The sequence below is a fragment of the Streptomyces sp. NPDC001549 genome (assembly GCF_042894025.1).
GTDB lineage: Bacteria > Actinomycetota > Actinomycetes > Streptomycetales > Streptomycetaceae > Streptomyces > Streptomyces kutzneri.
This window is the reverse complement of the sequence record NZ_JBIAVJ010000015.1, coordinates 1-56,740: the sequence shown is the minus strand read 5'-3', so window position 1 is coordinate 56,740 and position 56,740 is coordinate 1. Positions and strand designations below refer to the sequence as shown.

At 72.3% G+C, this 56,740-nt stretch carries 49 protein-coding genes, 3 pseudogenes and 1 riboswitch (1 of these 53 cut by a window edge); of the genes and pseudogenes, 28 read left to right on the top strand and 24 right to left on the bottom strand.

Annotated elements, in window-relative coordinates; translation table 11 throughout:
* Positions 1-573, bottom strand: the 5' end (the start) of a protein-coding gene (locus tag ACFY04_RS23770) for a cobalamin biosynthesis protein CobG (RefSeq protein WP_389119592.1). 759 nt of this gene lie to the left of the window's left edge; the window shows 573 of its 1,332 coding nt (coding positions 1-573); it begins with the start codon at positions 571-573; its stop codon lies off the left edge, out of view.
* A gap of 404 nt (positions 574-977) precedes the next feature.
* Positions 978-1,061, top strand: a riboswitch (cobalamin riboswitch).
* A gap of 55 nt (positions 1,062-1,116) precedes the next feature.
* On the opposite strand from ACFY04_RS23770, the gene cobN reads away from it, so the two are divergent.
* Positions 1,117-4,734, top strand: a complete 3,618-nt coding sequence (gene cobN, locus ACFY04_RS23765; RefSeq protein ID WP_389119401.1) for a cobaltochelatase subunit CobN — start codon at positions 1,117-1,119, stop codon at positions 4,732-4,734.
* Between the two features lie 102 nt (positions 4,735-4,836).
* Here cobN and ACFY04_RS23760 read toward each other — a convergent pair whose 3' ends face one another.
* Positions 4,837-5,058 (bottom strand): hypothetical protein, encoded by a 222-nt coding sequence (locus tag ACFY04_RS23760; protein ID WP_389119400.1) that lies wholly within the window; start codon positions 5,056-5,058, stop codon positions 4,837-4,839.
* Positions 5,059-5,149: 91 nt separating this feature from the next.
* On the bottom strand, positions 5,150-6,661 hold the full coding sequence (locus ACFY04_RS23755; RefSeq protein ID WP_389119398.1) for an immunity 49 family protein: 1,512 nt from the start codon (positions 6,659-6,661) through the stop codon (positions 5,150-5,152).
* A 322-nt stretch (positions 6,662-6,983) separates the two neighbouring features.
* Between ACFY04_RS23755 and ACFY04_RS23750 the strand changes: the two genes are divergently transcribed.
* The gene (locus ACFY04_RS23750) at positions 6,984-8,993 is read left to right on the top strand and encodes an ABC transporter ATP-binding protein (RefSeq protein ID WP_389119396.1); all 2,010 of its coding nucleotides are present in this window, start codon (positions 6,984-6,986) and stop codon (positions 8,991-8,993) included.
* Positions 8,994-9,246: 253 nt separating this feature from the next.
* Positions 9,247-11,463, top strand: coding sequence for a germacradienol/geosmin synthase (locus tag ACFY04_RS23745; protein WP_389119395.1), 2,217 nt, complete (start codon positions 9,247-9,249; stop codon positions 11,461-11,463).
* A gap of 56 nt (positions 11,464-11,519) precedes the next feature.
* Here ACFY04_RS23745 and ACFY04_RS23740 read toward each other — a convergent pair whose 3' ends face one another.
* From ACFY04_RS23740 to ACFY04_RS23710, 7 genes are all read right to left on the bottom strand, one after another.
* Positions 11,520-12,752, bottom strand: coding sequence for a GNAT family N-acetyltransferase (locus tag ACFY04_RS23740; RefSeq protein WP_389119394.1), 1,233 nt, complete (start codon positions 12,750-12,752; stop codon positions 11,520-11,522).
* 88 nt (positions 12,753-12,840) lie between these two features.
* Positions 12,841-14,106 carry a YncE family protein gene (locus ACFY04_RS23735; RefSeq protein ID WP_389119393.1) on the bottom strand — a complete coding sequence of 422 codons (1,266 nt, stop codon included), beginning with the start codon at positions 14,104-14,106 and terminating at the stop codon, positions 12,841-12,843.
* A 130-nt stretch (positions 14,107-14,236) separates the two neighbouring features.
* Positions 14,237-15,388, bottom strand: coding sequence for an XdhC family protein (locus tag ACFY04_RS23730; RefSeq protein ID WP_389119392.1), 1,152 nt, complete (start codon positions 15,386-15,388; stop codon positions 14,237-14,239).
* A gap of 104 nt (positions 15,389-15,492) precedes the next feature.
* On the bottom strand, positions 15,493-16,956 hold the full coding sequence (locus ACFY04_RS23725; protein WP_389119390.1) for an NCS2 family permease: 1,464 nt from the start codon (positions 16,954-16,956) through the stop codon (positions 15,493-15,495).
* 321 nt (positions 16,957-17,277) lie between these two features.
* Complete coding sequence (gene pucD / locus ACFY04_RS23720; RefSeq protein WP_389119388.1) at positions 17,278-19,680, bottom strand: xanthine dehydrogenase subunit D; 2,403 nt, start codon at positions 19,678-19,680, stop codon at positions 17,278-17,280.
* Between the two features lie 2 nt (positions 19,681-19,682).
* Positions 19,683-20,288 carry a (2Fe-2S)-binding protein gene (locus ACFY04_RS23715; RefSeq protein WP_389119387.1) on the bottom strand — a complete coding sequence of 202 codons (606 nt, stop codon included), beginning with the start codon at positions 20,286-20,288 and terminating at the stop codon, positions 19,683-19,685.
* Between the two features lie 2 nt (positions 20,289-20,290).
* On the bottom strand, positions 20,291-21,187 hold the full coding sequence (locus ACFY04_RS23710; RefSeq protein WP_389119385.1) for an FAD binding domain-containing protein: 897 nt from the start codon (positions 21,185-21,187) through the stop codon (positions 20,291-20,293).
* A gap of 253 nt (positions 21,188-21,440) precedes the next feature.
* On the opposite strand from ACFY04_RS23710, the gene ACFY04_RS23705 reads away from it, so the two are divergent.
* Complete coding sequence (locus ACFY04_RS23705) at positions 21,441-23,120, top strand: PucR family transcriptional regulator (RefSeq protein ID WP_389119383.1); 1,680 nt, start codon at positions 21,441-21,443, stop codon at positions 23,118-23,120.
* A gap of 180 nt (positions 23,121-23,300) precedes the next feature.
* Positions 23,301-24,077 (top strand): hypothetical protein, encoded by a 777-nt coding sequence (locus tag ACFY04_RS23700; protein WP_373038747.1) that lies wholly within the window; start codon positions 23,301-23,303, stop codon positions 24,075-24,077.
* 190 nt (positions 24,078-24,267) lie between these two features.
* Here the strand turns inward: ACFY04_RS23700 and ACFY04_RS23695 are convergent, their stop codons facing one another.
* A complete protein-coding gene (locus ACFY04_RS23695) occupies positions 24,268-24,933 on the bottom strand; it encodes a GntR family transcriptional regulator (RefSeq protein ID WP_389119381.1) in 666 nt (221 codons plus the stop codon).
* A 137-nt stretch (positions 24,934-25,070) separates the two neighbouring features.
* Between ACFY04_RS23695 and ACFY04_RS23690 the strand changes: the two genes are divergently transcribed.
* Both ACFY04_RS23690 and ACFY04_RS23685 read left to right on the top strand, forming a co-directional pair.
* Entirely contained in the window at positions 25,071-25,931 is an 861-nt protein-coding gene (locus tag ACFY04_RS23690) for a (2Fe-2S)-binding protein (protein WP_389119379.1), read from the top strand.
* 208 nt (positions 25,932-26,139) lie between these two features.
* A complete protein-coding gene (locus ACFY04_RS23685) occupies positions 26,140-27,198 on the top strand; it encodes a DUF2637 domain-containing protein (RefSeq protein WP_030010711.1) in 1,059 nt (352 codons plus the stop codon).
* A 41-nt stretch (positions 27,199-27,239) separates the two neighbouring features.
* On the opposite strand, the gene ACFY04_RS23680 is transcribed toward ACFY04_RS23685, so the two are convergent.
* The 4 genes and pseudogenes from ACFY04_RS23680 to ACFY04_RS23665 form a co-directional block, all read right to left on the bottom strand.
* Positions 27,240-27,698, bottom strand: coding sequence for an ATP-binding protein (locus ACFY04_RS23680; RefSeq protein ID WP_389119377.1), 459 nt, complete (start codon positions 27,696-27,698; stop codon positions 27,240-27,242).
* 129 nt (positions 27,699-27,827) lie between these two features.
* Positions 27,828-28,436, bottom strand: a pseudogene (locus ACFY04_RS23675) (thiamine pyrophosphate-dependent enzyme); the annotation flags it as partial.
* Positions 28,437-28,439: 3 nt separating this feature from the next.
* Positions 28,440-28,643 (bottom strand): annotated as a pseudogene (locus ACFY04_RS23670) (CGNR zinc finger domain-containing protein); the annotation flags it as partial.
* A 74-nt stretch (positions 28,644-28,717) separates the two neighbouring features.
* On the bottom strand, positions 28,718-29,869 hold the full coding sequence (locus tag ACFY04_RS23665; RefSeq protein WP_389119376.1) for a serine hydrolase domain-containing protein: 1,152 nt from the start codon (positions 29,867-29,869) through the stop codon (positions 28,718-28,720).
* Between the two features lie 154 nt (positions 29,870-30,023).
* Between ACFY04_RS23665 and ACFY04_RS23660 the strand changes: the two genes are divergently transcribed.
* Complete coding sequence (locus ACFY04_RS23660; RefSeq protein WP_389119374.1) at positions 30,024-30,491, top strand: glutaredoxin domain-containing protein; 468 nt, start codon at positions 30,024-30,026, stop codon at positions 30,489-30,491.
* 99 nt (positions 30,492-30,590) lie between these two features.
* Here the strand turns inward: ACFY04_RS23660 and ACFY04_RS23655 are convergent, their stop codons facing one another.
* Together ACFY04_RS23655 and ACFY04_RS23650 are read right to left on the bottom strand one after the other, a co-directional pair.
* The gene (locus ACFY04_RS23655) at positions 30,591-32,000 is read right to left on the bottom strand and encodes a protein phosphatase 2C domain-containing protein (RefSeq protein ID WP_389119372.1); all 1,410 of its coding nucleotides are present in this window, start codon (positions 31,998-32,000) and stop codon (positions 30,591-30,593) included.
* Positions 32,001-32,102: 102 nt separating this feature from the next.
* Positions 32,103-33,200: a hypothetical protein gene (locus ACFY04_RS23650; protein ID WP_389119370.1), complete on the bottom strand. Its 1,098-nt coding sequence runs from the start codon at positions 33,198-33,200 to the stop codon at positions 32,103-32,105.
* Between the two features lie 198 nt (positions 33,201-33,398).
* Between ACFY04_RS23650 and ACFY04_RS23645 the strand changes: the two genes are divergently transcribed.
* The 3 genes from ACFY04_RS23645 to ACFY04_RS23635 all read left to right on the top strand — a co-directional run bounded on the left by ACFY04_RS23645 (position 33,399) and on the right by ACFY04_RS23635 (position 35,217).
* Positions 33,399-34,376 carry a helix-turn-helix domain-containing protein gene (locus tag ACFY04_RS23645; protein ID WP_389119590.1) on the top strand — a complete coding sequence of 326 codons (978 nt, stop codon included), beginning with the start codon at positions 33,399-33,401 and terminating at the stop codon, positions 34,374-34,376.
* A gap of 24 nt (positions 34,377-34,400) precedes the next feature.
* Positions 34,401-34,883 carry a DUF456 domain-containing protein gene (locus tag ACFY04_RS23640; RefSeq protein WP_389119368.1) on the top strand — a complete coding sequence of 161 codons (483 nt, stop codon included), beginning with the start codon at positions 34,401-34,403 and terminating at the stop codon, positions 34,881-34,883.
* 148 nt (positions 34,884-35,031) lie between these two features.
* Complete coding sequence (locus ACFY04_RS23635) at positions 35,032-35,217, top strand: hypothetical protein (RefSeq protein ID WP_389119367.1); 186 nt, start codon at positions 35,032-35,034, stop codon at positions 35,215-35,217.
* Between the two features lie 5 nt (positions 35,218-35,222).
* On the opposite strand, the gene ACFY04_RS23630 is transcribed toward ACFY04_RS23635, so the two are convergent.
* A complete protein-coding gene (locus tag ACFY04_RS23630) occupies positions 35,223-35,420 on the bottom strand; it encodes a hypothetical protein (protein ID WP_389119366.1) in 198 nt (65 codons plus the stop codon).
* 179 nt (positions 35,421-35,599) lie between these two features.
* Between ACFY04_RS23630 and ACFY04_RS23625 the strand changes: the two genes are divergently transcribed.
* From ACFY04_RS23625 to ACFY04_RS23615, 3 genes are all read left to right on the top strand, one after another.
* The gene (locus ACFY04_RS23625; protein WP_389119365.1) at positions 35,600-37,006 is read left to right on the top strand and encodes a hypothetical protein; all 1,407 of its coding nucleotides are present in this window, start codon (positions 35,600-35,602) and stop codon (positions 37,004-37,006) included.
* An 80-nt stretch (positions 37,007-37,086) separates the two neighbouring features.
* On the top strand, positions 37,087-37,458 hold the full coding sequence (locus ACFY04_RS23620; protein ID WP_389119364.1) for a PPOX class F420-dependent oxidoreductase: 372 nt from the start codon (positions 37,087-37,089) through the stop codon (positions 37,456-37,458).
* A 231-nt stretch (positions 37,459-37,689) separates the two neighbouring features.
* Positions 37,690-38,043: a hypothetical protein gene (locus ACFY04_RS23615; protein WP_389119362.1), complete on the top strand. Its 354-nt coding sequence runs from the start codon at positions 37,690-37,692 to the stop codon at positions 38,041-38,043.
* Between the two features lie 76 nt (positions 38,044-38,119).
* On the opposite strand, the gene rsgA is transcribed toward ACFY04_RS23615, so the two are convergent.
* The 4 genes from rsgA to ACFY04_RS23595 all read right to left on the bottom strand — a co-directional run bounded on the left by rsgA (position 38,120) and on the right by ACFY04_RS23595 (position 42,443).
* Positions 38,120-39,235, bottom strand: coding sequence for a ribosome small subunit-dependent GTPase A (rsgA, locus tag ACFY04_RS23610; protein WP_389119361.1), 1,116 nt, complete (start codon positions 39,233-39,235; stop codon positions 38,120-38,122).
* A gap of 435 nt (positions 39,236-39,670) precedes the next feature.
* Positions 39,671-40,516: a hypothetical protein gene (locus tag ACFY04_RS23605; protein ID WP_389119359.1), complete on the bottom strand. Its 846-nt coding sequence runs from the start codon at positions 40,514-40,516 to the stop codon at positions 39,671-39,673.
* The gene (locus tag ACFY04_RS23600) at positions 40,513-41,169 is read right to left on the bottom strand and encodes a response regulator transcription factor (protein WP_314250130.1); all 657 of its coding nucleotides are present in this window, start codon (positions 41,167-41,169) and stop codon (positions 40,513-40,515) included. The genes ACFY04_RS23605 and ACFY04_RS23600 overlap by 4 nt, the downstream gene beginning before the upstream one ends.
* Positions 41,157-42,443 (bottom strand): histidine kinase, encoded by a 1,287-nt coding sequence (locus ACFY04_RS23595; RefSeq protein WP_389119357.1) that lies wholly within the window; start codon positions 42,441-42,443, stop codon positions 41,157-41,159. The genes ACFY04_RS23600 and ACFY04_RS23595 overlap by 13 nt, the downstream gene beginning before the upstream one ends.
* A 177-nt stretch (positions 42,444-42,620) precedes the next feature.
* Between ACFY04_RS23595 and ACFY04_RS23590 the strand changes: the two genes are divergently transcribed.
* Together ACFY04_RS23590 and ACFY04_RS23585 are read left to right on the top strand one after the other, a co-directional pair.
* Positions 42,621-43,115, top strand: a complete 495-nt coding sequence (locus ACFY04_RS23590) for a hypothetical protein (RefSeq protein ID WP_389119356.1) — start codon at positions 42,621-42,623, stop codon at positions 43,113-43,115.
* A 75-nt stretch (positions 43,116-43,190) separates the two neighbouring features.
* Positions 43,191-43,601, top strand: coding sequence for a VOC family protein (locus ACFY04_RS23585; protein ID WP_389119354.1), 411 nt, complete (start codon positions 43,191-43,193; stop codon positions 43,599-43,601).
* Here the strand turns inward: ACFY04_RS23585 and ACFY04_RS23580 are convergent.
* Entirely contained in the window at positions 43,523-44,269 is a 747-nt protein-coding gene (locus ACFY04_RS23580) for a helix-turn-helix domain-containing protein (RefSeq protein ID WP_389119353.1), read from the bottom strand. The two genes, ACFY04_RS23585 and ACFY04_RS23580, sit on opposite strands and share 79 nt — an antisense overlap.
* A gap of 167 nt (positions 44,270-44,436) precedes the next feature.
* Between ACFY04_RS23580 and ACFY04_RS23575 the strand changes: the two genes are divergently transcribed.
* Positions 44,437-45,270, top strand: a complete 834-nt coding sequence (locus tag ACFY04_RS23575) for a class I SAM-dependent methyltransferase (protein ID WP_389119351.1) — start codon at positions 44,437-44,439, stop codon at positions 45,268-45,270.
* Positions 45,271-45,308: 38 nt separating this feature from the next.
* On the opposite strand, the gene ACFY04_RS23570 is transcribed toward ACFY04_RS23575, so the two are convergent.
* Positions 45,309-46,424 (bottom strand): YihY/virulence factor BrkB family protein, encoded by a 1,116-nt coding sequence (locus ACFY04_RS23570; protein ID WP_389119349.1) that lies wholly within the window; start codon positions 46,422-46,424, stop codon positions 45,309-45,311.
* Between the two features lie 17 nt (positions 46,425-46,441).
* Here ACFY04_RS23570 and ACFY04_RS23565 point away from each other — a divergent pair, with 17 nt between their 5' ends.
* The 11 genes and pseudogenes from ACFY04_RS23565 to ACFY04_RS23515 form a co-directional block, all read left to right on the top strand.
* Positions 46,442-48,085 (top strand): acyl-CoA dehydrogenase family protein, encoded by a 1,644-nt coding sequence (locus ACFY04_RS23565; RefSeq protein WP_389119347.1) that lies wholly within the window; start codon positions 46,442-46,444, stop codon positions 48,083-48,085.
* A gap of 358 nt (positions 48,086-48,443) precedes the next feature.
* Positions 48,444-49,706, top strand: coding sequence for a GAF domain-containing protein (locus ACFY04_RS23560; RefSeq protein ID WP_389119588.1), 1,263 nt, complete (start codon positions 48,444-48,446; stop codon positions 49,704-49,706).
* Positions 49,707-49,711: 5 nt separating this feature from the next.
* On the top strand, positions 49,712-50,275 hold the full coding sequence (locus tag ACFY04_RS23555) for a GNAT family N-acetyltransferase (RefSeq protein WP_389119346.1): 564 nt from the start codon (positions 49,712-49,714) through the stop codon (positions 50,273-50,275).
* Positions 50,276-50,499: 224 nt separating this feature from the next.
* A complete protein-coding gene (locus tag ACFY04_RS23550; RefSeq protein WP_312847410.1) occupies positions 50,500-50,583 on the top strand; it encodes a putative leader peptide in 84 nt (27 codons plus the stop codon).
* A gap of 215 nt (positions 50,584-50,798) precedes the next feature.
* Positions 50,799-52,505, top strand: a complete 1,707-nt coding sequence (locus ACFY04_RS23545) for a nitrite/sulfite reductase (RefSeq protein WP_389119344.1) — start codon at positions 50,799-50,801, stop codon at positions 52,503-52,505.
* Entirely contained in the window at positions 52,502-52,708 is a 207-nt protein-coding gene (locus ACFY04_RS23540; protein WP_079406494.1) for a hypothetical protein, read from the top strand. The genes ACFY04_RS23545 and ACFY04_RS23540 overlap by 4 nt, the downstream gene beginning before the upstream one ends.
* The gene (locus ACFY04_RS23535) at positions 52,705-53,418 is read left to right on the top strand and encodes a phosphoadenylyl-sulfate reductase (protein ID WP_389119342.1); all 714 of its coding nucleotides are present in this window, start codon (positions 52,705-52,707) and stop codon (positions 53,416-53,418) included. Before ACFY04_RS23540 ends, ACFY04_RS23535 begins: the two co-directional genes overlap by 4 nt.
* A gap of 35 nt (positions 53,419-53,453) precedes the next feature.
* Positions 53,454-53,999, top strand: coding sequence for an adenylyl-sulfate kinase (gene cysC, locus ACFY04_RS23530; protein ID WP_389119340.1), 546 nt, complete (start codon positions 53,454-53,456; stop codon positions 53,997-53,999).
* Positions 53,996-54,934 carry a sulfate adenylyltransferase subunit CysD gene (gene cysD, locus ACFY04_RS23525; protein WP_389119338.1) on the top strand — a complete coding sequence of 313 codons (939 nt, stop codon included), beginning with the start codon at positions 53,996-53,998 and terminating at the stop codon, positions 54,932-54,934. The genes cysC and cysD overlap by 4 nt, the downstream gene beginning before the upstream one ends.
* Positions 54,935-54,936: 2 nt before the next feature.
* A complete protein-coding gene (locus tag ACFY04_RS23520) occupies positions 54,937-56,277 on the top strand; it encodes a sulfate adenylyltransferase subunit 1 (protein WP_389119336.1) in 1,341 nt (446 codons plus the stop codon).
* Positions 56,278-56,543: 266 nt separating this feature from the next.
* Positions 56,544-56,740 (top strand): annotated as a pseudogene (locus ACFY04_RS23515) (sulfate ABC transporter substrate-binding protein); the annotation flags it as partial.

Here is a 56,740-nt window from a genome sequence, read left to right as displayed (position 1 = left end):
GACCAGCGCCCGGCCGTCGGGGCGGCCGAGGACGGTCACGTCGGGGCCGAGCGCGGCCACGTCGCCGCGCCCGTCGTCGAAGGCGAACAGGAACCGCCCGGACAGTGCGGCCGCCCAGGGGCTCGCGCACAGCTGCCGGTCGAACTCCAGGGCCCAGGCCAGCGCGTCGGGCCGGTCCGGCCCTTCCGGCCCCTGCGGCCCCTGCGACCCGTCCAGGCCGGACAAGGGCGTCGCCACGATGTTCCGTACCCGCTCATGGCTCGGCGCGGGAAGCAGCCCGGCCCCGTCCAGCAGCTCCGCGAGCCCGGCGCCGCACCCGTCGGCCAGTCCGCGCAGCTGCACATTGCCGCGCGAGGTCAGTTCCAGGTGCCCGTCCCCGAACCGGTCGGCGGCGAGCGCCAGCACCGAGGCCTGCCGCACGGTGAGCAGCCCGCCCGGCACCCGGACCCGCGCCAGGAACCCGTCGTCCGCCGCGTGCAGCCGCAGCGCGCCGGGGCAGGCGTCACCGCGCTCCCGTATGACGGGTTCGTCCCGCGATGCGGCGGAGGGGGGCTGGGGCATGGCCGCGAGCATACCCACGATTACGACCCCCGGACCTGTGTCCGTCACCACCCCGACCAGCGATTCCAGCCCCGCCGGCGTTTGAGGCGCGGGGCCCCGGGCAGAGCCCCGCTCATCCAGCCCCGCCGGCGTTTGAGGCGCGGGCTCCCAGGCAGAGCCCCGCTCATCCAGCCCCGCCGGCGTTTGAGGCGCGGGCTCCCGGGCAGAGCCCCGCTCATCCAGCCCCGCCGGCGTTTGAGGCGCGGGGCCCGGGGCAGAGCCCCGGCAACGGCGCCGCACCCGGACCACACACCCGCCACCCCAGCGGGAGCGCACCGGCACGTCAACCACCCGCCCGCCCCAGCCGCATCCACCCGGCCCTAAGATGACCTTCCGGCGGACCACACGGCCCGCCGTCGCCGAGGACGGCGACATGGGAGGAAGCCCGGTGCGATTCCGGCGCGGTCCCGCCACTGTGAACCCCGCGGAGCGATCCGGCGACCGGGGTGAGTCAGGAACTCCCGCTGTCCTCACACTGCCCGGGGCGCGGAAACCCCGAGGAAGGCCTGCCGCCGCATGATTCTGCTGCTGTCGACGTCCGACACCGATCTGCTCAGCGCCCGCGCAGCGAACACGGCGGACGGCCCCGTCCCGTACCGGTTCGCGAACCCCTCCCGCCTCCCCCTGGACGACCTCCCCGGCCTGCTCGACGGGGTCGACCTGGTCGTCGTACGCCTCCTCGGCGGCCTCCGCGCCTGGCAGGACGGCCTCGACCTGCTCCTGGCCCCGGGCCAGACCCGCCCGGTCGTGGTGCTGACCGGCGAGCAGGCTCCGGACGCCCAGCTCATGGAGGCCTCCACGGTCCCCATCGGCATCGCCGCCGAGGCGCACGGCTACCTCGCCCACGGCGGCCCGGCCAACCTGGACCAGCTGGCCCGGTTCCTCTCCGACACCGTCCTGCTGACCGGCCACGGCTTCGAGCCCCCGGCCGCCTCCCCCACCTGGGGCCCGCTGGAGCGCACGCCCGGGACCACCACGGGCCCGCGGATCGCCGTGCTGTACTACCGCGCCCACCAGATGAGCGGGAACACCTCCTTCGTCCACGCCCTGTGCGACGCGATCGAGGCCCACGACGCCCAGGCGCTGCCGCTGTACGTGTCCTCCCTGCGCACCCCCGAGCCGGAGTTGATCGCCGCGCTGGAGTCGGCCGACGCGGTCGTCACCACCGTCCTCGCGGCCGGCGGCACCAAGCCCGCCACCGCCTCGGCGGGCGGCGACGACGAGTCCTGGGACGCGGGCGCGCTCGCCGGCCTCGGCGTGCCGATCCTGCAGGCGCTGTGCCTGACCGGCTCGCGCTCCGCCTGGGAGGAGAACGACGAGGGCCTGTCCCCGCTGGACGCCGCCACGCAGGTCGCGGTGCCCGAGTTCGACGGCCGCCTGATCACCGTCCCGTTCTCCTTCAAGGAGCTCGACGAGGACGGCCTGCCCGCCTACGTGGCCGACCCCGAGCGGGCCGCCCGGGTCGCGGGGATCGCCGTACGCCACGCCCGCCTGCGGCACATCGACCGCCGCGACAAGAAGGTCGCGCTGGTCCTCTCCGCGTACCCGACCAAGCACTCCCGCATCGGCAACGCGGTCGGCCTCGACACCCCGGCCAGCGCCGTGGAGCTGCTGCGCACCCTCATCGCCGGCGGCTACGACTTCGGGCCGACCGAGGACATCCCCGGTCTGGTCTCGGGCGACGGCGACGAGCTGATCCGCGCCCTGATCGAGGCCGGCGGCCACGACCAGGACTGGCTGACCGAGGAGCAGCTGGCCCGCAACCCGGTCCGCATCCCGGCCGCCGACTACAAGCGGTGGTTCGCCGAGCTCCCGGCCGAGCTGCGCGACAGCGTCACCGAGCACTGGGGCGAGGCCCCGGGCAACATGTTCGTGGACCGCTCCGCGAACCCGGAGGGCGACATCGTGCTCGCGGCCCTGCGCCGCGGGAACCTGCTCATCCTCATCCAGCCGCCGCGCGGCTTCGGCGAGAACCCGATCGCGATCTACCACGACCCGGACCTGCCGCCGTCTCACCACTACCTGGCCGCGTACCGCTGGATCCAGGCACGCGCGCAGGACGGCGGCTTCGGCGCCGACGCGATGATCCACCTGGGCAAGCACGGCAACCTGGAGTGGCTGCCGGGCAAGAACGCCGGCCTCTCCGCGGCGTGCGCGCCCGACGCCGCCCTCGGCGACCTGCCCCTCATCTACCCGTTCCTGGTCAACGACCCGGGCGAGGGCACCCAGGCCAAGCGCCGCGTGCACGCCACCCTGGTCGACCACCTGGTGCCGCCGATGGCGCGCGCGGAGTCGTACGGCGACATCGCGCGCCTGGAGCAGCACCTGGACGAGTACGCGCAGATCTCCGCGATGGACCCGGCGAAGCTGCCGGCCATCAGGGCCCAGATCTGGACCCTGATCCAGGCGGCGAAGCTCGACCACGACCTCGGTCTCGACGAGCGTCCGGACGACGACGGCTTCGACGACTTCCTGCTGCACGTCGACGGCTGGCTGTGCGAGGTCAAGGACGCCCAGATCCGCGACGGTCTGCACGTCCTGGGCGGCGCGCCGACCGGTGAGGCCCGGGTCAACCTTGTCCTCGCGATCCTGCGCGCCCGGCAGATCTGGGGCGGTACGACGGCCCTCCCGGGTCTGCGCGAGGCGCTCGGCCTGGACGAGTCCAAGGCCACCCGTACCTCGGCGGACGCCGTGGAGGAGCAGGCCCGCGCCCTGGTCCAGGCGATGGAGGACGCCAACTGGTCCCTGGACGCCGTGTCCACGGTCGCCGCGGACCACTCGGCGGACGTCGCGGCGGTGCTGTCCTTCGCGGCCCGCGAGGTGGTTCCGCGCCTGGCCGGCACCACGGACGAGATCGCCCACGTGGTCGCGGCCCTGGACGGCCGCTTCATCCCGGCGGGCCCCTCCGGCTCCCCCCTCCGCGGTCTGGTCAACGTCCTTCCGACGGGCCGTAACTTCTACTCGGTCGACCCGAAGGCCGTCCCCTCCCGCCTGGCGTGGGAGACGGGCCAGGCCCTGGCCGAGTCCCTCCTGAACCGGTACCGCACGGACAACGGCGAGTGGCCGGCCTCGGTCGGCCTGTCCCTGTGGGGCACGAGCGCGATGCGCACCTCGGGCGACGACGTGGCCGAGGCCATGTCCCTGCTCGGTGTCCGCCCGGTCTGGGACGAGGCCTCGCGCCGCGTCACCGGCCTGGAGCCGATCCCGCTCGATGAGCTCGGCCGCCCGCGCGTCGATGTGACGCTGCGCATCTCGGGCTTCTTCCGGGACGCGTTCCCGCACGTCATCGGCCTGCTGGACGACGCGGTGCGCCTCGCGGCGTCCCTGGACGAGCCCGCCGACCAGAACTTCATCCGGGCCCACGCCCAGGCGGACCTGGCCGAGCACGGCGACGAGCGGCGCGCGACGACCCGCATCTTCGGCTCGCGCCCGGGCACGTACGGAGCCGGCATCCTGCAGCTGATCGACTCCCGCGACTGGCGTACGGACGCCGACCTCGCGGAGGTCTACACGGTGTGGGGCGGCTACGCGTACGGCCGGGGCCTGGAAGGCCGCCCCGCCCGGGACGAGATGGAGACGGCCTACAAGCGCATCACGGTCGCCGCAAAGAACACGGACACCCGCGAGCACGACATCGCGGACTCGGACGACTACTTCCAGTACCACGGCGGCATGGTGGCCACGGTCCGCGCGCTGCGCGGCACCGCCCCCGAGGCCTACATCGGTGACTCCACCCGGCCGGAGACGGTCAAGACCCGCACCCTGGTCGAGGAGACCAGCCGCGTCTTCCGCGCCCGCGTCGTGAACCCCAAGTGGATCGAGGCGATGCGCCGCCACGGTTACAAGGGCGCCTTCGAGCTCGCGGCGACGGTGGACTACCTCTTCGGCTACGACGCCACGACGGGCGTGGTCGCGGACTGGATGTACGACAAGCTCACCGAGACGTACGTCCTGGACCCGACGAACCGCGCCTTCCTGGAGGAGGCCAACCCGTGGGCCCTGCACGGCATCGCGGAGCGCCTGCTGGAGGCCGAGTCGCGCGGCATGTGGGAGAAGCCGGACCCGCAGATCCTCGAATCCCTGCGCCAGGTCTACCTGGACACGGAGGGCAACCTGGAAGGCGAATCGGAGTAGCCCTCCCCTGCACAGAGGCCGTCCCCCTCACCCTGCCGACGGGTGAGGGGGACGGCTTTCCTCATGCAGGCCCACGCACCCCGAGCACGCGGACCTTGAGCACTAGGCCTTGACGGTCTGGTTCAGCGCGACGAGCGCCTGGGCCCAGCGGACGTACTTCAGCTGCCCGAAGTCGGCGACGGTCTTGATCCCGAACGCCTGGTGCAGCAGCTTGCCGTCCTCGTCGCTGACGCCCTTGAGTGCGGCAACGGGAGCCGCGAGCACCTCGGCGAGCGGCTTGTCGGCCCACGCCTTGTCGAGCACCTTGTCCAGATCGATCGCCATGAGTGTCCCTCCGGGAATGTTGGCACCGTATACGCGGGCAAACCTAACCCAATCGGACAATCACCTCGCGCTGCGGCACGCCGCCGATGTGTCAGGAGATGTTCTCGATCCTCTTGCCGTCGACGAGGTACCTGGGCAGGTGCGGCAGTTCCGGGTCGAGCGGGAAGCCCTGGTCGTGGGCGAGGCAGGCCATGGCGAGCGGGCCGAGCGCCACCCGGGCGCGCGGCGCCGCCGACTCCGCCCAGTAGCCGCCGTGTTCCGCGAGGGCTTCGGCGAGCACCTCGCCGAAGGCCTCGTGGTCCCGCGTGAAGAGGCGGTGGAAGAGCGCGACCGGCTGGTAGTCGACGCGGTTCACGAACTCGTCCGGGGAGTGGGTCAGCGTCTCGGGCAGGGACGCCTGCATGGTGGCGAGCAGCTTCTCCACGACCGCATCGCCGGAGCCGCCGGTGAGGTAGGTCCGCAGGGTGTCGATCCAGTGCAGGACGTAGGCGTCGACGGTGTCGTCCTGCCGCAGCGTCTCCATCGGGACCCCGCACAGCCGGGCCACCCGGTCGTGCGCGCGGCAGGCGAGCGCGAGGTAGACGGCGTCGAGCCAGGCACGGGCGTCCGCGGGCGGAGCCGCGGCCGTGGCGGGCAGCCGCAGGGTGTTCTCCTCGCCCAGGTACCACTGCGCCGGCTCGGTGCCGGTGAACAGCGCGGAGCCGAGCCGCACGGCCGTCTCCCACGCGTCCCACGTGACAACGTCGGAGGCGCGGGGATCGGCGATACAGCGGACGTGGGCGAGGGCCAGGGCCGAGGCGAAGGCGTCGCCCAGCCCCGACGGGTCGTGAGCGAACCGGGCCACCGACTCCACGGTCGCGCGGGTGAGGCCGGCGGGATCGGGGCCCTGCTGCGCGGCCGGGGTGGCGATCCGGCCCGCGCGGTCGAGGCGGACCAGGCCCTTCATCAGGCCGAGCAGCTGCTGCGGCGGCTGCAGGGACAGCGTGCGCGTGTCCTCGTCGACGACCGTGAGCGAGGTCAGGCCGCCCCGGTGCCACCAGTACACCCGCGGCGACAGGAGCCCGGGCCCGTCCTCGTAGGCGCCCAGGGCGTACGCGGCCAGGTCGTTGAGGGCGTCCACCACGGAGCCGTCGGCTATCGGGTGGAAGGCCAGCAGGTGCCGGGTGGGAACGACGACGAGGGCGCCGGCGGACGGCAGCGACTCACCGGTGACCTGCCGCGCCAGCTCTCCGAGGTACAGCGCTTTGGAGGCCACGAAGTGCGAGTCGCCGAAGACGGAGTGCAGCGTGGCCCGCCCCTCGAGGGAGATCTCCTCGTAGCTGACGGGTACCCGCATCAGGTTGGCGTACGCCGCCTGCCCCAGCTCCTCGATCCCGGCGCGCTCCACGTCCCCGTCGGTGAGGGAGCGCACGCTGGTGGGCCCGTCGAGGGCGTAGGCGAAGACCAGCTCGTCCGCCACGACCCGGGCGTACCGCATGCCACCGGCAACCTCCGGGGTGATCAGCCCGACGGGCAACAGCCGGGCGTGCACCCCGCGCAGCAATTCCTCGGCACTCTCGCCGCCGTGACCGGCGCTGGATTCAGGTGAGTTGTCTCGATTCACCCCTTGAACTCTACGAGACACCCGCACACCATCCGACAGCCGGGTCCGTGGGCCGCCGGTCCCCGGAGGGCCGGGCGCAATCCCTCGAACGGAGGTATCGCCACCTGCGGGTGGTTCGAACGCCGCGTCACCGCGCGGCCCATGGGGTCCGGCGGGTGGTCGCAACTGTGTGCGGGCATTCGTTCCCCGGTCCCCGTGACGCCGCTCTGAGCAGCCACGTTCTTGCGGCGTCAGTGCGCAGCCGCTGCACCCCGGGAGGAAACTTGCGATCCGTGCACGTTCATGTGGTGTTCGACCCGGCATCGGGCGGGGGTGGCCGCGCATGAGGCTCCTCAAGCGGCCCGAAGCCACCGAGCCCGCCGTCTCCGAGAGCGAACGGCGCCTCTTCGGCGGGCCCCTGCGCTACGACGCCGGCTGGTCCAACCACGAGTACGCCCGCCTCGAAGGGCGGCTGCTGACCACCCTGCGCTCCATGCCCCGCATGGTCGGCGGGACCCTGCGCCTCGCCAGGGACACCGACCGGCCGGCCCTGCTGACCGTCGCCGCCGCCGAGGCCGGACAGGGGGTCACCTCCGCCGTCGGGCTGCTCGTCATCAGCGATGTGCTCCGTACGCTCCTGGGCGCGGGCAGCGCCGCCGACCGGCTGCACGCAGCCCTGCCCGCCCTCGCCGCCGGGGCGCTGGTCGCCGTACTGGGGGCCGTGCTCGCCTCCCGTTCCACGGCGGCCGCCGGACGGCTGGAGCCCAAGGTCGAGCGGGCCGCCTACGAGCAGTACCTGAGCGCCGCCGTCGCGGTGGAGCTGGAGGCCATCGAGGACGGGGAGTTCCGCCGGCTGCTGGACAGCGCCCAGTGGGGGCCGCCCTCGGCCCGCCGCACGGTCGGCGCCTGCGTGGCCACCCTCGGCGGGGTCATCTCCCTGATCGCCACCGCCGGGGTGCTGACCGTACTGCACCCGCTGCTGCTGCCCATGCTGCTGCTGATCGCCGCCCCGCGCGGCTGGGGCGCGATGCGGGTGGCGCAGCGCCGCTACCTGTCGATGATCACCTGGGTGGAGCACGTACGGGCCGCCCGGCTCATCGGCCAGCTGCTGATCTCCCGTACGTCGGCCCCCGAGGTGCGGGTGCACGGCGTCGGCCGCTATCTGCTGGGCCACTACCGCAACATGGCCGAGGTCGCCGAGGGCGAGGCCACCCGCCTCGCCAAGGACAAGGCCGCCACCGAGCTGCTGGCCGCCGCGCTCTCCGGCGTCGCGGCCCTGGTCACCTACGGGGCGATGGGCGCGCTCATCGTCTCCGGGCGGATGGACCTCGCCGTCGCCGGTACCGCCGTGATCGCGGTGCGCACCGGTTCGGCGAGCCTGGGGGCGCTGGTGGCCACCACCAACACCCTGCACGAGGAGTCCCTGTACGTGCGGGACCTGGAACGGTTCGTCGCCGAGGCGGCCCGCCGCGCCATCCCGTCCGGCGGGGCCGCGCTGCCCGAGCGGCTCGCCGCGGTACGGCTGCGGGACGTGGACTTCAGCTACCCGGACCGGGACGAGCCCGCCCTCAGCGGGGTCTCCCTCACCATCGAGGCGGGCCAGGTGGTCGCCCTGGTCGGCGAGAACGGCTCCGGCAAGAGCACCCTCGTCAAACTGCTGGCGGGCCTGCACCTGCCCGACTCGGGTTCGGTCACCTGGGACGGGGTGGAGGTGCGGGACGCCGACCGGGAGCAGGTCTTCGACCGGGTCGCGCTCCTCACCCAGGACTTCGAGCGCTGGCCGGTGACCGCCCGTACCAACATCGCCATCGGCCGGCCCGGCGCCGAGGACCGGGACCACGCCGTCGACGCGGCCGCCCAGGTGGTGGCCGCCGCCCGGTACGCGGGGGCCGACCGGATCGTCGAGAAGCTGCCGAACGGCTACGAGACCCTGCTCGCCCGGGTGTTCAGGGGTGCCTCGGAGCTCTCCGGCGGGCAGTGGCAGAAGTTCGGTCTCGCCCGCACCCGCTTCCGCGACGCCCGCGTCCTGGTCGTGGACGAGCCCACCTCGGCGCTCGACCCGGAGGCGGAGATCGCCGCCTTCGACAGCATCCGGGGCCTCGCCGGTCCCGAGCGCGCGGTCGTCCTCGTCACGCACCGGATGTCCGGGGTGCGGTTCGCCGACGTCATCTACGTACTGCACGAGGGGCGGCTCGTCGAACAGGGCGGCCACGACGAGCTGCTGGCGCTCGGCGGCCGCTACGCGTCCATGTACGCGATGCAGGCGGCGCAGTTCGGCCACGATCCGCGGCGCCGGTCGCCTTCGGTCCCCCGGCAGTCCGCCGCACCGCAGAACGACGACTCCGTCATCTGAAACGGGCGGGTGCCCTCCCCGGTGGTGTTCGGGGAGGGCACCGTGGCGATCGGCCCTTGGACGTCAGCGTTTTGCCCGGCGGCTACGGCCCTACCCCCTGGGAGGCGCCCGCGCCGTGCAACGGCCGCTCCGTCACCTGAAGCAGTGAAATCACCCTTGTCCCACGGGCACCAGGGGTAGGGCACTGCTGATCTCGTGCGGGGGACCGGGCCGCCGGGCCCCCGGCACCCATGGACGAAAGGCCGGCCCCGCCGTGACGCAGCCGTTTCAACTGCCGGATTTCTATGTGCCCTATCCGGCACGACTGAACCCCCACCTGGAGGACGCGCGGACCCACACCAAGCGGTGGGCGCGCGACTTCGGGATGCTGGAGGGTTCCGGCGTCTGGGAGGAGAGCGACCTCGACTCGCACGACTACGCACTGCTCTGCTCGTACACCCACCCCGACTGCGACCGCGACGCGCTGGCGCTGGTCACCGACTGGTACGTGTGGGTGTTCTTCTTCGACGACCACTTCCTGGAGATGTACAAGCGCTCGCAGGACCGCGACGGGGCCAAGCAGTACCTCGACCGGCTCGCCGCCTTCATGCCCATGGACCTGTCGGACGGCTTCCCCGAGCCCACCAACCCGGTGGAGGCCGGGCTCGCGGACCTCTGGGCGCGGACGGTCCCCGCGATGTCCGCCGACTGGCGGGAACGGTTCTCCTTGTCCACGAAGAACCTCCTCGACGAGTCCATGTGGGAGCTCGCCAACATCAACATCGGGCGCGTGGCGAACCCGCTCGAATACATCGAGATGCGGCGCAAGGTGGGCGGTGCCCCCTGGTCGGCCGGCCTGATCGAGTACGTCTGCGCCGAGGTCCCCGCACGCGTGGCGCACGCGCGCCCGCTCGCCGTGCTGCGCGACGCCTTCGCCGACGCCGTGCACATCAGGAACGACATCTTCTCCTACCAGCGCGAGGTCGCCGACGAGGGCGAACTCTCCAACGCCATCCTGGTGTTGGAGACCTTCCTCGGCTGCACCACCCAGGAGGCCGCCGAGGCCTCCAACGACCTGCTCACCTCCCGCCTCCAGCAGTTCGAGCAGACCGCGCTCGTCGAGCTCCCGCAGCTCATCGCCGACCACGCGCTGGATCCGGCGGAGATCGCGGCCGTCCTCGCCTACGCCAAGGGCCTGCAGGACTGGCAGTCCGGCGGCCACGAGTGGCACATGGTCTCCAGCCGCTACATGAACAAGGAGGCCAGGCCCACCGCCCCGGCCACCCTGCCCTTCCTGCCGTCCGGGCTCGGCACCACCTCGCTCGACCTGCGGTCCGTGTTCACGCGGCGCTCGATGGAGCTGCGCCGCCGCTCCTTCACCCACGTCCCCTTCGAGCGCACCGGCCCGTCCGTCATCCCCGACATCTACATGCCGCACCGGCTCGCCCTCAGCCCGCACCTGGCGCACGCGCGCGAGGAGTCCGTGGCCTGGTCCCGGCGGATGGGCCTGCTGGACCCGCAGCCCGGCGACCCCGGCTCGGCGATCTGGACGGAGGAGCGGCTGCGGGGCTTCGACTTCGCCGTCTGCTCCGCCGGGATCGACCCCGACGCGACACCGGAGCAGCTGGTCCTCAACGCCTGCTGGCTGACCTGGGGCACGTACGGGGACGACTACTACCCGGTGGTCTTCGCCCAGAGCAGGAACCTTCCGGCTGCCAAGACGACCACCGCCCGCCTGATCTCCATGATCCCGGTCGACCACGCCGGACAGCCCGAGCCGGTGACCGCGATGGAGCGCGCGCTCGGCGACCTGTGGGTGCGCACCAGCGCCGCCATGTCCGGCGGGCAGCGCACCGAGTTCCGGGCCACCTTGGTCAGCATGCTGGAGAGCTGGCTGTGGGAGGTGGACAACCAGATCCAGAACCGCATCCCGGACCCGGTGGACTACGCGGAGATGCGCCGCCACACCTTCGGCAGTCACCTCACGATGTACCTGTGCCGCCTCGGGCACCAGGGCCGCGGCATCCCCGAGGAGATCTACGCCTCCGGGACCATCCGTTCACTGGAGAACGCGGTCGCGGACGCCGCCTGCATGATCAACGACATCTACTCCTACCAGAAGGAGGTGGAGGTCGAGGGCGAGGTCCACAACTACATCCTGGTCACCCGGAACTTCTTCGACATCGGCTATCCGCAGGCCCTGCACATCTGCCATGAGCTGATGACCCGGCGGACCGAGGAGTTCGAGCACATCGTGGCGAACCAGCTGCCGCTGCTCTACGAGGACTGGAAGCTCGGCGCCGAGGCCCGGCAGGCCCTGGACGCCTACGTGGGCGAGTTGCAGGACTGGCACGCCGGCATCCTCAACTGGCACCAGAAGATCCGCCGTTACCGCCCGGAGGACCTGCACGCGCGCCCCGACCTGCTGTCCACCGCCGTCCTGGGCCCCGGCTTCGGCATGTCGGCCGCCCGGATCTCACTGCCCGGCTGATCCCGCCGGCCGTGCCGGCGGTGCGCGGCAAGCCCCCGCCGAAACACGGCCGTAGGTCAGAACTCGTCGCTCGTGTGCGGGAGTACGGCCGTACGCAGGGCAGCGTCCAGCGCTGCCGCCGCGCCCGGCGTGTGCTCCCGTACCAGCCCGGCGGCGACGAGTTCCGCGACCCGGGTCCCGCCGAGGTAGCAGGCGGCCAGTTCGCGTACGTCCAGGGCCAGGTCGGGGGCGGAGTCCGCGTGCTCGTACGTGGCCCGGCCCGGCCCGGCCGCCAGCCGGAACCGCCCGGCGTTGGCGGGCATCCGCACGTCGTGCACCTCCAGCACCACCTCCACCGGCGCGGCCCAGGACCGCGCCGTCAGGGCCGCGCGTACGTCGACCAGGCGCAGCCAGAGCGCCGGGAACTGGGCGGTGACCCGCACCTGGTCCCGGTCCGCGGCGAAGTGCAGCAGCGGGTCGTCGACCGGACGGCCCCACGCGGAGACCTTGCCGGTGAGGTCGAGGGAGGCCACGCACTCCCACAGCGCGGCGGCCACCGCCGGGGTGTCGGCCTCCAGTTCGTCGACCCGGACCAGGCCCGGCACCCGGGCGGGTCCGGCGCCGTCCTCCGGCTTCGTGCGGTAGAGCACGTATCCGGCGATCGGCTGGTCCGCGTCGCCCAGGACGATGATCCGCGGCGGGCCCAGCTCCTCGTCCTCCTCGTCCTGTTCGGCCAGCCACTCCTCGGACCAGCGCTCCGCGCTGCGGGTGGGGCGGCCGGCCCGCCCGGCCCGGGCCGCCTCGTGGAAGGGCCCGATGACGGCGACGGCCTCCTCCGGGTCGACGAGCCGCAGCGGGCGCCGGTCCGGGTCGATGCGCAGGGCCAGCGGGCGGGTGGAGTCGATCTCGATGGTGGCGCCGGTGGTGGCGCTGCCGTAGCCGAAGCGCCCGTAGATCGCGGCCTCGGAGGCCCAGAGGGCGGCGAGCGGGCCGCCCTCGGCGGCGGTCCGCCGCAGCATCTCGTCCATCAGCCCGGTGAGCACGCCGCGCCGGCGGTGGGTGGGGGCGACGCCGACGAAGGTGAGCCCGGGGCAGGGCAGGTCCGCCCCGGGCACCGAGAGCCGGAAGTCGTGCGCGGCCATGACGCCGGCCAGGACCGTGCCGTCGTAGGCGCCGATCCGGTCGCAACGCGCGAGCAGCGCGTGGTGTTTCTCCCGGACCTCCTTCTCGGGCCGGTCGTGGAAGACCAGGTACGCGAGCTCCAGAGCACGGTCGATGTCGGACTCGGGTACCTCGCGGATGTCCACCATGATCGCGAGACTAATCGGTCATCGCGGGACCGGTCACCTCATAGTGGCCGAGGCCGCACGTCCGGCCGGTGTGCGGACCTCCCGCGGGCTACCGTGCGGCGGGACCGGTCCAGCCGGCCGGGACGCGGCCGAGCCGGACGCGCTGCGGATGGTCCCCGACGGGGACGGAGGCCCGCTTGGTGCCGGTGGCGAAGTCGATGGCCGTGACCCGGTCGGCGCCGCTCTCGGAGATCACGCAGGCGCTGCCGTCGCCGGAGACCGTGGCCCAGTACGGCTTGGCGGCGGGCACGAGCGGGCCTTCGGCGAGGGTGGCTCGGTCCACGACGGTCGCGTAGTCGTCCATGGTGCCCGCGATGCAGAGCTTCGCCCCGTCGGGGCTCATGGACATGCCGTGGTGGCGGGAGTCGTTGACCCAGGTGGTGCGGTCGGTGCTGGTGGCGGGGTTCGTCGGGAGGGTCTTGAGGCGGGTGATCCGGTCGGAGGGGACGTCGTACTCCAGGAAGCCGTTGAAGAAGGACACCTGGAAGTAGAGCTTCGACTCGTCGGGGCTGAAGGACACCGGGCGGACGGCGTCGGACAGGTCGCGGCGGCCGAAGGCGTCCAGCCGCTCCCGCATGTCGATCACCCGGACCGTGCGGAAGGTCTGCGCGTCGACCACGGTGATCTTGCGGTCGCCCTTCGTCCAGTCCAGCCAGGGCGCGTCCAGGGCGGTGTTCACCTCGCCGATGGAGCTGTTCCACAGGAAGCGGCCGTCGCGGGTGAAGGTGTTCTCGTGCGGCTTGTCCCCGGTGCCGAAGGAGCCGACCTGCCGGCCGGTGGTGATGTCCAGGACGTGCACGGTGTTGGAGGTGGAGGCCGAGACGGCGACGCGGGTCCCGTCCGGCGAGACCGCCATGTGGTCGGAGCGGTACCCGGACACCGGGAAGCGCCAGTTGACGCGTCCGGAGGCCACGTCGATGGACACGACGTCGGCGAAACTGGGGCGGGAGACGACGACCGCGGAACCGTCGGGGGTGGCGTACATGTCGTCGACGAACTGGTCGTGCCCCTCGCCCGCGCTCTCCCGGATGCCGAGGAAGAAGGCGAGCTTCACGGGGTTGAGGTGGATCTCCCGCAGCCGCTCGGCCTTGTCGGGGACCACGTCGATCCGGCCGACCTTGGCGAGATCGCCGGTGGAGGCGAGGACGTCGGCGGTCCCCTCCCAGTTGTTCCCGACGAAGAGCACCTCGCGCAGGCCGCCACCCGGACCGGATCCGGGAACGGAGCCCGGAGCGGGTCCGGCCGGGGCCGGGGTGAAGGCGGTGAGCAGGGTGGCCGCGGCCAGCAGGCCCAGGGTTCGCACGGTACGCAACATCCGCTCAACTCCGCTGCGGGGAAGGGATGGAGAGGGTGCCTCCTATTACCGGCGGGTAAGATAGGGGGAACGGCGAAAGGGCGCAACCCCCACGGGGCGCGCCCTTTTCTCACGTTCGGCCGTCACGCCTTCAGGCGACGGAACCGATCCGGTCGAGCATCGTGTGCGAGATGTCCGGGTGGATCGGGATGTGCGCGCCGGTCAGCGCCGCACCGGTGCCGCCGCGGCGGTTCGCGACGATCTCGGCGGCGATGGACAGCGCGGTCTCCTCCGGGGAGCGGGCGCCGAGGTCCAGGCCGATCGGGGAGCGCAGCCGGGCCAGTTCGAGCTCGGTCACGCCGACCTCGCGCAGCCGCTCGTTGCGGTCCTCGTGGGTGCGGCGGGAGCCCATGGCGCCGACGTAGGCGACGGGCAGCCTGAGGGCCAGTTCGAGGAGCGGGACATCGAACTTGGCGTCGTGGGTGAGCACGCACAGGACGGTCCTGCTGTCCACGTCCGTGGTCTCCAGGTAGCGGTGGGGCCAGTCGACGACGATCTCGTCCGCCTCGGGGAAGCGGGTCTTCGTCGCGAAGACGGGCCGCGCGTCGCACACGGTCACCCGGTAGCCGAGGAACTTGCCGATCCGCACGAGGGCGGAGGCGAAGTCGATGGCACCGAAGACGATCATCCGCGGGGGCGGGACGCTGGACTCGACCAGGACCTGCAGCGGCTCTCCGCAGAGCCTGCCGTCGGCGCCGATCTCCAGCACGCCGGTCCGGCCGGCGTCGAGCATGGCGCGGGCCTCCGCGGCGATGGTGCGGTCCAGCTCGGGGTGTCCGCCGAAGCCGCCCTGGTGGGCGCCTTCGGTACGGACGAACACGGCGCGGCCCATGAGCTCGGCCGGGCCCTGCGCGATCCGGGCCACCGCCGCGGCCTCGCCACGGGCCGCGGCGGCCAGCCCGGCCGCGAAGACCTCCCGTGCGGGAGCACCCACGCGGACCGGGGTGACCAGGATGTCGATGATTCCGCCGCAGGTCAGGCCCACGGCGAAGGCATCGTCGTCGCTGTACCCGAAGCGCTCGTGGACGGTCTCGCCGTCCTGCAGCGCCTGCCGGCACAGCTCGTACACCGCACCTTCCACGCATCCGCCGGAGACCGAGCCGATGGCCGTGCCCTCGCTGTCGACGGCGAGTGCGGCCCCGGGCTGCCGGGGCGCGCTCCCGCCGACCGCCACGACGGTGGCGACGGCGAAGTCACGCCCCTGCTCGACCCACCGGTTCAGCTCTTCGGCGATGTCCAGCATGGGGGCCTCCTCGGAGAGGTTCGGTTCCAGTATCTGATACGTACATCGGGTACGTGTATCGGATGCGTGGAGGTGCGGGTACGTGATGATCAGGCGGTTCGGGGTCAGCCGACCCCGAGCCAGTGCTCGATCGGGTTCAGGGCGAAGAACACCACGAAGATCGCGGTCAGCGCCCACATGAAGCCGCCGATCTCCCGGGCCTTGCCCTGAGCGATCTTGATGGCGACGTAGGAGATCACACCGGCGGCGACGCCGGCCGTGATCGAGTACGTGAACGGCATGATCACGACGGTCAGGAAGACCGGGATCGCGGTCGCGCTGTCGGCCCAGTCCACGTGGCGGGCGTTCTGCATCATCATCGCGCCGATGACGACCAGGGCCGCGGAGGCGACCTCACCCGGGACGATCTGCGTGATCGGGGTGAAGAAGAGGCAGGCGGCGAAGAACAGGCCGGTGACCACGGAGGCGAGACCCGTGCGGGCGCCCTCGCCGACGCCGGTCGCGGACTCGACGAAGACGGTCTGGCCGGAGCCGCCCGCGACGCCACCGATGGCGCCACCGGCGCCGTCGATGAAGAGCGCCTTGGACAGGCCCGGCATGCGGCCCTTGTCGTCGGCCAGCTTGGCCTCGGTGCCGACACCGATGATGGTGGCCATGGCGTCGAAGAAGCCGGCGAGCACCAGGGTGAAGACGATCATGCCGACCGTCATGTAGCCGACGTCGCCCCAGCCGCCGAAGGAGACGTCACCGAAGAGCGAGAAGTTCGGCATCGAGACCGCGGAGCCGTCGAGCTCCGGCGGGCCGTTCTTCCAGGCCTTCGGGTCGATGTCCACGACGGCGTTGAGGATCGCGGCCAGGACGGTACCGCCGACGATGCCGATCAGGATGGCGCCGGGCACCTTGCGGGCCTGGAGCATGAAGATGGCGACCAGGGTGATGCAGAAGAGCATCACGGGCCAGCCGGACAGCTCACCGACCGCACCGAGCTGGACGGGGGGACCGAACTCCGGACCCTTGCCGACGAAACCGGCCTTGAAGAAGCCGATCAGGGCGACGAAGAGGCCGATGCCCATGGTGATCGCGTGCTTGAGCGCGAGGGGGATCGCGTTCATGATCATCTCGCGGAGGCCGGTGACGACCAGGAGACAGATCACGACACCGTAGACCACACACATGCCCATGGCCTGCGGCCAGGTCATCTGGGGGGCCACCTGCGAGGCCAGCACGCCGGACACGGAGAGACCGGCGGCGAGGGCGAGCGGCACCTTGCCGACGAAGCCCATCAGGAGCGTCGTGACGGCTGCGGCGAACGCGGTGGCGGTGATGATCGCCGACCCGTCCATCACGGTACCGCCGATGTCCTTGCCCGACAGGAGCAGGGGGTTGAGCAGGAGGATGTACGCCATCGCCATGAAGGTCGTGATACCGCCACGAACCTCGTTGCCGACGTTTGAGCCTCTGTGCGTTATATGGAAATACCGGTCGAGCCAGGACCGTCCGGCGGGCGGCTGAGAGCCGTCGCCGGCGTCCTCCGCGGTGGTCTTGGGCTCTACTGACGATTGGGTCATGGTGCCTAACTCCCAAGGTTCAAAGGGGCACCCGCTTGGAGATTGGAGACGCGGGATTTGGGATGCTGCGTTTGGCTGCACGACCCGGGGTGACGGCCCGAGGCGACGCGAATGTTCACTGCGTTTACTGCGGGTAGTGCGGGGGTGACCGCTGGTACTACGGGGGTTCTTGCAGGGGTACTGCCAGGTGAAGGGACCGCGAGCGGTGCGGTGCTTCGTATGTCCTCCGGACGGTGTGGCGCGAAGTGTGACGTTCCCATGCACACCGCCCGGAGAGTCTGAGGGGGTCCGGGGGCCTCGCAGCCCCCGGACCACGCCGTCCTAGAGGGTCCCGGTAAGGGCTTCCGGACGGATCGGCGTCTTGTTGATCTCCAGACCCGTCGCCTGCCGGATCGCCGCGATGACGGCCGGGGTGGACGAGAGGGTCGGGGCCTCGCCCATACCGCGCAGGCCGTAGGGGGCCTTCGGGTCGGCGAGCTCCAGGACGTCGACCGGAATGGTCGGGGTGTCCAGGATGGTCGGGATCAGGTAGTCCGTGAAGGAGGGGTTGCGCACCTTCGCGGTCTTCGGGTCCACGATGATCTCTTCCATGATCGCGACGCCGAGACCCTGGGTGGTACCACCCTGGATCTGACCGACCACGGAAAGCATGTTGAGCGCCTTGCCGACGTCCTGCGCGGTCGCCAGCTCGACGACCTTGACGAGGCCGAGCTCGGTGTCCACCTCGACGACCGCGCGGTGCGCGGCGAAGGTGTACTGGACGTGGCCGTTGCCCTGGCCGGTGACCAGGTCGAAGGGCTCGGTCGGCGCGTGACGGAACTCGAGCTCCAGGTCGATGGCCTCGTCCTCCAGGATGTCGGCGATGTCCGCGAGGACCTCGCCGCCGTCGGTGACGACCTTGCCGCCTTCGAGGAGCAGCTCGGCCGTGGCCCACGCCGGGTGGTACGAGCCGTTCTTGCGGCGGCCGATCTCCAGGAGGGCCTCGCGGACCGCCTCACAGGTGTTCTTCACGGCGCCACCGGTCATGTACGTCTGCCGGGAGGCGGACGTGGAACCGGCGGAGCCGACCTGCGTGTCGGCCGGGTGAATGGTCACCTGCGTGACACCCAGCTCGGTACGGGCGATCTGCGTGTGGACGGTGATACCGCCCTGGCCGACCTCCGCCATGGCCGTGTGGACCATCGCGACGGGCTCGCCGTTGATGACCTCAAGGCGCACGCGGGCGGTGGAGTAGTCGTCGAAGCCCTCGGAGAAGCCGACGTTCTTGATGCCGACCGCGTAGCCGACGCCGCGGACGACGCCCTCACCGTGGGTGGTGTTCGAGAGACCACCGGGCAGCGCGCGGACGTCCGCGCTCTCGCCGGCCGACTCCCACTGGCGCTCCGGCGGCAGCGGGCGGGCCTTGACCCGGCGCAGCAGCTCGGCGACCGGAGCCGGGGCGTCCACGACCTGGCCGGTGGGCATGACCGTGCCCTGCTCCATGGCGTTCAGCTGGCGGAACTCGACCGGGTCCATGCCCAGCTTCGCCGCGAGCTTGTCCATCTGGGCCTCGTAGGCGAAGCAGGCCTGGACGGCGCCGAAGCCGCGCATCGCGCCGCAGGGCGGGTTGTTCGTGTAGAGCGCGATCGCCTCGATGTCCACGTCCTCCAGGACGTAGGGACCCACCGAGAGGGAGGAGGCGTTGCCCACGACCGCCGGGGAGGCCGACGCGTACGCGCCGCCGTCCAGGACGATCTTGCACTTCATGTGCGTGAGCTTGCCGTCCCTGGTGGCGCCGTGCTCGTAGTAGAGCTTCGCCGGGTGGCGGTGCACGTGGCCGAAGAACGACTCGAACCGGTTGTAGACGATCTTGACCGGCTTGTTCGTGGCCAGGGCCAGGAGGCAGGCGTGGATCTGCATCGAGATGTCCTCGCGGCCACCGAAGGCACCGCCGACGCCCGAGAGCGTCATACGGACCTTCTCCGGCGGCAGGCCCAGGACCGGGGCGATCTGCTGGAGGTCCGAGTGCAGCCACTGGGTGGCGACGTACAGCTCGACGCCGCCGTCCTCGGACGGCACGGCCAGGCCGGACTCCGGGCCGAGGAAGGCCTGGTCCTGCATGCCGAAGGTGTACTCGCCCTCGACGATGACGTCGGCGCGCTTGCGGGCCTCTTCCACGTTGCCGCGGATGATCGGCTGGCGGTGCACGATGTTCGGGTGCGGGACGTGACCGATGTGGTGGTCGTCGCGGCCCTCGTGGATCAGCGGCGCGCCGGGGGCGAGGGCAGAGGCCTCGTCGGTGACGAGCGGCAGCTCGCGGTAGTCGATCTTGATCTTGGCGGCCGCGCGGCGGGCGGTCTCCGGGTGGTCGGCGGCCACGAGGGCGACCGGCTCACCGTGGTGACGTACCCGGCCGTTGGCGAGAACCGGGGTGTCCTGGATCTCCAGGCCGTAGTTCTTCATCTCGGCCGGCAGGTCGTCGTACGTCAGCACCGAGTACACGCCGGGCATGGCGAGCGCCTCGGAGATGTCGATGGAGACGATCTCGGCGTGGGCGACGGTGCTGCGCAGCGTCTGGCCCCAGAGCATGTCCTCGTGCCACATGTCCGAGGAGTACGCGAACTCGCCGGTGACCTTGAGGGTGCCGTCCGGGCGAAGAATCGATTCGCCGATGCCGCCCTTGTTGTGCTTCTGGGTGACGTTCGTCGGCGTACCGGCGGGCACGGTGCGGGTGTTCTGCGCCATGGTCAGACCGCCTCTCCCTGACGGGCGGCCGCGAGGCGGACCGCGTCGAGGATCTTCTCGTAACCCGTGCAGCGGCAGAGGTTGCCGGACAGGGCCTCACGGATGTCCTGGTCGGACGGGGAGGAGTTCTCCTCCAGGAGCGCGTCCGCCTGGATCAGCAGACCCGGGGTGCAGAAACCGCACTGGACGGCGCCGGCGTCGATGAACGCCTGCTGGATGGTGGAGAGCTCCACGCCCTCGCCGGTCTGCGAGTCGCCGGGCTTGGCCCGCCACTGCTTGGCCGCGTCCAGGGACACGCCCTTGCCGCCGCAGCCGCCGCCGGTGCCGCAGGCACCGCCGTGGCCGTGCTCGTCGCGCTGCTTGGAGAACTCCGCCAGACCCTCGACGGTCACGACGTCGCGACCCTCGACCTGACCGGCCGCGACCAGACACGAACAGACCGGCACGCCGTCGAGACGGACGGTGCAGGAGCCGCACTCGCCCTGCTCACAGGCGTTCTTGGAACCCGGCAGGCCCAGGCGCTCACGCAGGACGTAGAGAAGGGACTCGCCCTCCCACACGTCGTCGGCTTCCTGCTGACGGCCGTTGACCGTGAAATTGACGCGCATGATTACGCAGCCCCTTCAAGCGAGCGGCCGTTGCCGGTACCGCGGTACTGCTCCCAGGTCCAGACGAGCTGGCGGCGAGCCATGATGCCAACCGCGTGACGGCGGTACTTCGCCGTGCCGCGGACGTCGTCGATCGGGTTGGCCGCGCCGGAGGCGAGGTCACCGAACTGCTTGGCGATCGACGGGGTGATGACCTTGCCGGACTCCCAGAAGCCGCCCTCTTCGAGCGCGGCGTTCAGGAACTCCTCGGCGGCCTTCGCCCGGATCGGGGTCGGCGCGGCCGAACCGATGCCGGTGCGGACCGTGCGGGACTCCGGGTGCAGCGCCAGGCCGAACGCGCAGACCGCGATGACCATCGCGTTGCGGGAGCCGACCTTGGAGTACTGCTGGGGGCCGTCCGCCTTCTTGACGTGGACGGTCTTGATGAGCTCGTCGGCGGCAAGCGCGTTGCGCTTCACACCTGTGTAGAACTCGTCGATCGGGATGAGGCGGGAGCCGCGTACGGACTCCACCTCGACCTCGGCGCCCGCCGCGAGCAGCGCGGGGTGGGAGTCGCCGGCCGGCGAGGCGCAACCGAGGTTGCCGCCGACACCGCCGCGGTTACGGATCTGCGGGGACGCGACCGTGTGCGAGGCGAGCGCGAGTCCCGGGAGCTCCGTACGGAGGTTCTCCATGATCTGCGTGTACGGGACGGAGGCGCCCAGGCGAACCACATCCTCGCCGACCTCCCATTCCCGCAGCAGACCGATGCGGTTCAGGTCCAGGAGGTACTCCGGCCGGCGGTGGTCGAAGTTGATCTCGACCATCACGTCGGTGCCACCCGCAATCGGCACAGCTGAGGGGAACTCGGCCTTAGCGGCGAGCGCCTCCTCCCAGCTGGCGGGGCGAAGGAAGTCCATGAGCGGCTCTCTTCTTCTTCATCGTGTCGTTTACTTCAAGCCAGGAGGCCTGAGAGTCCTCGACTGGTCGTTCACGTGCTGTTAACGCGGTGTGGACCCAGTACACAAGCCGCTCGCCCCCGGGTGCAGTCACTGAAACCATGAAGGAGTTGGCTGACGGCCTCCCTCGTCTTGTAGATTCGTATGAAAGGCAGGATGCGACGACCTGCCCGATTTCCAACGGCAACATTCGAGACAGATCGGCGGCGACATCATGCGGCTGCGCGCACTGCTGGAAACCGAGGCGCTGGGGCTGCGGCTGCTCGGCGGCGAGGGTGAACTCGACCGGACGGTCCGCGGGGTCATGACGACCGACCTACGTGATCCCAGCCGGTACCTGTCGGGGGGCGAACTTGTCCTGACCGGCCTGGCCTGGAGACGAAATTCAGCCGACTCCGAGCCATTCGTACGAATCCTGGCGAGCGCGGGCGTCGCCGGGCTCGCCGCGGGCGAGGCGGAGCTGCAGGCCATTCCCGACGATCTTGTTTCGGCCTGTGTGCGCAACCGGCTGCCGCTGTTCGCCGTGAACGAGGACGTTGCATTCGCCACGATCACGGAGTACGTCGTCCGGCAGGTCTCGGGCGAGCGCGCCGGAGACCTCGCGGCCGTCGTGGACCGGCACCGCCGGCTGATGACCTCGGGTCCGGCCGGCGGCGGCCCCGACGTGGTGCTCGATCTGCTCACCACCGACCTCGATCTCCGGGCCTGGGTGCTGTCCCCCACCGGCCGGCAGATCGCCGGGGCGGGTGAGCCGCTGGCACCGGGCGTGTGCGCAGCACTGGCGAGCGAGCACCTTGCGGCGGTCCGGACGGGCCGCAGGGGGCCGCATCGGATCTCCATCCAGGGTATTACCTACTCGCTCTTCCCGATCAGGGGACACGGGCGCGGCGCCGCCGTCCCGGGCGCCCGGGACGTGCGCGAGACCGTGCTCTCGGACTGGCTGCTGGCCGTCGAGGCGGACGCGGGCGACTGGCCCGCCGAGCGCCTTGACCTGCTGCAGGGCGTCACCCAGCTGATCGCCGTGGAGCGGGACCGGCGCGACGCGGCCCGCACCGTGCGCCGCCGCCTCGCACAAGAGGTACTCGAACTGGTCCAGACGGGTGCCCCGCCCGCCGAGATCGCCGCCCGTCTGCGGGTCGCGGCCCCGGTGCTGCTGCCCGGGCTGGGCGCCGCCCCGCACTGGCAGGTCGTCGTGGCCCGGGTGGACTGGGAGGGCGGGGACATCCCCGGCGGCCCGGTCGCCCAGTCGCTGCTGGAGGAGATCCTCGTCGACCCGTCCGTCTCGGGGCCCGAGCCCTCGGACCGGATCGCCGTGGCCCATGCGGGTGACGAGGCCATCGCCCTCGTACCGCTGCCCTCGCTCTCCGGGGACGCCGGGGAGGACAAGGGCCCGGACTCCGCCCTGCACGCCGACGAGCTGCTCGCGGCCGTACGGGACCCCCTGGCGGCCGGTCTGGCCGACGACGGCCGGCTCACGCTGGGCGTCAGCGCGGCCGTGCACTCCGCCGAGGGGCTGCGCGGGGCGCTGGAGGAGGCCCGGCACGCCCGCCGGGTGGCCGCGGCACGCCCGGGCCGGGTCTGCGCGGCGGGCCACCACGAGCTGGCCTCGCACGTGCTGCTGCTGCCGTTCGTCCCGGACGACGTCCGCCGCGCCTTCACGGCCCGGCTGCTGGACCCGCTGCGGGACTACGACCGGCGCCACCGCGCGGAGCTCATCCCGACGCTGGAGGCGTTCCTGGACTGCGACGGTTCCTGGACCCGCTGCGCGACACGGCTGCACCTGCACGTCAACACGCTGCGGTACCGCGTCGGGCGAATCGAGCAGTTGACGGGGCGGGACCTGTCCCGGCTGGAGGACAAGCTCGACTTCTTCCTCGCACTGCGGATGAGCTGAGAAGATCCGCCCCGTGGCCGCCGGGGTTCGGCACGGGGCGGCTGATGATCCGTCCGGACTTTGTGAAAAAGTTCACCCAACCCCTTGGCCGATGCCGTCGATCCGTGCTCTCATTTCGCCCCAGGGCTCAACGATGTGCTGCTTGCTTGCTTTGGGGAGGGCAATGTGGCGGACACCGCCATGTCGGGTGCCGGAACAACCGGAGGAGACGACCCCCTCCAGCGGGCGATATGGCGGCTGCGCTCGCGCGGCTGTTGGACCGATGCGGCGGCGCTGCTGACGCCGCACATCGGCAAGGCCGGCAGTGCCGGGGCGGCCGTGCAGCGGACCGCGCTGCTGGTGGAGCGGTGCCTGTTCACCGGGCAGGGCTGGGCCGAGGCCGAGGACGCGCTGCGGATCGCCGAAGCGGTCTCCCAGGACGACGACGACCGGGGTGCGGCCGCGTGCGAACGGGGCCAGCTGGCGTACGCCGCCACCGTGCTCGGCGTACGCGACCGGGCCGACGAGGCCCGCTCGGCGCTCGGCCGGGCCGCGGCCCTGCTGTCCCCGGAGTCCCGGACCCGCCCGCTGCTGGACTTCCGGCGGGGGCTCGTCGCGGAGCACCTGGCGGACGCCCCGCAGTCGGCCCGGCCGGCCTACCACCGGGCCCACGCGGGGGCGGAGGCGCACGGGGACACCCTGCTGCTGTCCTTCACCTGGCGGCACCTGGCCGCGCTGGCCCTGCGGGACGGGGAGGTGGCCGAGGCCCGCAAGGGCTTCGCGGAGTCCCTGCGCATCCGGGAGGACCTGGGCTTCCTGATCGGCACGGCCCCGGCGCTGGCGGCGCTGGCCGAGGCAGAACCGGAACCGGAGGCCACCCGGCTCCGCGCGGAGGCCCGCCGCCTGTTCCACCTGCTGGGCGGCATCCCCACCTGGCTGGCGGACCAACTCCACCCGACCCCCTCGCCTGCGGCGTAGCCTCCCGTACCCACACGGCGCTCCGCGCCCGCGCCTCGAACGCCGGCGGTCAATCCAGCCCCGCCGGCGTTCAAGGCGCTCTCTTGAGCCCCGTCGGCGATTGAGGCGCTCTCCCAGCCACGCCGGCGATTGAGGCGCACTCTTGAGCCTCGCCGGCGATTGAGGCGCGGGGTCCGGGGCCGGGGTCCGGTCAGGCGGGGGAGCCCGCGAAGTGTTCGCGGACCAGGGACTCCACCACCGGGAGGTCCCGCGCGATCAGCGCCTCCAGCAGCGCCGAATGCTCCGCCGCATCGGCAACGAGATCGGCCCGCCGAACCCGCGGAGCGCCCGGCAGGGGCCACTGGGCCCGGCGGTGGAGCTCCTCCGCCACCTGCACCAGCTGGTCGTTGCCGGCCAGCCGCAGCACCGCCCGGTGGAACTCCCGGTCCGCCTCCGCGTACCCCGGCAGGTCACCGGCCGCGGCCGCCTCGGCCGTGGCGGCCGCGGCCGGACGCAGGGCCTCCCAGGTGGCCGCCGCGACCGTGCGGGCCAGCCGGATCATCACGGGGACTTCGAGCAGCGCCCGTACCTCGGCCAGCTCGGCGAGCTCCCGCGGCGTGCGGGAGAGCACGCGGAAGCCCCGGTTGGGGAGGCATTCCACCGCCCCCTCCACGGCCAGCTGCTGCATCGCCTCGCGCACGGGGGTGGCGGAGACCCCGAAGCGCTCCCCCAGGGCCGGGCCCGAGTAGATCTCCCCCGGCACCAGTTCTCCGTCGATCAGGGCCGCGCGCAGCGCGTCGAGCACCTGGCCGCGCACCGAATGGCGCAACACCTTCTGCCTTTGTGCCGGTACCCGGGCGTGGGCCGTTTCGTGCACTCGGTCCTCCTCCGGGTCTCGACCTGTCCTGAGAATAGGTGACGGCCCGCGCGGGGAGGGGTGCGGATCGATCCGAATCAGGTAAGGTAAGGCTAACCTGTTAACGATCGTGTGATTCTGTGATTCGGTGGCCCGTCATGACCGTCACGACCTTCCCGGCTGTCACATCCGCCCCGCCCGGCTCTGCGGTGGCGGATGCGTTCGCCAGGCTGGCCGAGGCGTACGGCGGACTGCGGGTGATCGAGCGAACCGCCGGCGAACCCCTCCCCCGCGGTGCGGGATGGGTCGGCGCGGACGAGCTCGCGGCCGGCGGGCCGGCCCTGGACGCCTTCCTCGCCTGGGACAACGCCCAGGTTCTGAGGGACTACGGGGCCCAGGCCCGCCCCGATGTGATCGCGGGCTTCGGGCTGCACCGGTACGCGTGGCCGGCCTGCCTGCTGATCACCCTTCCGTGGTTCCTGCACCGGCGGGTCCCCCGCCTCCCGGTCACCGAGGTGGCCTTCCACCGGACCCTCGGCCGGATGAGCGTGCACGTCGGGGAGTTCGCCTGCCTGCCGGACGATCCGGCGGCCGCACTCCCGGGGGCCCGTGTCGTGCCCGACGAGGAGGCGCTGCGCGACGAGGTACGGGCCGCGGTGGCCCAGCACCTCGGACCGCTCCTGGAAGGCTTCGGCCCGCGCATGCGGCGCGGCCGCCGCGCCCTGTGGGGCATGGTGACCGACGAGGTCGTCGAGAGCCTCTGGTACATCGGCAGCCTGCTCGGCGAGGAGCAGCGGGCCATGGCCGAGCTGGAGGCGCTCCTGCCGGGGTCCACCGCCCCGTACACCGGGGGCGCGGGGTTCCGTACGCTCACCGGACCCGCCGGCGAGGAGCTGCCCACCCGGGACCGGGCCGGCTGCTGCTTCTTCTACACCATCCGCCCCGAGGACACCTGTGTCACCTGTCCTCGGACCTGTGACGCCGACCGCATCGCCCGCCTCACGGCGACCGCCGCCTGAACCCACCCCGTACGGCTGACTGTAATCGAACGCAACTCAGCTCGTACGGGCGCCAGTTCGAGTCACAACACCCTATCCGGCGGGCCCCGCCCCCCGATGGCGTCCTCTTGCCCCGAAACCCGCGTGCACGGCTCACCGGCTACGCCACTATGGCGCCCGGAAAGCCGTACAGCCGCATGACCGCATACGCGAGGCGAGGGACATCCGCATGAGACTGACCGACATATCGCTGGACTGGCTGCTGCCCGGCAGCCTGCTGATCCTGGGCGTTCTTGCGGCAGTTGCGGTACTGGCCCGTGGCAAGCGGGAGAGCGAGAAGGCCGCGGCCGACGACAGCTGGGAACGCAGCGAGGAACGGCGGCGGCGCAAGGAAGCCGTCTACGGGACCGCTTCGTACGTTCTGCTCTTCTGCTGTGCGGCGGTCGCCGCCGCGCTCTCCTTCCACGGGCTGGTCGGCTTCGGCCGGCAGAATCTCAACCTCACGGGCGGATGGGAGTACCTGGTCCCCTTCGGGCTCGACGGCGCCGCGATGTTCTGCTCGGTGCTCGCCGTGCGCGAGGCCAGCCACGGCGACGCGGCCCTCGGCTCGCGCATGCTCGTCTGGCTGTTCGCGGGCGCGGCCGCGTGGTTCAACTGGGTGCACGCCCCCCGGGGCCTGGGCCACGACGGGGCCCCGCAGTTCTTCGCGGGGATGTCGCTCTCGGCGGCCGTGCTCTTCGACCGCGCCCTCAAGCAGACCCGCCGGGCGGCGCTGCGCGAACAGGGCCTGATCCCGCGGCCGTTGCCCCAGATCCGGATGGTCCGCTGGCTGCGGGCCCCCCGGGAGACCTTCGGCGCCTGGTCGCTCATGCTGCTGGAGGGGGTGCGCACCCTCGACGAGGCCGTGGACGAGGTGCGCGAGGACAAGAAGGAGCGGGAGCAGGACCGGCACCGCAGGCGCGATCAGAACCGGCTGGACCGGGCGCGCATCAAGGCGCTGGGCCGGCAGAACCGGGCGTTCGGGCGTTCGCGCGGCCGCCAGGTCGAGCTCCCGGAACTGACGCAGGGAGCGGGCTCCGCGCCGGTCGGCGCGGAGCCGGCCATACCGGAATCAGGACAACTGCCCTTGCGACGCCGGCCCTCCCTGCAGGCCGTCAACCGAACCGAATCCATTGACGTGACCGGCACCCGGACGGTGGACCTCACCGCGGAGGACGACACCCAGACCATTCCCCGGCTGGACTCGCTGGAGCGCAAACTGAAGGACCTGGAGCAGCAGTTCGGCTGACCCGGTCCGCCCGTACGGGGAACCCCGCGGGGCCCGCCTGCTCAGGCGGGCCCTCCGTCGTACGGCGCGTCGTGCCGTCCGTCGAGCTCGAACCACACCACCTTGCCGCTGCCCAGGGCGAGCGCGTCCACGCCCCAGTCGTCGGCGAGCGCCTGCACCAGCACGAGTCCCCGGCCGTGCGTACCGTCGTCGGCGGTCGGTACGTACGGCCGGGGACGGCGTGCGGCGTAGTCCCGGACCTCCACCCGTAACCGGGTGGCGGCGAGACTCGCGTGCACCTCCGCACCCCGGTCGGTGTGCACGAGCGCGTTGGTGACGAGCTCGGTGATCAGCAGCTCGGCCACCTCGGCGGCATCGGTCCTGCACCGGTGGCGCATCAACTCCCGTAAAGCCCGGCGGACTTCGCCGACCGCCTTCAGGTCGGCCCGGCGTACGCTCCGGGTGATCCGCAGCGTGTCCACCGCTTCCCCGTCCTCGTCGGCGGACGGCTCACGCGGCACCGGCCTCCCTCTCCCCCACAGCTTTCCGGTCTTCGCCCCCACCCGCACGGCGATGTCCCTCCCGTGTCCTTGCTCTCGAACAGGTCTACGGGATGCATGCCCCCCGGGCGGTTCCGCACTCCTGCGGGCTTACGGGCGGGGCACGTTGCGGAGGCGGGATCGAGCCATCCGGATCATGCGGCCCGCCCCTCCTCCCCACACGATCTTGCTGTCGGACCGTGCGAATCCGGCCACTGTTCCGGCACCGGTCTTCGGAGGATCCGACAGGGCGGCCGGGTCCGTCACCCCGTCCACCGGAACGGGTCCCCGATGCCGGAGAAGGTCCTTCAAAGCCCCTGTGAGCTGCTCGGGCCTCTCCACGCGGACCCCCTGCGCGCCCACCGCGCGCGCGACGGCGGCGAAGCCGGGCTTCTTGTCCGTCGCCCCGCAGGAGGGCAGGCCGGAAACCGGCATCTCCCACGCGGCCTTTCCGAGGGATGAGCTGGTGAAGAGGACCACTTTGACGGGCAGGCCGTACTGCACCAGGGTGAGGAAATCTCCCCTCGGTATCGAGAAACCGCCGTCGCCCGGCCTCGACACCACTTGACGATTCCGGTCGGTGAACTGTGCGCCGATGACCGGCGGAAGGGCGCCGGCCATGGAGCCGTGGCCGAAGGAGCCGATGATGCGCCGTTCGCCGTTCGGGGAAAGATAGCGCGCCGCCCACCCGTTGCACATGCCGGTGCCGACGGTGAACACGGGTCAGCCGGTGTCCCGCGCGCGGTGGCGGCGGACCGCGTCGCGGTTGGCGCAGCGGGGCGAGCAGTAGCGCCGGCGTCCCGTGCGTGAGGTGTCGGCGAAGACCGCAGTGCACTCGGACACGGCACATCGCCGGAGCCGGTGCATGCCCCGGCCCGCGAGGTGCAGTGCGGTCCCGACGGCGATCAGGGAGAACAGCCGGGCGCCGTATGCGCGGGCCGGCGGCGAGGGCTCTCCCGCCGCGCCCGGTGCGTCCTCACCTGCGCTGACCTGGTGATGTGTCAGTCGCACACGACCGCCATTCGGGCCTTCTCCAGCGCATCGGTGAGCGGGAAGGGCGGCTTCTTCTTCAGATCCGCGCCGAGGTCGAAGACGTTGCCGGCGAGGACAAGCTGCCGCTCGCCATCGGCGGTGGTGAGGGACACGCTGGTGAAGCCGGGTCCGCCGCCGTCGGTCACCCAGGCCCGGATCACCTTGCCGCCCGGCCCCGAGCCGCACGTCACGTCCATGGGCCGTACGCCGAGGCCGTACTGCTCCTCGTCGGGGAACTGCACCGTGGTCAGGAGTTCACGCTGCTGGGCGGGGCGCAGCAGCGTGCCGGCGAACAGGGCCCGGTGGAAGCGGGCCAGGTCGCCGACCGTGGAGATCATGGCGCCGGCGGTCCAGTCGTACGACGGGCTGAACCGGGTGACATCGTGCCCCTCCAGGTCGTAACCGTGCAGATGAGGGCCGTGGATGCGCGGGTCGGTCACCGGAAAGGAGGTGTCCTTCAGGCCGAGCGGGGCGATGATACGCCGATGGATCTCGGAGGGTGCGCTGCGCTGTGTGACCGCCTCGATCACCAGACCCGCGAGGAGGTAGTTGGTGTTGGAGTACGCCCGGCCGGTCGGCTCGTGCCGTACCGCGCGGGCGATCACCTCCCGAGGGGTGTACACGTAACCCCGGTCGTGGCGCTCCAGGTAGGGCGCGAAGAACTCCGGCTCGTTGGTGGGGTCGTAGATGCCCGAGGTGTGGTTGAGCAGCTGCCGGACGGTGATGGCCGTGCCGTCGTTGCCGTTTCCCCGCACCACGCCCGGCAGCCATGTGTCCACGCTGTCGTCGAGCGAGAGCCGCCCTTCGCCCTCCAGCTGCAGGAGCACCGTCGACACGAACGACTTGGTGTTGCTCGCGATCCGGAACCGCTGGTCCGGCCGGGCCCGCTCGCCGGTCGCCGTGTCCGCGAGCCCGGCCGCCGTCCGCGACTCCCGCTCCCCGCGCCTGGCGTACGCCACGACACCGGGGAATCCGTCGGCGACCATCTGCTCGACGGCCTCCTCGAACCCGGCGGGCGGCGCGGCCAGCCCCCGTTCCGTCGCGGCCGCGGGGAGGATCCCCCCTACCGCCACCGCGCAGATCCCCACCCATAACGCCGCGGCCCGTGCAGGTGAATTCACCGATCACTCCTGTTGCAGTCGTCTGTTCCGTTTCCTCCCCAGCCTGCCGAGCCACCGCACCGCTCGCCCATCCCGCTGACACCCGGACCGGCACGGGGGCTGTCCCCGCCCCTGGTCCGAGGAGCCTGACGGCTCGTCGATAGCCTGCGTCCTCATGACACGTGCTTGGGCCTTGCCGATGCTGTTCGGGTTCTGCGGATCGGTCGTTGCGGCCGGCCTGATCCTGCGCGGGAGCCCCGGCGCAGCCGTGGCACTCCTGCTGGTGTTCGTACTGCTGGCAGGAGTGAACTCACCCCTGATGTTCCCGCGGTCGATCGGTGCACCGGAGGCAGAACGCCGCAGCGCGGCGGACGGCCGGCCGGTCGTCTTCTGGCGGCCGGGCTGCAAGTACTGCATACGACTGCGCATCCGGCTGGGCCGCAGCGCCCGCCAACTGCACTGGGTCGACATCTGGCGTGATCCGGCGGGAGCCGCGGCGGTGAGGGCGGCCAACGACGGGAACGAGACCGTGCCGACCGTCCTCGTGGCGGGCCGGCCACACACCAAGGGCTTGCAGAGAATTAACCTGGGTGTTTCAGCTCTTGACAGACCAGGTCATGCAGGGTGTTCGATCACAGGTTGATTCTCTGCAAGCCCCAACCCCGATCCCGCATGGGTGCGCGAACAGCTCCTGCCTTCCGCGTGACCGGAAGCCGCGCCGCGCCGTGCCGTGCCGCGCCGGTTACGCCTCCCAGACCGCGGCGGCCGTCCGGTCGTCGGCGTACCCCTTGAGTCGGAGCTGGGTGTCCGCGAGGAAGGCCGCGAGGCCCGGCGGCTCCTGACCGGCCCAGCGGGCGGCGAGCTCCGCCGGGAGGGCGGCTTCCTCCCGCATCGGTTCCGCCAGGCCCCCGGAGCACAGGAGCAGGGTGTCCCCGGGCCGGGCCACGGCCGCGCGGAAGCGGAAACCGCCCTCCGTGTCCTCGGCCGGCCCGGCGGGTTCCAGGTCCTGCCACTGCCCCGAGCGGAGCCGGAACAGGCCGCCCGCGCCCGCGCCGAAGCACACCCGGGCGCGGCACGCCGGGTCCACCGGCAGCAGCAGCCCGCGCAGTCCGGCGGTGTACGCCGGCTCCGCGAGCCCCAACTCGGCGGCGCGGGCCCGCAGTCGTCCGTAGCCCCGGTCGGTGAGCCGTTGCAGACCCGAGCGCAGGGCGTCGCGGCGCTCGGCGCGGATGTCGTCGGCCAGCCGCTCCTGGCTGCGCCCGACGGCGGACGCGACGGTGCGGCACAGGTCGGCGGCGGCCTCGGCGGCCCCGGGGGCGGCCCGGTCCCCGCCCGCGAGGGCCACCAGGACCAGCGCGTCGTCGCCGCTGCCGAAGCGGGCGGTGAGCAGGAAGTCGCGCCGGGCCTCGCCGCGGTAGCGGGCGGAGTCCCCGCGCAGGGAGGCGGCGCGCAGGGTGTAGGAGCCGTAGCGGGCCCCCTCCAGGACGGTGTCCGGGGTCAGCCCCAAGATGGCGGCCGGGTCGGCGGGCGGGAGGGCGCTGGGTTCGGCGGCGTAGGTGGGGGCACGGTCGCCCAGGTGGGAGACCTGGGGCCGGACGGCCTCCGGTCCGGCCGCCACCGGCCCGGGCCCGGGTCCCGGCCCGGGCCCCGGCTCTGACTCGGACTCGGCCGCGGGCGCGGGCGCCGGCTGCGGCCGTGGCGGCGGGTCCGGGTCGAACCAGGCCTCCGGGCTCGGCGCATCCCGGTGCCGCACCGGCAGCTCGGGTCCGCGCACCGGTGGTACGGCCACGCCCCCGAGCGCGTACCCCGTGGCGTCGCCCGCCCGGGGATCCCGCGGCGGCGGGAGGGTGGGCAGGGTCGGGGTCGGGGTCGGCTCCCCCTGCCGGGGGCCGGGGAGCAGCGGCTCCGGGGCACGCGGAGGTTCCGGCGGGCCCGGGCCCGGGTCCGGGCCCCGGTCCGGCGCGAGGCCCGATGCCGGGCCCGAGACCGGTGCCGGGCCCGTCGCCGGTGCCGCGGCCGGTGCCGGGTCCGTCGTCACTCCCGCCGCCGAGCGGAACCGGTTGTCCAGGGTGTCCCCCGGGTCGGGTTCCGCTCCCGCGTCCGGGCCCTCGTAGAGCTTCTGCCACCAGTCGTCCGCGCCCTGCTGACTCATGGCTTCATTCTCGGCCTCCCATGGGGGCGGAAAACGCCGAATGCGGGAAAAGGGTCCACCGGAGCGCCGTCCGGTGGACCCTGCGCGCTGCACCCGTACGGGTCAGCGCACGTCGTACGTCCGTACGATCGCCTGGGTGACCGTGGCGCCCTTCGCGTCGGTCAGTTCGACCTTCAGCGACACGGGCTTGCCGGAGGCTCCGGCGTGGTCGACGACCGCGCTCCACCGGCCGCCCCGCTCGCTCACCTTCGCCTGCGTCCAGTGCTCGCCGTCGTAGGAGTACGACAGCTTCGCCGACTTCAACGCACCCGGGGTGTAGCCCGCGTGTCCGGTGACGCCCAGCCCGATGCTCTGGCCGTTCTCCGCCGCGACCGTCTTCATCCCGTCGAGCGGGGCCGTGTACCGCGGGAAGTTCTTCGACGCGGTGACGCGGCCCCGGAGGTCCGGGTGGTCCAGGTCCGTTCCGGTGTCGAGGACGGCGACCTTGGTGCCCCTGCCGTCGTACCCGGCGGCCCAGGCGGCGGTGGCGGCCACCTGCTTCGTGGAGCGTTCCAGGTTCGCCTGGACCTTGCCGTCCAGCCACAGCTTCTTCAGCCCGCCGGCCACGGAGCGCGCGCGGGGGTCCGTACCGGTGACGTCCGACCAGAAGGCGGCGGCCTGCTCCTTGTCGGCGGCGAGGGCGACGGCGCCGATGGAGCCGAGGACGAGGGAGCGGTCGGCGCCGCGGGGCACGGGCGGGGCGCTGCGCGCCACGTTCACGGAGCCGTCGTAGACGGCGATGAGCGGCAGCTTCCTGGTGTGCGCGTCGTCGTAGCCCTGCCGGACGAGGCCGGTGACGTTGAAGAGCTCGCGGTCGACCTTGCCGGCGGCGAGGGCCTTGACCGCGCCCTCGGGGTAGACGTACAGGTCCTTGCCCGACTGCCGGGTCTGCACGAGCGGCTGCGAGCCGTCCGCGCGCGGCATCGCGGTGGCGGCGGTGCGGCCGGCCGCGTCGGTGGACACCAGGATCCGGTCGCCGGTGACCAGGGTCACCGTGACGGGGGCCGTGGGCTGCATTCCGGCCGCCTCGCCGCCGACGAGTGGTCTCCTCCCCGCTCCGGGCGCTCCGTCGGCCGGCTGCGCCGCCGTCGGGCCGATGGCGGTGACAGCCAGGACGGCCGCGGTGGCCGCCCCGAGTGCCGTACGCGATATCGGACGCATCGCTCTCCCCAGGTGAATTCCGGCCAACTACTGCATTGCACGGCGAAAGCGCCGCGTAAATGGCTTCTGGCCGGCGGATGTTGGTGCTGCGGTGGCGTCACCTTGGCAGAGTGGCATCGGGTGCGGCGATGATGTCCGCGGCGGGTTTGCGCCGTGGCCGCTTCCCGCCAGGCGCGTGTCGAAAGGTGGGTGGACGGGGTGCTGGGTGCCATAGGCCTGGACGAGGACCAGGAGTCGGCGTACCGCGCGCTGGTCGCGCTGGGGGCCGCGGAGGTACCCGACCTCGCGCACCGGCTGACACTGCCGGTGCCGCACACCGAACGGGCCCTGCGCCACCTGGAGCGGCACGGGCTGGCGGCGCAGTCCTCGGCCCGGCCCGGGCGCTGGGTGGCGGCTCCGCCGGGGGTGGCCCTCGGGGCGCTGCTGACCCAGCAGCGGCACGAGCTGGAGCAGGCGGAGCTGGCGGCGGCGCTGCTGGCCGAGGAGTACCGGGCGGAGGCGACCGAACCGGCGGTGCACGACCTCGTGGAGGTGGTGCAGGGTGCGAGCGCGGTGGCGCACCGCTTCCACCAGATCCAGCTGGGCGCGGAGAAGGAGGTCTGCGCGCTGGTCACCGGCCGGCCGCAGGTGGTGACGGGGACGGACAACGAGGCGGAGGACCGGGCCTCCGTCCGCGGGGTCGACTACCGGGTGGTCATCGAGCGGGAGGCACTGACCCTGCCGGGCGGGATCCGGGAGGCGACGACGGCGCTGGCGCGCGGCGAGCAGATCCGGGTGACGGCGGAGGTCCCGACTAAGCTGGTGATCGCGGACCGGACGCTGGCCATGGTCCCGCTGACGGCGCGTGGGGTGGAGCCGGCGGCGCTGGTGGTGCACGCGTCGGGGCTGCTGGAGTCCCTGACCGGCCTGTTCGAGGCGGTGTGGCGGGAGTCGCTGCCGCTGCGGCTGGGGGCGGCCGGTTCGGCGGAGGAGGCCGGGGGCGGCCCGGACGCCACGGACCTGGAGATCCTCTCGCTGCTCCTGGCGGGCATGACGGACGCGAGCGTGGCGAAGCACCTGGAGCTGGGGCTGCGGACGGTGCAGCGGCGGGTCAAGGGCCTGATGCAGCTGTCCGGGGTGACGACACGGCTGCAGCTGGGCTGGCACGCGTACGAGCGGGGCTGGGTGGCCCGATAGCCCCTGGTCGGTCAGGCTGAGCGCATGGATCTGCCTCAGCTGCTGCTGGTGGGGCTGGTGCTGCTGCTCGGGGTGGTCGGTGTGCTGATCCCGGGTGTGCCGGGCACCTGGCTGGTGTGGGCGGGGCTGCTGTGGTGGGCGCTGCACGTGCGCTCGGCGTCGGCGTGGTCCCTGCTGGTCGCGGCGACGGCCCTGCTGCTGGTGGTCCAGGTGGTGAAGTGGCTGCTGCCGACCCGGCATGTGCGGGGGCTGGGCATCACGACACGGATGGTGGTGTTCGCGGGGGCGGGGGCGCTGCTGGGCTTCGTCCTGATCCCGGTGGTGGGGGCGGTTCCGGGCTTCATCGGCGGCATCTACCTGTGCGAGCGGCTCCGCCTGGGGACGCACGGCGAGGCCTGGGCGTCGGTACGGGCGGTGATGCGGGCGGTGGGGACGAGCGTGCTGGTGGAGCTGTTCGCGTGCCTGATGGTAGTGGGGGCGTGGGTGGGGGCGGTGGTGGCGCAGTAGGCGCCCGCCGGCCGGTGGGCGGAGTGGACGCCCACCGGCCGCCGCGGGAGGTCCCGGGTGCGGCCCTCACGATCGGGGGTTTCAGGTGCGGCCCTCACGATCGGGGGTTAGGCTCTCAGCCCCTGACTCGATCGGTCGTGGAGCCGCCATGGGTACGTCCGTTCCGGACAATCCGGCCTTCCCCGTCCCGCAGCTGCCGTCGGACGCCGGCGAGCCGGCGTGCCTTCTGCACCTCGTCTGCGACGCATGCGGGCGCCTGGCCGCCGAACGCGACGCCGAGTGCTGCACCCGATGCGGCACCCCACGCGCCGACGGGAACCCGGTGGCCCCGTAGCCGGTTCAGTCGATCGGCGCGCCGTCGTGACTGCCGCCGACGCAGATCCACGAATCCTGGGCCGATTCGTACTCGACCGACCCCTTGCCGTCCAGGCACGTCTGCCCGTCGATGGTGGGCACGGCAGCTTGCGCGACAGGGGCCACGGCACCAAGACCGGCCATGATCACGGCGGCTATGAAACCGCAAAGTCGTGTACGCATCAGAACCTCCTGCACGGACGAGTGACACGGTCGTCACCAGCCTCGCCCCGCACCGCGACGAGTAGCGCACCCTGCTACTCCATTCGGGTGACGCCCGCATCCCCGTCATTGCACGGAAGTCCGCTCCCGTGAGGCGCACACCAGGGGCGTTCACCCCACGGCGGGAGCAGGCTGATGCCATGGAAATCAAGCCCCATGTGGTCGTAGAACCACCGGATGGCAACGGCTTGCGGAAAATCGTGATCGACGGCAAGCCCGCGGGCAGGGTGTGGAGCCACCACGAACTGCAGAAAATCCTGCAACGCGCCGGCGTGGCACCCGACGCCGACATCGAATGGCGCGGCGGAAACTGCATGGTGTGGCCGGCTCACAGCTGGGGACGGCGAATCGCCGGCTCCGTCATGGCAGTCGGCTTCCTGGCGACTGCGGCCATGTGCCTCTGGATAGGAATGAAGGACTCCCTCGACGCCCTCACCTTCGCCGGGCGCGTGACCGGATTCCTCTTCCTGTTCATGGCCGCGGTGGAACTGATCGCCGCCGCGACCTGTTTCGACTACTGGCGCAATCGCAAGAAGAAGTACTCAGGCCCGGTCCTTCTCCTCGGAGCGGTGATCGAACTCTTCGTCGCTTCGGTGCTGCTCCTGATGTACGCCTTCAACAGGGACAGGCCGTCGTACACGCTGTGCCTGGCGCTCTGGACAGGCATGCTGGTCTGCGCTTCATGGTCCCTGTGGGTGCTCTGCCGCCGCCGGGTGTGGACGGTGCTCCGCTATCCGGGGCGCATCGCGCTCGGGGCGATCGTCTCCACCCTCCTCGTCATCACCAACCTGGCGTACACACAGGTCTACCTTCCCTCCATGTCGCGTCCGCTGGTGCAGGGTTCGGCCGAGATCGGAATGCCGACCCTGAACAAGGAAGGGTCGACGATGTACCTGCGGGTCCGTCTGCGTCTCAAGAACTCCGGCGAGGTTCCGGTCCACATCATCGGCAGCGTCTACTGGATCCAGGCCAAGCGCGCGAGCGACGGCCCGAAAGACAAGTACAAGATGCTCAAACCTGGCCAGCTGGTCAATCCGCCGGGGCGGCAGCTGAGCCCGCAGGAGGAAATTCTGGAGGACGTGGTCGTCGAGATCAAGAAGCCCGAAACGACTGGCTACGAAGCAATCACCGCCCAGGTCCAGGCCTACGCGTTCAGGCAGGACCGGATGACAGTAGATGCCACCTTCAAGGATTCCGGGAAGTGGCGCGGAAAACTGAAGAAGGAAGGCAAGGACGACGATCCTCCCGGGCCCCTGCCGGCCAACAAGGACTACCTCAGGTATCAGGCTGCGATCTCCCAGAGCAGTGAGCTCCTGAATCTGACCCGCGGTCGGGAGCGCGTGACGGTCTGGTGGTTGTACCGTCGCTGGCCGGCCGTCTATGTGGATGTGGCCAGTCCGGGTGACCGGAAGCACTTCAACCTCAACGACCCCAAGGAGCAGAGGCAGGCCGTCGACCGATACGGGCTGGCACTCGTGCGCGGCTCGTTGGTGCAGACGCCGTACACGGAACTCCTGAAGGTGGCCCAGATCCGCCGCCCGAAGTGAGCACCCCGGCGGCCGACCGCACCATGACCTAGGTCCGCAGCCCGATGCGGGGACCGGCGGCGGCTGCGAGGCTGGACGGTATGACGGACTTCAAGGGTTTCAGCGAGGCCGAACTGGCGTACCTGCGTTCTCAGCACCTGGGCCGCCTGGCCACGGTGGACGCGGCCGGGCAGCCGCAGGCGAACCCGGTGGGTTTCTTCCCCCAGGAGGACGGGACGATCCTGGTGGGCGGAATGGCGATGGGCACGACGAAGAAGTGGCGCAACCTGCACGGGAACCCCCGGCTGTCCCTGGTCGTGGACGACCTGGTGAGCACCCGGCCGTGGCGGGTGCGCGGCATCGAGATCCGGGGCCGCGCCACGCTGGAGACGGGCCCGCACGAGCTGGGCCCCCATTTCAGCCCGGAGGTGATCCGGATCCACCCGGAACGCGTCCACACGTGGGGGCTCTGACCGCCCCGGGAGCACGCTCCGCCGGTGCGCGGGCGGCCGTTCATCCCCGTACGGCGCCCGGTGCTGACGCTCTGCTTAGGGGCGGAGGGGCCACAGTGGGGGGGTCGGGGCTTGTGACGCCTTGAGGGGGGAGTACCGGTGCCGATCCGGATCAGGGGCCGCGTCGTCGTCGACGCCGTGGGGGGTGCCGATTCCGCGGCCTCGCCCGCCGGGGCGCCGCAGCGGCCGTCCGTGACCCGTTTACGTCTCACCTGCCTCTACGGCGGGGTGTTCATGATGGCCGGGACGGCGCTGCTGGCCGTGGTCCACCTGCTCGCGGTGCAGGCCGTGAGCAGGGGCAACGATCCGGTCCTCGAACTGCGTTCGGAGTCCGCGATCGTACTGGCGCCCGCCGGCTGTCCGGAGCCGCCGGACGGCGGGCCGGCCCCCTGCCCGGCCCCCGTGCGGCAGCAGCCCCAGGACTCGCTGGTGTCGTCCACCGCGCTGGTCCTGGCCGCTCTCGTCCCTCTGTCGGCCGCCGTGGGATACGTGACGGCCGGGTACGCCCTGTCGCCGCTCCGGCGGATCACCCACAGCACCCGGTGAGGGCTGTCCCGGGCGGAGTCGGGGTCCCGGGCGGGGTCGGGGTCCCGGCCGACGGCACCCCGCCCCCGGCTGCGCCTCAGACCCGGTCGCCGCGCTTCGCGGCGTGGTTGGCCCGGCCCTCCGCCGACTTCAGGCGCCAGTCGCGGCGGATCTCCGACCGCAGCCGGGCGTCCGTCTTGGCGACGATCCGCTGGTTCTCCCGCAGGAGCTTGCGGTAGCTCTCCAGGCGGCGGTCCGCGAGCTCGCCGGAGTCCAGCGCGGCCAGCACCGCGCAGCCCGGCTCCGCCTCGTGCGCGCAGTCGTGGAAGCGGCAGTGCTCCGCGTACTCCTCGATCTCCGAGAAGACCTGGCCGACCCCGGTCTCGGCGTCCCAGAGCCCGACGCCGCGCAGTCCGGGCGTGTCGATCAGGACGCCGCCGCCCGGCAGGGCGAGCAGGTTGCGCGTGGTGGTGGTGTGCCGGCCCTTGCCGTCGACCTCGCGGGCCGCCTGCACCTCCATGACCTCGGCGCCGAGCAGCGCGTTGGCCAGGGTGGACTTGCCGGCGCCCGAGATGCCGAGCAGCACGCTGGTGCCGTCGCCGACGATCGCGGCCAGCACGTCCGTACCCTCCCCCGTGAGGGAGGAGACGGTGAGCACCTGGACGCCCGGCGCGGTGGCCTCCACGTCCTGGACCAGGTGCCCGAGCGTCGCCGCGTCCGGGACCAGGTCCGCCTTGGTGAGGACGACCAGCGGCTGCGCCCCCGATTCCCAGGCCAGGGCCAGGAAGCGCTCGATGCGCCCGAGGTCCAGCTCGACGGCGAGGGAGACCGCGATGATGGCGTGGTCGACGTTGGCGGCGAGGATCTGCCCCTCGGACCGCTGCGAGGAGGTGGACCGTACGAAGGCGGTCCGGCGCGGCAGGTACGCCTTCACGTAGCGGGGATTTCCGGCCGCCTCGACGGCGGCCCAGTCCCCGGTGCAGATGACCCGGAGCGGGTCGTACGGGGTGACGAAGGCGGTGTCGGCGCGGACGATGCCGTCCGCGGTCATGAGGTCGCACTGGCCGCGGTCGACGCGTACGACGCGGCCGGGCAGGAGGCCCTGCTCGGCGTACGGGGCGAACTCGGCCTCCCAGGCGTCGTCCCAGCCGAAGGGGGCGAGGGCGTGCGGGAGCGAGGTGTGCGGGAAGGACGGGAAAGCGGAGAAAGACAAGGGAAACCCTTCACAGGGTGGCCCCGGCCGGCGGGCGCTCGCTCGGTGGCGGCGCGCGAAGAGGTGTGAGGTCAGCCGGAGACCACGGAAGTGACATTGATGGTCTTCTGAGTGCGGGCAGCGCCCTGCGCGATGACAGTCATCAACGAACTCACCTCCGGGTCCATGCACATGCTGGTCGTCCCCCACCGGTCGGCGGGAACTGATCCACCGTAACAAGCCCGGTCCTGTGGGGGCCACTTCTTTTTCGGGCGGCCTTCCCGTGCGGCGGGGCTAGGGGGTGTCTTGTCGATCAGGGCGGATCAGCGAGCGGTGGCCGGTGCCGTGGATCGCAAGGCGGACGAGGGAGGCGACGCGGAGCGTCGCCGACCGAGGACAACGCGGCGAGGCGCGTTGCCGGCCACCGCGAGCCCGGCCTGACCGGCAAGACACCCCCTAGGACGCGCCGGGCGCCGCCCAGGGCCCGTCCGGGTACGCCGCCTGGGCCCGGCCGAAGCCCGCCTCGATGTCCAGGCTGCGGGGCGACGCCGGGTCGCGCAGGGCGTCCGGCACCTCGCAGCGGCCGGCTCCGGCCTCGCAGCGGACCTTGAAGCGGGTGGCCGCGGGCACGGTGAGGGCCAGGCGGCCGGAGCCGACGCGGGCCGTGACCTCGTCGGGCGGGGTGACGAAGGTGGCGACGGCCCGCCCCGATCCGACCCGGATCTCGGCCCGGTCCGAGGTGAGTCCGGTGGCGTGCAGGTGGCCCGAGCCGACCTTGGCGCGCAGGGCGCCGCGCAGCCCGACGATCTCGATCCGACCGGAGTCGGCCTCGGTGTCGACGGTGCCGCCCAGGCCGCTGAGCGCGATCCGGCCGGAACGGGTCGTCACCTTCACGGGGATGTCCACGGGGACGGTCACCGCCAGCCGGACCGAACAGCCGGCCCCGGCGGCCGGCCAGAAGCCCTCGCCGGGGCAGTGCGGGGTCAGGCGCAGGGTGTCGCCGAGCCGGCTCTCCTCGATGGTGGGCGCCTTGAGGGACCAGCTGACCGTGGCCCGGTAGCCGACCTCGTGGTCCGCGCGGGGGGTGACGGTGATGTCCGCGTCGCCTCCCACGATCTCCAGCGCGGTCACCGGGCGGCCGTCGCTGCCGCCGCGCAGGGTGTCGCTCCGGGAGCCCTCGCTCCCCCAGGACCACACCTGCCAGGTGGCCGGTACCACCACGAGGACCGCGCTGAGCGCGGCGGCGACGATCCAGGCCAGGCGGTGCCTGCGGCGGGGCCCTTCGGCTGCGGCCGGGGTCACGGCGTGCCGTCCAGGAAGCGCAGGACCGCGAGGACCCGGCGGTGGTCGCCGTCGGCCGGGGGCAGGTCGAGCTTGGCGAAGATGCTGTTGATGTGTTTGGCCACCGCGCTCTCGCTCACGACGAGTTCGGCCGCGATCCCGGCGTTGGAACGGCCCTCGGCCATCAGGGCCAGCACTTCGCGCTCGCGCGGGGTGAGCCGGCCCAGCGGGTCCGGGCCGCCGCCGCGGCGCAGCAGGAGCTGGGCGACGACCTGCGGGTCGAGTGCGGTGCCGCCCGAGGCGACGCGGCGCAGGGCGTCGATGAACTCCTCGACGTCGGCGACCCGTTGCTTGAGCAGGTAGCCGATGCCGGCGCGGGTCTGGGTGGCCAGCAGATCGGCGGCGTAGCGTTCCTCCACGTACTGCGAGAGCAGCAGCACGGCCGTGCCGGGGCTCTCCTGGCGGATCATCAGGGCCGCCCGGACGCCCTCGTCGGTGAAGCCGGGCGGCATCCGCACGTCCACGAGGGCCAGTTCGGGGCGGTGTTCGCCGACGGCGGCGAGCAGACCCTCGGCGTCGCCGGTCTCGGCGACCACCTCGAATCCGGCCATTTCGAGGACTTTGACGAGTCCTATGCGCAGCAGGACGGAGTCCTCGGCGATCACAGCCCGCACGGCAGCTCCACGGTGATGACGGTGGGACCCCCGAGGGGGCTTTCGATCATGATGGTCCCGTCGACGGACCCTACGCGTTTGCGCAGGCCCACCAGGCCGGTGCCGCGGGCGGGGTCGGCGCCGCCCACCCCGTCGTCGGTGACGGTGATCCGCAGCAGGTCCCCGCCGCGGGCGGGCCCGCCGGCCGCCGGACCGCGTACGACGCGCACCCGGCAGTGTTCCGCCCGGGCGTGCTTGGCCACGTTGGCCAGGGTCTCGGAGACCACGAAGTAGGCGACGGCCTCCACGGTGGCCCCGGGGCGCTGCCCGATGTCCACGGTCAGCTCGACGGGGAACGGGGCGCGGGCGGCGATCCCGGAGAGCGCGGCGTCGAGCCCGCGGTCCTCGAGTACGGCCGGATGCAGGCCCCGTACCAGGCTGTTCAGCTCCTCGATGGCCTCCTTCGCCTCGCGGTGCGCCTCGTCGATGACGGCCTTGGCCTCGGCCGGCAGGTCGGGGAGGGTGGCGCGGGCGATGCCGAGGTTCATGGCCAGGGCGACCAGTCGCTGCTGGGCTCCGTCGTGCAGGTCCCGTTCGATCCGGCGGCGTTCGAGGTCGGCGGCGTCCAGCACGCCGGCCCGGCTCTCCGCGAGGTCCTCGACCCGCTGCTCCAGTTCGCGGGCCCGGTTCGGGCCGAGGAGGGCGGCCGCGGCGGCGGCGTCCAGCCGGGCGAAGAGGGCGGCGAGCCAGGGCGCGGCGAGCAGCAGCAGGACTCCGCCGCCGGTGATGGCGTCGTAGTCGTTGCTCCAGCCGGGGGTTCGGGTCTCCGTGGGCAGGATCCAGATCCAGCCGTAGATGCAGGCGGCGGCGACGCCGAAGGTCCAGGCGAGCACCACCAGCGCGCCGGCGACGGCGGCGAGCGGGCTGACCAGCAGGTGGTAGCCGTACTGCCGCCAGGTCGCCTCGGAGCGCATCCGCCGTGCCAGTGCGCGCGGGGTGAACCGGCCGCCCTCCCGTGCGACCTTGGGCACGTCGAGGCCGAGCAGGGCCCGGAACCGGCTGCGTTGGAGCCGGGTGAGGAGCGGGCCGAGCAGCAGGATCAGCAGGATCAGCAGCGGCGGGACCGTGCCGGGCCCGGGCGCCGTGACGGTGCACGTGAGGCCGAGGAGCACGGGCAGGGCGGCCGGGATCGCGGCCGCGGTGAAGGCCGTGTTGCGCCAGGCCCATGCCGACCAGGGCGCGTGCGCCGTGATCCAGGTGTACGTACGCCTCGGCGCGCCCCCGCGAATTGCCATGCCCCGTACGGTAATCGCACTGATCAGGGGCCTGCCATCATGCGGGCACCCGCACGGGGGTGTACCTGGTGCCACCCCCGATCCGGATCATGGGGCTACTGATCCGGCGGGCCCGGCCGACGAGGCTGGTGGTCTGCCCGGGGGACGGACCGCCGGGCCGGAAGGAGACCCCTCGTCATGGCTTTCGCCGCCCCGCAGCCGCGCGCCTGGCGCACGGCCCGCCCCGCCCGCGCCGCCCGCGCCGCCCGCACCCTTCGCACCGCACGCCCGCCCCGCACCGCACGCCCGCCCCGCACCGCACGCTCGCCCCGCACCCCCCGGACGGCGACCGTACTCACGGGCGCCGGACTGGTGCTGCTTCCCTGGGTGGTGGTGCTGGCGAAGACGATGCCGCAGACCACCGAGGTCTCCCACTGGTCCACGGCGTGGATCGGCCTGGACCTGGTGCTGGCCGCCGGGCTCACCGGGACCGGGGTGCTGCTGCGCAGGCGAGATCCCCGGGCGTCCCCGGTCGCGGCGGCGACGGCCGCGCTGCTGGTGATGGACGCCTGGTTCGACGTCACGACCTCGGCCGGGACCGGCGGTCAGGGGATGGCGCTGCTGCTGGCCGCGGGCGCGGAGCTGCCGCTGGCGGTCGCCTGCGCGGCGGTGGCGGCGCGCCGACCGCGCTGATGCCGGGCGTGACACGGCAGCCCCGGTGTCCGATTCGTTCAAGACGGCCGCCCGGTGCCCGCCTAGCCTGCTGCCATGACTCCTCGACTCGACCTGATCGGCACGGTGGTCTCCGACATGGCCGCCTCGCTCGCCTTCTACCGCCGTCTCGGGCTGGACATCCCGGCCGAGGCCGACGGCCTGCCGCACGTGGAGGCCGTCCTGCCCGGGGGCCTGCGGATCGCGTGGGACACGGAGGACACCGTCCGCTCCTTCGACCCGTCATGGACCCCGCCCACCGGTGACGGCCGCCGGGACCTGGCCTTCCTGTGCGACTCCCCCGCCGAGGTGGACGCGCTCTACGCCGAACTGACCGCCGCCGGGCACACCGGACACCTGAAGCCCTGGGACGCCTTCTGGGGCCAGCGCTACGCCGTCGTCCTCGACCCGGACGGCTGCGGGGTCTCGCTCTTCGCCCCGTCCGCCCCGTCGGCTCCGGCGGCATAGGCCCGCAGGGTCGTCCCGGCCAGTGCCCGCACCTCGCGCGAGAGATGCGCCTGGTCGGCGTACCCGGCGGCGCAGGCGACCTCGGCGTACGGCAGGCCCGCGCGGACCAGGGCCAGGGCGCGGCGCAGCCGCAGGATGCGGCCGAGCGTCCGGGGGCCGTACCCGAAGGCGTCGAGCGAGCGCCGGTGCAGCTGCCGCTCCCCGAGGCCGACGGCGCGGGCGATGACGGCCACCGCCTCCCCCGCGCCGAGCCGGGCCACGACCTCGGCGGCCAGCGGGTCGGGCGCCCCGGCATCGGCGGCGCGGGCGCGGGCCAGCGCTTCGAGTCCCTCGCGCGCGTCCCCGTACCCCTCGACCAGCCCGGACGCCCGGCGTACCGCGCGGGCGGGCCACAGGTCGGCCAGCTCGACGCGCCGGTCCCGCAGTGCGTGCGCCGGTACGCCGATCAGCGCGGGCGCGGTGCCGGGCGCGAACCGGATCCCGGCGAAGGCGCCGCCGGGGACCTCCCCGGCGGCGTGCGGCCCGGTGTCGGGTCCGGCCACCAGCAGCCGCCCGTCGGACCACAGCAGGTCCATGCAGCCGTCGGGCAGCACCACCGAGCCGCCGCCCGCGGTGGCGCGCCACAGCACGGCTCCGGGGACGGCCGCGGACACCGCTTCCTCGTACACCACTCCAGGTTAAGGACCGGGCGTCTCTTTCGGATCAGGCCCGGCGCGCCTCGGTGGGGCGGGAGGGCGCCGGTGGAGGATCGGTGGGGCGGCGGATGCGGCCGATGCGGGCCGCATCCGCCGCGTCCGCGGCTTCCCCTTTCCCCGCCCCGTGAAGAGGTCCGGACGTGAACCTGCCCGACGACGACCCGCCGCCGCGTCCCGACGGGGCGGCCGGCGGCCGCTACGGCGAGGCGGTGTTCCGGCCGGAGCTGGCGGGCGAGGACGACCGCATCGACCTCGGCGCGCTCGCCTACGACGACTTCACGCTGGCACGGCTGCGCGCGCTGGGCGCCGGGCCGGGCTGGCGCTGTCTGGACGTGGGCGCGGGAACGGGTACGGTCGCCCGGCTCCTCCTGGACCGGGCCGGGGTCTCGGAGGTCCTCGCCGTCGACCGGGACACGGCCTTCCTCAGGGCACACCCGGCGCCCGGGCTCACTCCGCTGGAGGCGGACATCACCGCCCTGGACTTCAGCCCGGGACGGTTCCGGCTGGTGCACGCCCGGTTCGTGCTGATGCACCTGCGCAACTGGCCGCGGATGATCGGCAAGCTCGCCTCCCTGGTGGCCCCGGGCGGTGTCCTGGTCCTCGGCGACGCGGTCGACCTGACCACCCCCGCCGCGCCGGCGACCACGTACGGCCGCGTGATGCGGGCGATGTGGCAGGGGCTCGGGGACAGCCTGGGCACCGACGTCTCCTGGGTTCCGGACTATCCCGAGCACCTGCGGGAGGCCGGTCTGCTGTCCGTGGGGGCCGAGATCCTCGTCCCCCCGCTGCTGCCCGGCAGCCCCATCAGCCGGTTCTGGGCCGGTACGTGGGAGCGTGCGCGGGGGCCGATGACGGCCACCGGGCTGGTCGACGATGCGGCGATCGACGCGGCGATCCGCTACCTGGAGTCGCCGGACTGCGCCGCGCTCTCCCCCGGCCTGCTCACCGCCTGGGGGGTGAAGGGCCCGGCCTGACCGGGAAGGCACCCCCAGGGGTGTCCGGCCCGGTGGGCTCAGTGCTTGCGCAGCCGGGAGTGGTAGTCCTCGGGCGGCAGGAACTTCGACCACCGCTCCGGGAACTCCGACGGCATCCCGTCGTCCTCGTCGTCCTCCGACTCGCCCTCCGCCATCGCCCGCCAGGCGGCGGCCCGCGCGACCAGCTGGGCGGCCTCCGCCTCCCGGGCCCGCTCGTTCGCCTCGCGCGCCGACGCCGTGGCCACGGAGGGCCAGACCCGGTCGATCGCGGCGTTGACGGCGGCCCCGACCAGCACCGCGAAGGCCGAGATGCCGATCCACAGGAGTACGGCCACGGGCGCGGCCAGTGATCCGTAGATCGTCGGCCCCTCCACCGTGTTGGTGAGGTAGATCCGCAGCAGGAACGAGCCGAGCACCCACATGGCGAGGGCCACCAGCGCCCCGGGCACGTCCTCGATCCACGGCGAGCGCACGGGCACGGACACGTGGTAGAGCGTCGTGAGGAAGGCGATGGACAGCAAGGTCACGGTCGGCCAGTACAGGACCGCGATCACTTCGGTGCCCCAGGGCACCAGCCGGACGACGGCGTCCGGCCCCACCACCATCAGCGGCAGCACGATCGCGCCGATCAGCAGGGCGATGATGTAGAGCAGAAAGGCCAGCAGCCGGGTCTTGACGATGCCGCGCTGGCCGTCGAGCCCGTACATCACGGTGATGGTGTCGATGAAGACGTTCACGGCACGCGATCCGGACCAGAGGGCGAAGGCGAAGCCAAGCGAGATCAGGTCGGGGCGGCCGCGCCCGGTGACGTCGTCGAGCAGGGGCCGCGCGATGTCGTTGACGCCCCGGTCGGACAGGACCGTGCCGACCGCCGCCAGGATGTTCTCCTCGATGCTTTCGACCGTGCGGGTGTCCGTCCAGCCGTCCACGTAGCCGAGCAGACCCAGCAGGCCCAGGAAGAGCGGGGGCAGCGAGAGCAGCGTGAAGAACGCCGCCTCGGCCGCGAGCCCGAGGATCCGGTACTCGATGCACGAGTTGACGGTGTCCTTCAGCAGCAGCCAGCCCATCTTCCGCATCGAGACGTTGCGGTAAAGGGCACGGGCCCGGTGGAGCCGTCCTGGGATCCGCTCGGGTGTTTCTTTTGCTGGCTGCACGTCCTTACGGTATCCGCATGGCAGCCACCACCCACACAGTCAGCAACCAGGCCCCGCCCCTGGTGGGGTACGACGTCTACGGCGGCGATCGGGCCCTCACCGAGGGCATCGAGCGTCACCTCGCGTCCGCGGATCCCGAACTCCTCGGCGAGGTAAGGCAGGAGCTCACCGACCTCGGGCACGCGGCCGGTTCCGCGCAGGCCCAGGAATGGGGTGTGCAGTCGAACGAGAATCCGCCCAAGCTGCGGACGCACGACCGGTACGGGAACCGGATCGACGAGGTCGATTTCCACCCGTCCTGGCACCGGCTGCTCGGGCACGCGGTGACGTCCGGGCTCACCGACGCCTGGGGGCGTCCGGCCGGGCATCTGCGCCGGGCCGCCGGGTTCTTCATCTGGTCGCAGGCCGAGGCGGGGCACGGCTGCCCGATCTCGATGACGCACGCCGCCGTGCCGGCGCTGCGCACCGATCCGGTGCTCGCCGCCGAATGGGAGCCGCGGCTGATCTCGCACGTGTACGAGCAGGGGCTGCGGCCGGCCGCCGAGAAGGGCGGTGTGCTCTTCGGCATGGGGATGACGGAGAAGCAGGGCGGCAGCGACGTACGGGCGAACACGACGGCCGCGGTGCCGCTGGACGCGTCCGGCGAGTACCTGCTGACCGGGCACAAGTGGTTCTGCTCGGCGCCGATGTGCGACGGCTTCCTGGTGCTGGCGCAGGCCCCGGGCGGACTGACGTGCTTCCTGGTGCCGCGGGTGCTGCCGGACGGTACGCGCAACGTCTTCGCGATCCAGCGGCTGAAGGACAAGCTGGGCAACAGGTCGAACGCGTCGAGCGAGGTGGAATTCGACGGGACCTGGGCGCGGCGGGTCGGTGAGGAGGGCCGCGGGGTGCGGACCATCATCGAGATGGTCGCGGCGACCCGGCTGGACTGCGTGATCGGCTCGGCCTCGCTGATGCGGCAGGCGCTGACGCAGGCCGTGCACCACTCGGAGCACCGCTCTGCTTTCGGAGCACCGCTCATCGACCAGCCGCTGATGCGCAACGTGCTCGCCGATCTCGCTCTGGAGTCGGAGGCCGCCACCACCTTGACCCTGCGCCTGGCGGCCGCCAACGACGCCGGCACCGAGCAGGAGAAGGCCTTCCTGCGCCTCGCCGTGCCCGCCGCCAAGTACTGGGTGACCAAGCGCTGTACGCCGATGGTGGCGGAGGCCCTGGAATGTCTGGGGGGCAACGGCTACGTAGAGGAGTCGGGGCTGCCCAGACTGCTGCGCGAATCCCCGCTGAACTCCATCTGGGAGGGCTCGGGCAACGTGCAGGCGCTGGACGTGCTGCGCGCCCTCCAGCGCGAGCCGCAGGCGCTGAACGCCTTCCTCCAGGAGGTCGGCCTGGCCCGGGGCGCGGACCACCGGCTGGATTCGGCCATCAAGGACCTGCTGACGGATCTCGCCGATCTGGACGGGATCGAGGCACGGGCCCGCCGGGTCGTCGAGCGCATGGCGCTGGTGCTCCAGGGATCGCTGCTGGTGCGGTGGGCCCCGCCGGAGGTCGCGGACGCCTTCTGCGCCTCGCGGCTGGGCGGTGACTGGGGCGCGGCCTTCGGCACGCTGCCGCACACCCTCGACCTGCGGTCGGTGGTGGAACGGGCGCGGATCCAGGGTTAGGAGAGAGCCCCCGTCGGGCTCCACGGCGGTCCCCGAACCGCTCCCGGCCGGGATCCGGGCCCGTCGACCGGGTACAGGGGTGGCGCCGCGCCGACTCGGCACCACCCCTGATCCGAAGCCCCGAGGAGGAGCCTGCACGCCGCTCTGCGGCGTCCGGACAGTTTCGGTCGGCCGACCGGGACTTGGCGAGAGTTGCATACCGTTGCAACCTTTGAGTCGGCAGCCGTCCGTCGGGGTGCCCGGGGAAGCGGCACGCGCGGACCGCCCGGGCGGCTTGCGTCGTACGTCCTGTTCGCACGGGGAGGTTCCGGTGGCCGACACCACAGGCAGCACGGTCGATGTGGCACGCATCTCGGCCATGGACGCGCGGGCCGCGGCACGTCTGCTCAAGGGCGTGCGGGCGGCGGCGCTGGCCGGGGACCGCCCGCCGGCCGCGCCCCGGCCGGAGATCGCGGAGTCCTGGCGCCGGATGCTGGCCGGCGGGGTGCACCCGGACCGGGACGCGCGCTCGCGGATGCTGTCGGCCGCCGAGACCGAGGAGCGGCGGCACGTCTCGCCGCTGCGGGAGATCCTGCCCGTGCTGCGCGAGGGGCTGCTGCCCGCCCTGGACGACGTCCTGCACATCATGGTCGTCGCCGACGCGGACGGGCGGCTGCTGTGGCGGGAGGGCCACTCCTCCATCCTGCGCAAGGCGGACCGGCTCGGCTTCGCGGTCGGGGCCGACTGGGACGAGGCCGTCGTCGGCACGAACGGGGTGGGCACCGCCCTGGTGGCCCGGCGCCCGGTGCAGGTGTTCTCGGCCGAGCACTTCGTCTCCAGCCACCACGACTGGACCTGCGCCGGGGCGCCCGTACGGGACCCGCGCGACGGGCGGCTGCTGGGCGTGGTCGACGTCAGCGGGCCGCTGGCCACCATGCACCCGGCGACGCTGGCGTGGGTGACCTCGGTGGCCCGGCTCGCGGAGCGGGAGCTGCGGCTGCGGCACCTGGAGTCGCTGGAGCGGCTGCGGACGGTGGCGGCTCCGCTGCTGGCCCGGCTGCCGGGGCGGGCGCTTGCCGTGGACCCGAACGGCTGGACGGCGGCGGTGACGGGCCTGGCCCCGGCGGAGCGGATCCCGCTGCCGAAGGCCTTCGGGCCGGGCCGGGTGTGGGTGCCGCGGCTCGGGGAGTGCGTGGTGGAGCCCCTGCCCGGCGGCTGGCTGCTGCGGATCACCCAGGACCGTCACAGCACGGCGGCGACCCGGATCGTCCTGGACCTCAGCCGGGCGGGATGCCGGTCGGCGACGGTCTACGGACCCTCCGGGAGCTGGTCGCAGGAGCTGAGCCCGCGCCACGCGGAACTGCTGTTCCTGCTGACGGAGAGCCCGCGGGGGCGCTCGGCGGCGGAGCTGGCCGGGGAGCTGTTCGGGGATCCGACGCGTACGGTGACGGTCCGCGCGGAGCTGTCCCGCGTACGCCGCCACCTCGCGGGCGTCCTCACGCACCGGCCGTACCGGTTCGCGGAGGACGTGGAGGTGGAGCTGATCCGCCCCGAGGACCCGGCCGCGCTGCTCCCGCACTCGACCGCGCCCGCGGTGGTCCGGGCCCGCCTGGGCCGGACGGGGCCCGGCATGATTCCCTGAGCTGCATGAGCACCATCACTCTCACCACCTGGTCGCTGGAGATGACCTCTCCGGCGGACCTCGTCCCGGCGGCTCCGGCGGGCCCGGAGATATCCATCGCACGGGCGGAGGTCCCCTCCCCCGAGTTCAGCCGCTTCCTGTACGCCTCGGTGGGCGGTGACATCCACTGGACGGACCGGCTCTCCCTGACCCGCGCGCAGTGGGTGGAGCAGCTGGACCGGCCGGGGGTGGAGACGTGGGTCGCGTACGACCGGGGCACGCCGGCCGGGTACGTGGAGCTCGACCCGCAGGACGACGGCCTGGTGGAGATCATGTACTTCGGCCTCCTCCCCGACTTCCGCGGCCGCCGTATCGGGGGGCACCTGCTGTCGGTGGGCGTCGCCCGCGCGTGGTCCCTCGCGGAGCGCTGGCCGGAGCTGGAGCCGACCCGGCGGGTGTGGGTGCACACGTGCAGCCAGGACGGCCCGACGGCGATGAGCAACTACGAGCGGCGCGGCTTCAAGGTCTTCAAGACGGAGACGGAAGAGAAGGAAGAGACCCCGACCCCGGGCCCCTGGCCGGGGGCGTAGCCCCTCCGGGGGCGGTCGGCCGAACCCCCGCTCCTCAAACGCCGGAGGGGCTTGATTTCAGCCCCGCCGGCGTTTGAGGCGCGGGGTCCGGGGCGGAGCCCCGGGGCCGGCGGAGCCGGCTTCGATGCGTGACCCCCGTCACGTCGTCCCACGTTTCGAGACGAGTTCGTCCGAATCGTGGACAGTAGTGGACTCCTCCAATCGGCACATGACACGCTTCCGCCATGAATGGAGCTGGAATTGCCTTGGTGAGTCGGCGGCACGTCGACCTCGGCCGCATGTCCAGCGCCATCTGTCCGGCGCGCTGACGGAACCAGCCACGCCGCACATGGCCGCCGTCCCCGCCGCCGCGGACGCGCCGATCACCCGCTAGCCCCCTGAGGCCGTAGTACCGCCCTGCCCGCCGGCAACCCCGGCGCGGAGCGGGAATCAGCCACACCCGCTCGGAGCCGCCGAGCCCGCAGGGGAGCGCCGCCGCCTCCCCCTGCCCTTGCCTCGAGCCGCCGAAGAAGGACGTACCGCCATGGCCGCCACCCCCGAAACGCCCGCAGCCGCACCCGCAGCCGCCGCGCGCCGCAAGACCGGCCGTCACCGCGGCGAGGGCCAGTGGGCCGTCGGACACCACACGCCCCTCAACGGCAACGAGCAGTTCAAAAAGGACGACGACGGTCTCAATGTGCGGACACGCATCGAGACGATCTACTCCAAGCGCGGCTTCGACTCGATCGACCCCAACGACCTGCGCGGCCGTATGCGCTGGTGGGGCCTCTACACCCAGCGCAAGCCCGGGATCGACGGCGGCAAGACCGCGATCCTGGAGCCGGAGGAGCTGGACGACGAGTACTTCATGCTGCGCGTCCGCATCGACGGCGGCCGGCTGACCACCGAGCAGCTCCGCGTGATCGGCGAGATCTCGGAGGAGTTCGCGCGCGGCACCGCCGACCTCACCGACCGCCAGAACGTGCAGTACCACTGGATCCGGATCGAGGACGTCCCGGAGATCTGGCGCCGGCTGGAGGCCGTGGGCCTGTCCACCACCGAGGCCTGCGGTGACACGCCCCGCGTCATCCTCGGTTCGCCCGTCGCCGGCATCGCCCTGGACGAGATCATCGACGGCACCCCCGCCATCGACGAGATCTACCGCCGCATCGTCGGCAACAAGGACTTCTCCAACCTGCCCCGCAAGTTCAAGTCCGCGATCTCCGGCTCGCCGCTGCTCGACGTGGCGCACGAGATCAACGACATCGCGTTCGTGGGCGTGAACCACCCCGAGCACGGTCCCGGCTTCGACGTCTGGGTCGGCGGCGGTCTGTCCACCAACCCCAAGCTGGGTGTGCGCCTGGGCACCTGGGTCTCGCTCGACGAGGTCCCGGACGTCTACGAGGGCGTCATCTCGATCTTCCGCGACTACGGCTACCGCCGGCTGCGCAACCGCGCCCGCCTGAAGTTCCTCGTCGCCGACTGGGGCCCGGCCAAGTTCCGCCAGGTCCTGGAGGACGAATACCTGAAGCGCAGGCTGACCGACGGCCCGGCGCCCGCGCAGCCGAGCGGCCAGTGGCGCGACCACGTGGGCGTCCACCAGCAGAAGGACGGCAAGTTCTACGTCGGCTTCGCGCCCCGCGTGGGCCGCGTGGACGGCGCCACCCTGACCAAGATCGCGGACGTGGCGCAGCAGCACGGCTCCGGCCGCCTGCGCACCACCGCCGAGCAGAAGATGATCGTGCTCGACATCGAGGCCGACCAGGTCGACTCGGTGGTCGGGGCGCTGGAGGCGCTGGACCTGCGGGTCAAGCCGTCCCCGTTCCGCCGCGGCACGATGGCCTGCACCGGCATCGAGTTCTGCAAGCTGGCCATCGTCGAGACCAAGGCGCGCGGCGCCTCGCTGATCGACGAGCTGGAGCGCCGCCTGCCGGACTTCGCCGAGCCGCTCACCATCAACATCAACGGCTGCCCGAACGCCTGCGCCCGTATCCAGGTGGCGGACATCGGTCTCAAGGGGCAGCTGGTCCTGGACGACGACGGCAACCAGGTGGAGGGCTACCAGGTCCACCTGGGCGGCGCCCTCGGCCTGGAGGCCGGCTTCGGCCGCAAGGTCCGCGGCCTCAAGGTCACCTCGGCCGGTCTGCCCGACTACGTCGAGCGGGTCGTCAAGCACTACGAGGAGCAGCGCGAGGACGGCGAGCGCTTCGCGGCGTGGGTCGCCCGCGCGGACGAGAAGAGCCTCTCGTGAGCGAGCGCGCCGCACCGTTCTACTGCCCCTACTGCGGCGACGAGGACCTGTTTCCCAACGAGACGGGTCACGGCGCGTGGGAATGCAGGGCCTGCAACCGAGCCTTCCAGCTGAAGTACCTCGGGCTGCTGGCCCGGGGCGTTCAGTCGGATTCAGCGGGATCAGCGGGATCAGCGGGATCAGCGGGAGGGGACGGGATATGACCACCACTCAAGACGTGCGTCTCACGGCCGGGGAGCTCAAGGAGCTGGCCGAGCGTGCGGGCCGGGAGCTGGAGGACGCCTCGGCGCTGGACATCCTGCGCTGGGCGGTCGACACCTTCGGCAAGGAGTTCGCCGTGACCTCCTCCATGGAGGACGCGGTCGTCGCCCACCTGGCCTCGCGGGTCCTCCCCGGTGTGGACGTGGTCTTCCTCGACACGGGCTACCACTTCGAGGAGACCATCGGCACCCGTGACGCGGTCGAGGCCGTGATGGACGTCAACGTCATCACGCTGACCCCGCGTCAGAGCGTCGCCGAGCAGGACGCCGAGCACGGGCCGAAGCTGCACGACCGGGACCCCGACCTGTGCTGCGCGCTGCGCAAGGTCAAGCCGCTGGAAGAGGGCCTGACCGCGTACGCCGTGTGGGCGACGGGCCTGCGCCGCGACGAGTCCCCGACCCGGGCGAACACCCCGGTGGTCGGCTGGGACGAGAAGCGGCAGAAGGTCAAGGTCTCCCCGATCGCCCGCTGGACCCAGGACGACGTGGACGCGTACGTCGCCGAGCACGGCGTACTCACCAACCCGCTGCTGATGGACGGTTACGCCTCCGTCGGCTGCGCCCCGTGCACCCGGCGCGTCGCCGAGGGCGAGGACGCGCGGGCCGGCCGGTGGGCCGGGCGGGGCAAGACCGAGTGCGGACTGCACGGCTGATGACGACGAGCGAAGAACCTACGGAGACAGAGCAGATGAGCGTGAGCGACCAGGGCGCCACCGTGTGGCTGACCGGGCTGCCGAGCGCGGGCAAGACCACCATCGCCTACGCGCTGGCCGGGCGGCTGCGCGCCGAGGGCCACCGCGTGGAGGTGCTCGACGGGGACGAGATCCGCGAGTTCCTCTCCGCGGGCCTGGGCTTCACCCGCGAGGACCGGCACACCAACGTGCAGCGCATCGGCTTCGTCGCCGAACTCCTCGCGAGCAACGGCGTCAAGGCGCTGGTGCCGGTGATCGCACCGTTCGCGGACAGCCGTGAGGCCGTCCGCAAGCGGCACGCCGCCGAGGGCACCTCGTACCTGGAGGTCCACGTGGCCACCCCGGTCGAGGTCTGCTCGGAGCGTGACGTCAAGGGCCTGTACGCCAAGCAGGCGGCGGGCGAGATCTCCGGTCTGACCGGGGTCGACGACCCGTACGAGGCTCCGGACTCCCCGGACCTGCGTATCGAGTCGCACACGCAGACCGTGCAGGAGTCGGCTTCGGCCCTGCACGCGCTGCTCACCGAGAGGGGTCTGGCATGACGACGACCGTCGCACACGTCCACGACGGGACGGATGCGCCCTACGCGCTGTCGCACCTCGACGCCCTCGAGTCCGAGGCCGTGCACATCTTCCGCGAGGTGGCGGGTGAGTTCGAGAAGCCGGTGATCCTGTTCTCCGGCGGCAAGGACTCCATCGTCATGCTGCACCTGGCGCTGAAGGCGTTCGCGCCGGCGCCGGTGCCGTTCACGCTGCTGCACGTCGACACGGGCCACAACTTCCCCGAGGTACTGGAGTACCGCGACCGTACGGTCGAGAAGCACGGCCTGCGCCTGCACGTGGCCTCCGTCCAGGAGTACATCGACGCGGGCAAGCTGCGCGAGCGCCCGGACGGCACCCGCAACCCGCTGCAGACGGTGCCGCTGACCGAGGCGATCCAGAGCCTGAAGTTCGACGCCGTCTTCGGCGGCGGCCGCCGCGACGAGGAGAAGGCCCGCGCCAAGGAGCGGGTGTTCAGCCTCCGCGACGAGTTCTCGCAGTGGGACCCGCGCCGCCAGCGCCCCGAGCTGTGGCAGCTCTACAACGGCCGCCACGCCCCCGGCGAGCACGTGCGCGTCTTCCCGCTCTCGAACTGGACCGAGCTGGACGTCTGGCAGTACATCGCCCGCGAGGGCATCGAGCTGCCGGAGATCTACTTCGCCCACGAGCGCGAGGTGTTCCTGCGCAACGGCATGTGGCTGACGGCGGGCGAGTGGGGCGGCCCGAAGGAGAGCGAGACGCCCGAGACGCGTCTCATCCGCTACCGGACCGTCGGTGACATGTCCTGCACCGGCGCCGTCGACTCCGACGCCGTCACGCTGGACGCCGTGATCGCCGAGATCGCCGTCTCCCGCCTCACCGAGCGGGGCGCGACCCGCGCCGACGACAAGATGTCCGAGGCCGCGATGGAAGACCGCAAGCGCGAAGGGTACTTCTAGACATGACCAGCACCACCGAGCAGTTCGCCGATGTGTCGGCGACCACCCTGCTGCGCTTCGCGACCGCCGGTTCCGTCGACGACGGCAAGTCCACCCTGGTGGGCCGGCTGCTGCACGACTCCAAGTCGGTCCTGACCGACCAGATGGAGGCCGTCGAGGCCGTCTCCGCCCAGCGCGGCCAGGACGCCCCCGACCTCGCGCTGCTCACCGACGGCCTGCGGGCCGAGCGGGAGCAGGGCATCACCATCGACGTCGCGTACCGGTACTTCGCCACCGCGCGCCGCCGGTTCATCCTCGCGGACACCCCCGGGCACGTTCAGTACACCCGGAACATGGTCACCGGCGCCTCCACCGCCGACCTGGCCGTGGTCCTCGTCGACGCCCGCAACGGCGTCATCGAGCAGACCCGCCGGCACGCGGCCGTCGCCGCGCTGCTGCGCGTCCCGCACGTGGTCCTGGCCGTCAACAAGATGGACCTGGTGGGCTACCAGGAGTCGGTCTTCGCGGCCATAGCCGAGGAGTTCACCGCGTACGCCTCCGACCTGGGCGTCCCGGAGATCACCGCGATCCCGATCTCGGCCCTGGCCGGTGACAACGTGGTGGAGGCGTCCGCCAACATGGACTGGTACGGCGGCCCGACGGTGCTGGAGCACCTGGAGACCGTCCCGGTCAGCCACGACCTCACGGCCTGCCCGGCGCGCTTCCCGGTGCAGTACGTGATCCGTCCGCAGTCCGCCGAGCACCCCGACTACCGCGGCTACGCGGGCCAGATCGCCTCCGGCGTCCTGCGCGTCGGCGAGGCCGTGACCGTCCTGCCGTCCGGCCGGACCTCGGTCATCGAGGGTATCGACGCGCTCGGCGAGAGCGTGGACATCGCCTGGGCCCCGCAGTCGGTGACGCTGCGGCTGAAGGACGACATCGACATCTCGCGCGGCGACCTGATCGCGCCGTCCGCGAACGCGCCGGCCACCACGCAGGACGTCGAGGCGACGGTCTGCCACGTGGCCGACCAGCCGCTGGCCGTCGGCGCCCGGGTGCTGATCAAGCACACGACGCGCACGGTCAAGGCGATCGTCAAGGAGATCCCCTCGCGGCTGACCCTGGACGACCTGTCCCAGCACCCGAACCCCGGGCAGCTTGTGGCCAACGACATCGGCCGTGTCGTCGTCCGTACCGCCGAGCCGCTCGCGCTCGACTCGTACGCCGACTCGCGACGCACCGGGTCCTTCCTGCTGATCGACCCGGCCGACGGCACGACCCTGGCGGCAGGCATGGCGGGCGAGTCCTTCGCCTCCAAGGCCGAGACGACCGTTCAGGCCGACGAGGAAGGCTGGGACTTCTAGCCCATGCTTCCCGACATCTTCTCCAGCTTCGCGAAGGAGGGCGGCCGCGTAGGCAGCGGCGCCCTCGGCAGCGGCCAGGGAGGGGTTGCGCGATGTGCGCGATGACCGAATTGCCGCCGGCATCACGCCTACGCGCCCACACCCCCCACCAGCCGTACCCGCCGTCGCTCCACAAACGAAGACGCGCGTCATGAGATGACGCCGTCACGAGAGGAAGTCCTCCCGTGCCTGCCACCGCCAGCACCCGCACCACCCTCCGCCGCGGCATGGTCGCCGCCGCCCTGCCGCTCCTGATCGGTGCGCTCGCTTCCTGCGGCTACGGCTCCGAGGCCAAGAAGGACGAGCCGAAGGCCGCCGACGCGGCCGATGCCGGCAAGAAGCTCTCCGCTTCCGAGGTCCGCATCGGGTACTTCCCCAACCTGACGCACGCCACCGCGCTGGTCGGCCTCCAGGAAGGCCTGAT

Bases quoted from the DNA above. Each gene is read 5' to 3' on its own strand.
- ACFY04_RS23725 (WP_389119390.1), bottom strand. From the start codon at position 16,956: ATGACCCAATCGTCAGTAGAGCCCAAGACCACCGCGGAGGACGCCGGC.
- ACFY04_RS23590 (WP_389119356.1), top strand. From the start codon at position 42,621: ATGGCTTTCGCCGCCCCGCAGCCGCGCGCCTGGCGCACGGCCCGCCCC.
- ACFY04_RS23550 (WP_312847410.1), top strand. From the start codon at position 50,500: ATGAATGGAGCTGGAATTGCCTTGGTGAGTCGGCGGCACGTCGACCTC.
- ACFY04_RS23560 (WP_389119588.1), top strand. From the start codon at position 48,444: ATGGACGCGCGGGCCGCGGCACGTCTGCTCAAGGGCGTGCGGGCGGCG.
- ACFY04_RS23655 (WP_389119372.1), bottom strand. From the start codon at position 32,000: ATGAGTCAGCAGGGCGCGGACGACTGGTGGCAGAAGCTCTACGAGGGC.
- ACFY04_RS23555 (WP_389119346.1), top strand. From the start codon at position 49,712: ATGAGCACCATCACTCTCACCACCTGGTCGCTGGAGATGACCTCTCCG.
- cysD (WP_389119338.1), top strand. From the start codon at position 53,996: ATGACGACGACCGTCGCACACGTCCACGACGGGACGGATGCGCCCTAC.
- ACFY04_RS23740 (WP_389119394.1), bottom strand. From the start codon at position 12,752: ATGGTGGACATCCGCGAGGTACCCGAGTCCGACATCGACCGTGCTCTG.
- ACFY04_RS23735 (WP_389119393.1), bottom strand. From the start codon at position 14,106: ATGTTGCGTACCGTGCGAACCCTGGGCCTGCTGGCCGCGGCCACCCTG.
- ACFY04_RS23715 (WP_389119387.1), bottom strand. From the start codon at position 20,288: ATGCGCGTCAATTTCACGGTCAACGGCCGTCAGCAGGAAGCCGACGAC.
- ACFY04_RS23520 (WP_389119336.1), top strand. From the start codon at position 54,937: ATGACCAGCACCACCGAGCAGTTCGCCGATGTGTCGGCGACCACCCTG.
- ACFY04_RS23660 (WP_389119374.1), top strand. From the start codon at position 30,024: ATGACACGTGCTTGGGCCTTGCCGATGCTGTTCGGGTTCTGCGGATCG.
- ACFY04_RS23640 (WP_389119368.1), top strand. From the start codon at position 34,401: ATGGATCTGCCTCAGCTGCTGCTGGTGGGGCTGGTGCTGCTGCTCGGG.
- ACFY04_RS23750 (WP_389119396.1), top strand. From the start codon at position 6,984: ATGAGGCTCCTCAAGCGGCCCGAAGCCACCGAGCCCGCCGTCTCCGAG.
- ACFY04_RS23535 (WP_389119342.1), top strand. From the start codon at position 52,705: ATGACCACCACTCAAGACGTGCGTCTCACGGCCGGGGAGCTCAAGGAG.
- ACFY04_RS23630 (WP_389119366.1), bottom strand. From the start codon at position 35,420: ATGCGTACACGACTTTGCGGTTTCATAGCCGCCGTGATCATGGCCGGT.
- ACFY04_RS23635 (WP_389119367.1), top strand. From the start codon at position 35,032: ATGGGTACGTCCGTTCCGGACAATCCGGCCTTCCCCGTCCCGCAGCTG.
- ACFY04_RS23625 (WP_389119365.1), top strand. From the start codon at position 35,600: ATGGAAATCAAGCCCCATGTGGTCGTAGAACCACCGGATGGCAACGGC.
- ACFY04_RS23760 (WP_389119400.1), bottom strand. From the start codon at position 5,058: ATGGCGATCGATCTGGACAAGGTGCTCGACAAGGCGTGGGCCGACAAG.
- ACFY04_RS23685 (WP_030010711.1), top strand. From the start codon at position 26,140: ATGAGACTGACCGACATATCGCTGGACTGGCTGCTGCCCGGCAGCCTG.
- pucD (WP_389119388.1), bottom strand. From the start codon at position 19,680: ATGGCGCAGAACACCCGCACCGTGCCCGCCGGTACGCCGACGAACGTC.
- ACFY04_RS23705 (WP_389119383.1), top strand. From the start codon at position 21,441: ATGCGGCTGCGCGCACTGCTGGAAACCGAGGCGCTGGGGCTGCGGCTG.
- ACFY04_RS23650 (WP_389119370.1), bottom strand. From the start codon at position 33,200: ATGCGTCCGATATCGCGTACGGCACTCGGGGCGGCCACCGCGGCCGTC.
- ACFY04_RS23710 (WP_389119385.1), bottom strand. From the start codon at position 21,187: ATGGACTTCCTTCGCCCCGCCAGCTGGGAGGAGGCGCTCGCCGCTAAG.
- ACFY04_RS23585 (WP_389119354.1), top strand. From the start codon at position 43,191: ATGACTCCTCGACTCGACCTGATCGGCACGGTGGTCTCCGACATGGCC.
- ACFY04_RS23545 (WP_389119344.1), top strand. From the start codon at position 50,799: ATGGCCGCCACCCCCGAAACGCCCGCAGCCGCACCCGCAGCCGCCGCG.
- ACFY04_RS23700 (WP_373038747.1), top strand. From the start codon at position 23,301: ATGTCGGGTGCCGGAACAACCGGAGGAGACGACCCCCTCCAGCGGGCG.
- ACFY04_RS23620 (WP_389119364.1), top strand. From the start codon at position 37,087: ATGACGGACTTCAAGGGTTTCAGCGAGGCCGAACTGGCGTACCTGCGT.
- ACFY04_RS23730 (WP_389119392.1), bottom strand. From the start codon at position 15,388: ATGCTGGACATCGCCGAAGAGCTGAACCGGTGGGTCGAGCAGGGGCGT.
- ACFY04_RS23690 (WP_389119379.1), top strand. From the start codon at position 25,071: ATGACCGTCACGACCTTCCCGGCTGTCACATCCGCCCCGCCCGGCTCT.
- ACFY04_RS23565 (WP_389119347.1), top strand. From the start codon at position 46,442: ATGGCAGCCACCACCCACACAGTCAGCAACCAGGCCCCGCCCCTGGTG.
- ACFY04_RS23595 (WP_389119357.1), bottom strand. From the start codon at position 42,443: ATGGCAATTCGCGGGGGCGCGCCGAGGCGTACGTACACCTGGATCACG.
- cysC (WP_389119340.1), top strand. From the start codon at position 53,454: ATGAGCGTGAGCGACCAGGGCGCCACCGTGTGGCTGACCGGGCTGCCG.
- cobN (WP_389119401.1), top strand. From the start codon at position 1,117: ATGATTCTGCTGCTGTCGACGTCCGACACCGATCTGCTCAGCGCCCGC.